Origin of the sequence: Methylophilus sp., from assembly GCF_052437885.1 — a bacterium.
Classification (GTDB): Bacteria; Pseudomonadota; Gammaproteobacteria; order Burkholderiales; family Methylophilaceae; genus Methylophilus.
Genome location: NZ_JBQVPB010000006.1, coordinates 55,746 through 112,389 on the forward strand (window position 1 = coordinate 55,746; position 56,644 = coordinate 112,389).

Annotated in this window: 55 protein-coding genes (1 of these 55 running past the window's edge); 36 read left to right on the forward strand and 19 right to left on the reverse strand. The window is 54.5% G+C overall.

Translation table 11 applies throughout. The features are described from left to right. A protein-coding gene (gmd, locus tag ACT6RZ_RS08065) for a GDP-mannose 4,6-dehydratase (RefSeq protein ID WP_444701609.1) crosses the window boundary here: on the reverse strand, positions 1-641 show its 5' portion. 445 nt of this gene lie to the left of the window's left edge; 641 of the gene's 1,086 nt are visible here — the first part of the coding sequence; it begins with the start codon at positions 639-641; the stop codon falls past the left edge of the window. A gap of 75 nt (positions 642-716) precedes the next feature. Beyond that, entirely contained in the window at positions 717-2,738 is a 2,022-nt protein-coding gene (locus ACT6RZ_RS08070; RefSeq protein WP_444701610.1) for a UvrD-helicase domain-containing protein, read from the reverse strand. Between the two features lie 243 nt (positions 2,739-2,981). Between ACT6RZ_RS08070 and ACT6RZ_RS08075 the strand changes: the two genes are divergently transcribed. Beyond that, positions 2,982-4,133, forward strand: coding sequence for a GGDEF domain-containing protein (locus ACT6RZ_RS08075; RefSeq protein WP_444701611.1), 1,152 nt, complete (start codon positions 2,982-2,984; stop codon positions 4,131-4,133). A gap of 42 nt (positions 4,134-4,175) precedes the next feature. On the opposite strand, the gene ylqF is transcribed toward ACT6RZ_RS08075, so the two are convergent. Then, positions 4,176-5,111, reverse strand: coding sequence for a ribosome biogenesis GTPase YlqF (gene ylqF, locus ACT6RZ_RS08080; protein WP_444701612.1), 936 nt, complete (start codon positions 5,109-5,111; stop codon positions 4,176-4,178). A gap of 205 nt (positions 5,112-5,316) precedes the next feature. Then, a complete protein-coding gene (locus ACT6RZ_RS08085) occupies positions 5,317-6,381 on the reverse strand; it encodes a DUF481 domain-containing protein (RefSeq protein ID WP_444701613.1) in 1,065 nt (354 codons plus the stop codon). 285 nt (positions 6,382-6,666) lie between these two features. Here ACT6RZ_RS08085 and ACT6RZ_RS08090 point away from each other — a divergent pair, with 285 nt between their 5' ends. Further along, entirely contained in the window at positions 6,667-7,503 is an 837-nt protein-coding gene (locus tag ACT6RZ_RS08090) for a class I SAM-dependent methyltransferase (protein ID WP_444701614.1), read from the forward strand. A 92-nt stretch (positions 7,504-7,595) separates the two neighbouring features. Here ACT6RZ_RS08090 and ACT6RZ_RS08095 read toward each other — a convergent pair whose 3' ends face one another. The 12 genes from ACT6RZ_RS08095 to ACT6RZ_RS08150 all read right to left on the reverse strand — a co-directional run bounded on the left by ACT6RZ_RS08095 (position 7,596) and on the right by ACT6RZ_RS08150 (position 19,550). Beyond that, positions 7,596-8,297, reverse strand: coding sequence for an OmpW/AlkL family protein (locus tag ACT6RZ_RS08095; RefSeq protein WP_444701615.1), 702 nt, complete (start codon positions 8,295-8,297; stop codon positions 7,596-7,598). Between the two features lie 175 nt (positions 8,298-8,472). After that, positions 8,473-8,832, reverse strand: coding sequence for a hypothetical protein (locus tag ACT6RZ_RS08100; protein ID WP_444701616.1), 360 nt, complete (start codon positions 8,830-8,832; stop codon positions 8,473-8,475). Between the two features lie 214 nt (positions 8,833-9,046). Continuing rightward, the gene (gene pqqA / locus ACT6RZ_RS08105) at positions 9,047-9,118 is read right to left on the reverse strand and encodes a pyrroloquinoline quinone precursor peptide PqqA (RefSeq protein ID WP_081624291.1); all 72 of its coding nucleotides are present in this window, start codon (positions 9,116-9,118) and stop codon (positions 9,047-9,049) included. Between the two features lie 142 nt (positions 9,119-9,260). Beyond that, positions 9,261-10,523 (reverse strand): DUF3526 domain-containing protein, encoded by a 1,263-nt coding sequence (locus ACT6RZ_RS08110; RefSeq protein ID WP_444701617.1) that lies wholly within the window; start codon positions 10,521-10,523, stop codon positions 9,261-9,263. Continuing rightward, a complete protein-coding gene (locus ACT6RZ_RS08115; RefSeq protein ID WP_444701618.1) occupies positions 10,520-11,926 on the reverse strand; it encodes a DUF3526 domain-containing protein in 1,407 nt (468 codons plus the stop codon). Before ACT6RZ_RS08115 ends, ACT6RZ_RS08110 begins: the two co-directional genes overlap by 4 nt. Beyond that, positions 11,923-12,633, reverse strand: coding sequence for an ABC transporter ATP-binding protein (locus ACT6RZ_RS08120; RefSeq protein ID WP_444701619.1), 711 nt, complete (start codon positions 12,631-12,633; stop codon positions 11,923-11,925). The genes ACT6RZ_RS08115 and ACT6RZ_RS08120 overlap by 4 nt, the downstream gene beginning before the upstream one ends. Next, positions 12,630-14,717 (reverse strand): TonB-dependent receptor, encoded by a 2,088-nt coding sequence (locus ACT6RZ_RS08125; protein ID WP_444701620.1) that lies wholly within the window; start codon positions 14,715-14,717, stop codon positions 12,630-12,632. The genes ACT6RZ_RS08120 and ACT6RZ_RS08125 overlap by 4 nt, the downstream gene beginning before the upstream one ends. Positions 14,718-14,981: 264 nt before the next feature. Then, positions 14,982-15,674 carry a DUF1826 domain-containing protein gene (locus ACT6RZ_RS08130; protein ID WP_444701621.1) on the reverse strand — a complete coding sequence of 231 codons (693 nt, stop codon included), beginning with the start codon at positions 15,672-15,674 and terminating at the stop codon, positions 14,982-14,984. Positions 15,675-15,676: 2 nt separating this feature from the next. Next, positions 15,677-16,912: a zinc metallochaperone GTPase ZigA gene (gene zigA / locus ACT6RZ_RS08135; protein WP_444701622.1), complete on the reverse strand. Its 1,236-nt coding sequence runs from the start codon at positions 16,910-16,912 to the stop codon at positions 15,677-15,679. Between the two features lie 23 nt (positions 16,913-16,935). Further along, positions 16,936-17,358, reverse strand: coding sequence for an RNA polymerase-binding protein DksA (gene dksA, locus ACT6RZ_RS08140; protein ID WP_444701623.1), 423 nt, complete (start codon positions 17,356-17,358; stop codon positions 16,936-16,938). A 132-nt stretch (positions 17,359-17,490) separates the two neighbouring features. Beyond that, positions 17,491-17,952: a Fur family transcriptional regulator gene (locus tag ACT6RZ_RS08145; RefSeq protein ID WP_444701624.1), complete on the reverse strand. Its 462-nt coding sequence runs from the start codon at positions 17,950-17,952 to the stop codon at positions 17,491-17,493. A gap of 8 nt (positions 17,953-17,960) precedes the next feature. Then, the gene (locus ACT6RZ_RS08150; RefSeq protein WP_444701625.1) at positions 17,961-19,550 is read right to left on the reverse strand and encodes a protein adenylyltransferase SelO; all 1,590 of its coding nucleotides are present in this window, start codon (positions 19,548-19,550) and stop codon (positions 17,961-17,963) included. Positions 19,551-19,733: 183 nt separating this feature from the next. On the opposite strand from ACT6RZ_RS08150, the gene ACT6RZ_RS08155 reads away from it, so the two are divergent. The 9 genes from ACT6RZ_RS08155 to ACT6RZ_RS08195 all read left to right on the forward strand — a co-directional run bounded on the left by ACT6RZ_RS08155 (position 19,734) and on the right by ACT6RZ_RS08195 (position 30,200). Next, positions 19,734-21,665 (forward strand): ribonuclease catalytic domain-containing protein, encoded by a 1,932-nt coding sequence (locus tag ACT6RZ_RS08155; RefSeq protein ID WP_444701626.1) that lies wholly within the window; start codon positions 19,734-19,736, stop codon positions 21,663-21,665. Next, the gene (locus ACT6RZ_RS08160; RefSeq protein ID WP_444701627.1) at positions 21,665-22,462 is read left to right on the forward strand and encodes a polyamine aminopropyltransferase; all 798 of its coding nucleotides are present in this window, start codon (positions 21,665-21,667) and stop codon (positions 22,460-22,462) included. Before ACT6RZ_RS08155 ends, ACT6RZ_RS08160 begins: the two co-directional genes overlap by 1 nt. 73 nt (positions 22,463-22,535) lie before the next feature. After that, positions 22,536-23,714 carry a THUMP domain-containing class I SAM-dependent RNA methyltransferase gene (locus ACT6RZ_RS08165; protein ID WP_444701628.1) on the forward strand — a complete coding sequence of 393 codons (1,179 nt, stop codon included), beginning with the start codon at positions 22,536-22,538 and terminating at the stop codon, positions 23,712-23,714. Positions 23,715-23,768: 54 nt separating this feature from the next. Next, the gene (locus tag ACT6RZ_RS08170) at positions 23,769-24,122 is read left to right on the forward strand and encodes a nucleotide pyrophosphohydrolase (protein ID WP_444701629.1); all 354 of its coding nucleotides are present in this window, start codon (positions 23,769-23,771) and stop codon (positions 24,120-24,122) included. Positions 24,123-24,289: 167 nt separating this feature from the next. Further along, complete coding sequence (locus tag ACT6RZ_RS08175; protein ID WP_444701630.1) at positions 24,290-24,796, forward strand: sigma-70 family RNA polymerase sigma factor; 507 nt, start codon at positions 24,290-24,292, stop codon at positions 24,794-24,796. Further along, a complete protein-coding gene (locus ACT6RZ_RS08180; protein ID WP_444701631.1) occupies positions 24,793-25,812 on the forward strand; it encodes a FecR domain-containing protein in 1,020 nt (339 codons plus the stop codon). Before ACT6RZ_RS08175 ends, ACT6RZ_RS08180 begins: the two co-directional genes overlap by 4 nt. A gap of 75 nt (positions 25,813-25,887) precedes the next feature. After that, entirely contained in the window at positions 25,888-28,299 is a 2,412-nt protein-coding gene (locus tag ACT6RZ_RS08185) for a TonB-dependent siderophore receptor (RefSeq protein ID WP_444701632.1), read from the forward strand. A 55-nt stretch (positions 28,300-28,354) separates the two neighbouring features. Then, the gene (locus tag ACT6RZ_RS08190; protein WP_444701633.1) at positions 28,355-29,617 is read left to right on the forward strand and encodes a PepSY-associated TM helix domain-containing protein; all 1,263 of its coding nucleotides are present in this window, start codon (positions 28,355-28,357) and stop codon (positions 29,615-29,617) included. A gap of 82 nt (positions 29,618-29,699) precedes the next feature. After that, complete coding sequence (locus ACT6RZ_RS08195) at positions 29,700-30,200, forward strand: aminoacyl-tRNA deacylase (RefSeq protein ID WP_444701634.1); 501 nt, start codon at positions 29,700-29,702, stop codon at positions 30,198-30,200. A 20-nt stretch (positions 30,201-30,220) separates the two neighbouring features. Here the strand turns inward: ACT6RZ_RS08195 and ACT6RZ_RS08200 are convergent, their stop codons facing one another. Further along, complete coding sequence (locus ACT6RZ_RS08200; RefSeq protein ID WP_444701635.1) at positions 30,221-30,697, reverse strand: hypothetical protein; 477 nt, start codon at positions 30,695-30,697, stop codon at positions 30,221-30,223. 228 nt (positions 30,698-30,925) lie between these two features. Here ACT6RZ_RS08200 and pabC point away from each other — a divergent pair, with 228 nt between their 5' ends. The 9 genes from pabC to ACT6RZ_RS08245 all read left to right on the forward strand — a co-directional run bounded on the left by pabC (position 30,926) and on the right by ACT6RZ_RS08245 (position 37,707). Further along, positions 30,926-31,765, forward strand: a complete 840-nt coding sequence (gene pabC / locus ACT6RZ_RS08205; protein ID WP_444701636.1) for an aminodeoxychorismate lyase — start codon at positions 30,926-30,928, stop codon at positions 31,763-31,765. A gap of 19 nt (positions 31,766-31,784) precedes the next feature. After that, positions 31,785-32,789, forward strand: a complete 1,005-nt coding sequence (mltG, locus tag ACT6RZ_RS08210; RefSeq protein ID WP_444701637.1) for an endolytic transglycosylase MltG — start codon at positions 31,785-31,787, stop codon at positions 32,787-32,789. A 35-nt stretch (positions 32,790-32,824) separates the two neighbouring features. Continuing rightward, a complete protein-coding gene (tmk, locus tag ACT6RZ_RS08215) occupies positions 32,825-33,430 on the forward strand; it encodes a dTMP kinase (protein WP_444701638.1) in 606 nt (201 codons plus the stop codon). After that, on the forward strand, positions 33,427-34,434 hold the full coding sequence (gene holB / locus ACT6RZ_RS08220; RefSeq protein WP_444701639.1) for a DNA polymerase III subunit delta': 1,008 nt from the start codon (positions 33,427-33,429) through the stop codon (positions 34,432-34,434). The genes tmk and holB overlap by 4 nt, the downstream gene beginning before the upstream one ends. 47 nt (positions 34,435-34,481) lie before the next feature. Further along, positions 34,482-34,862 carry a PilZ domain-containing protein gene (locus ACT6RZ_RS08225; RefSeq protein ID WP_444701640.1) on the forward strand — a complete coding sequence of 127 codons (381 nt, stop codon included), beginning with the start codon at positions 34,482-34,484 and terminating at the stop codon, positions 34,860-34,862. Between the two features lie 49 nt (positions 34,863-34,911). Then, on the forward strand, positions 34,912-35,688 hold the full coding sequence (locus ACT6RZ_RS08230) for a TatD family hydrolase (RefSeq protein WP_444701641.1): 777 nt from the start codon (positions 34,912-34,914) through the stop codon (positions 35,686-35,688). Then, the gene (locus ACT6RZ_RS08235) at positions 35,679-36,440 is read left to right on the forward strand and encodes an MBL fold metallo-hydrolase (RefSeq protein WP_444701642.1); all 762 of its coding nucleotides are present in this window, start codon (positions 35,679-35,681) and stop codon (positions 36,438-36,440) included. Before ACT6RZ_RS08230 ends, ACT6RZ_RS08235 begins: the two co-directional genes overlap by 10 nt. Before the next feature lie 131 nt (positions 36,441-36,571). Further along, a complete protein-coding gene (locus tag ACT6RZ_RS08240) occupies positions 36,572-36,940 on the forward strand; it encodes a hypothetical protein (RefSeq protein ID WP_444701643.1) in 369 nt (122 codons plus the stop codon). A gap of 215 nt (positions 36,941-37,155) precedes the next feature. After that, positions 37,156-37,707: an NAD(P)H-dependent oxidoreductase gene (locus ACT6RZ_RS08245; RefSeq protein WP_444701644.1), complete on the forward strand. Its 552-nt coding sequence runs from the start codon at positions 37,156-37,158 to the stop codon at positions 37,705-37,707. Positions 37,708-37,837: 130 nt separating this feature from the next. On the opposite strand, the gene ACT6RZ_RS08250 is transcribed toward ACT6RZ_RS08245, so the two are convergent. Further along, positions 37,838-38,971 (reverse strand): sigma-54 interaction domain-containing protein, encoded by a 1,134-nt coding sequence (locus ACT6RZ_RS08250; RefSeq protein WP_444701645.1) that lies wholly within the window; start codon positions 38,969-38,971, stop codon positions 37,838-37,840. Between the two features lie 312 nt (positions 38,972-39,283). Between ACT6RZ_RS08250 and ACT6RZ_RS08255 the strand changes: the two genes are divergently transcribed. The 16 genes from ACT6RZ_RS08255 to ACT6RZ_RS08330 all read left to right on the forward strand — a co-directional run bounded on the left by ACT6RZ_RS08255 (position 39,284) and on the right by ACT6RZ_RS08330 (position 55,621). Then, on the forward strand, positions 39,284-40,006 hold the full coding sequence (locus ACT6RZ_RS08255) for a class II aldolase/adducin family protein (RefSeq protein ID WP_444701646.1): 723 nt from the start codon (positions 39,284-39,286) through the stop codon (positions 40,004-40,006). Positions 40,007-40,033: 27 nt separating this feature from the next. Beyond that, positions 40,034-41,104, forward strand: a complete 1,071-nt coding sequence (locus ACT6RZ_RS08260; protein WP_444701647.1) for an ABC transporter substrate-binding protein — start codon at positions 40,034-40,036, stop codon at positions 41,102-41,104. Between the two features lie 82 nt (positions 41,105-41,186). Then, on the forward strand, positions 41,187-42,272 hold the full coding sequence (locus ACT6RZ_RS08265) for an ABC transporter substrate-binding protein (protein ID WP_444701648.1): 1,086 nt from the start codon (positions 41,187-41,189) through the stop codon (positions 42,270-42,272). A 237-nt stretch (positions 42,273-42,509) separates the two neighbouring features. Next, on the forward strand, positions 42,510-43,391 hold the full coding sequence (locus ACT6RZ_RS08270) for an ABC transporter ATP-binding protein (protein WP_444701649.1): 882 nt from the start codon (positions 42,510-42,512) through the stop codon (positions 43,389-43,391). Between the two features lie 17 nt (positions 43,392-43,408). Continuing rightward, positions 43,409-44,242, forward strand: a complete 834-nt coding sequence (locus ACT6RZ_RS08275; protein WP_444701650.1) for an energy transducer TonB — start codon at positions 43,409-43,411, stop codon at positions 44,240-44,242. Positions 44,243-44,271: 29 nt separating this feature from the next. Further along, positions 44,272-45,021: a MotA/TolQ/ExbB proton channel family protein gene (locus ACT6RZ_RS08280; protein ID WP_444701651.1), complete on the forward strand. Its 750-nt coding sequence runs from the start codon at positions 44,272-44,274 to the stop codon at positions 45,019-45,021. After that, a complete protein-coding gene (locus ACT6RZ_RS08285) occupies positions 45,021-45,425 on the forward strand; it encodes an ExbD/TolR family protein (RefSeq protein ID WP_444701652.1) in 405 nt (134 codons plus the stop codon). The genes ACT6RZ_RS08280 and ACT6RZ_RS08285 overlap by 1 nt, the downstream gene beginning before the upstream one ends. Positions 45,426-45,467: 42 nt before the next feature. Continuing rightward, positions 45,468-46,235, forward strand: coding sequence for an ABC transporter permease (locus ACT6RZ_RS08290; RefSeq protein ID WP_444701653.1), 768 nt, complete (start codon positions 45,468-45,470; stop codon positions 46,233-46,235). A 9-nt stretch (positions 46,236-46,244) separates the two neighbouring features. After that, positions 46,245-47,018: an ABC transporter permease gene (locus ACT6RZ_RS08295; RefSeq protein ID WP_444701654.1), complete on the forward strand. Its 774-nt coding sequence runs from the start codon at positions 46,245-46,247 to the stop codon at positions 47,016-47,018. Positions 47,019-47,077: 59 nt separating this feature from the next. Then, complete coding sequence (locus ACT6RZ_RS08300) at positions 47,078-48,130, forward strand: ABC transporter substrate-binding protein (RefSeq protein WP_444701655.1); 1,053 nt, start codon at positions 47,078-47,080, stop codon at positions 48,128-48,130. 91 nt (positions 48,131-48,221) lie between these two features. Beyond that, the gene (locus tag ACT6RZ_RS08305; RefSeq protein WP_444701656.1) at positions 48,222-49,937 is read left to right on the forward strand and encodes an ABC transporter ATP-binding protein; all 1,716 of its coding nucleotides are present in this window, start codon (positions 48,222-48,224) and stop codon (positions 49,935-49,937) included. Then, entirely contained in the window at positions 49,927-51,789 is a 1,863-nt protein-coding gene (locus tag ACT6RZ_RS08310) for an ABC transporter ATP-binding protein (RefSeq protein ID WP_444701657.1), read from the forward strand. Before ACT6RZ_RS08305 ends, ACT6RZ_RS08310 begins: the two co-directional genes overlap by 11 nt. Before the next feature lie 63 nt (positions 51,790-51,852). Continuing rightward, the gene (locus tag ACT6RZ_RS08315; protein ID WP_444701658.1) at positions 51,853-53,307 is read left to right on the forward strand and encodes a TonB family protein; all 1,455 of its coding nucleotides are present in this window, start codon (positions 51,853-51,855) and stop codon (positions 53,305-53,307) included. Between the two features lie 405 nt (positions 53,308-53,712). Next, positions 53,713-54,807, forward strand: a complete 1,095-nt coding sequence (locus ACT6RZ_RS08320; RefSeq protein WP_444701659.1) for an ABC transporter substrate-binding protein — start codon at positions 53,713-53,715, stop codon at positions 54,805-54,807. A gap of 58 nt (positions 54,808-54,865) precedes the next feature. Further along, positions 54,866-55,369: a hypothetical protein gene (locus tag ACT6RZ_RS08325; RefSeq protein ID WP_444701660.1), complete on the forward strand. Its 504-nt coding sequence runs from the start codon at positions 54,866-54,868 to the stop codon at positions 55,367-55,369. 42 nt (positions 55,370-55,411) lie between these two features. Continuing rightward, positions 55,412-55,621, forward strand: a complete 210-nt coding sequence (locus ACT6RZ_RS08330; protein WP_379055395.1) for a dodecin — start codon at positions 55,412-55,414, stop codon at positions 55,619-55,621. 355 nt (positions 55,622-55,976) lie between these two features. Here ACT6RZ_RS08330 and ACT6RZ_RS08335 read toward each other — a convergent pair whose 3' ends face one another. Beyond that, a complete protein-coding gene (locus tag ACT6RZ_RS08335; protein ID WP_444701661.1) occupies positions 55,977-56,564 on the reverse strand; it encodes a hypothetical protein in 588 nt (195 codons plus the stop codon). Positions 56,565-56,644: the final 80 nt, after the last annotated feature.

The following is a 56,644-nucleotide window of genomic DNA, read 5'->3' on the forward strand; positions in this document are numbered from 1 at the left end:
TGCAGGCCGAGTTTAATGCGCGCTAAAGCCCGCGTGATCTTGCGGGTGACAAATGTCTCGCCGCGTATGGGGCTTTCGTGGTTAAACAGAATGCCATTACAGGCGTATATGCCGTAAGCCTCACGGTAGTTGACCGTGATCCAGTAAGCATACATTTTGGCTACAGCATATGGGCTGCGAGGATAGAAGGGCGTTGTTTCTTTTTGCGGTGTTTCTTGCACCAGACCGTAGAGTTCGGAGGTGGATGCCTGGTAAAAACGTGTTTTCTTTTCCAAGCCCAGTATGCGTATCGCCTCAAGGATACGCAAAGTGCCGATGCCATCGGCGTTCGCGGTATATTCCGGGGTCTCAAAGCTGACGGCCACGTGGCTCATTGCTGCCAGGTTGTAGATCTCGTCTGGCTGAACTTGCTGGATGATTCTGATCAGATTAGTCGAGTCAGTCAAATCACCATAGTGCAGAATGAAATTTTGATTATCGATATGCGGGTCTTGATACAGATGATCTATCCTATCCGTATTGAATAAGGAAGCTCTGCGCTTTATTCCATGCACGATATAGCCTTTGGTGAGCAGAAGCTCGGCTAGATAGGCACCATCTTGGCCAGTGATGCCGGTGATTAAAGCGACTTTTTGTGACATGTTTTAGAATTGTTGAGTTAAAAAGTGTTCGGATTATAACATGGGCTATATTGGCCTTAAACGAGGCGGGCGAAGTTATTTACTCGCCAGCATCGCCTTGATATTCGCCATCTTGCTCTTGCCATAATCTTTGCTGGCCGGTTCGCCGTTGCCGTTGAACGGGTTGCCGAAGTGTTTGACGTCGTCTTTTGGCAGTTCTGCGATAAAGCGGCTGGGTTCGCAGGCTTGCATCTCGCCGGCGCGTTTGCGTTTTTTGCACCAGGTGATGTTCAGCGATTTTTGCGCGCGGGTGATGCCTACGTACATCAGGCGGCGTTCTTCTTCTATCTGGTCGTTATCTATGGATTCACGGTGTGGCAGGATGCCGTCTTCGCAGCCGATCAGGAACACGTGGCCGTATTCCAGGCCTTTGGAGGCGTGCAGGGTAGAGAGTTTTACCGCGTCCTGTTCTTCGCCATCCTTACCTTCCAGCATGGTGATGAGGGCGACCAGTTGCGTGAGTTCCAGCAGGTTTTTGCCTGGGGATTCATTGCCATATTCAGTCGAGGCTTCGCCTTTTTTGCTGAGCCAGGAGACGAACTCGAGGACGTTGCTCCAGCGTGATTCTGCTGCGCGTGCTTCTTCGCCATCGTACAAATAGGTTTCGTACTGGATGGCATTCAGCAGGTCGTTCAGTACCTCATTGGCCGGGTCCTTGGTGGCGCGGCCTTGCAGGTTCTGGATGTAACGGCAAAAAACTAGCAGGTCGTCCAGTTGTTTGGCGCCGACATCGTGCTGGAACCCGCCTTCAAAAGCTGCTGCAAACAATGACAGTTTGTGCGCGCTGGCGTATTCGCCCAGCCTTTCCAGGGTGGTGTTGCCTATGCCTTTTTTCGGCGTGGTGGCGGCGCGGATAAAAGCCGGGTCGTCATCTTCGTTGGCGATCAGGCGCAGGTAACTGGTGATGTCCTTGATCTCGGTTTTATCAAAAAACGATTGTCCGCCAGAGATGGTGTAGGGGATCTTGTGGTTGCGCAGGAATTTTTCTATCACGCGTGCCTGGTGGTTGCTGCGGTAGAGCACGGCATAATCCTTATAGGTGGTTCTATGCTCGAATTTGTGCGCTTGCAGCTTCATCAGCACGGTTTCGGCTTCGTGCTCTTCGCTTTGCGTGGCGGTGACGTGTATCAGCTCGCCGGTGCCCAGGTCGCTCCACAGTTTTTTCTCAAACAATTTGGGGTTGTTGGCGATCACGCTGTTGGCGGCGCGCAGAATGCGCACGGTGGAGCGGTAGTTCTGTTCCAGTTTGATGACTTTGAGTTTGGAGAAATCTTTGGTCAGCTGACGCAGGTTCTCGACGTCGGCACCGCGCCAGCCGTAAATAGCCTGGTCGTCGTCGCCCACGGCCGTGAACTGGCCGCGTAAACCTGTCAGTTGCTTGATCAGGCGGTACTGGCAGGCATTGGTATCCTGATACTCATCGATCAGCAGATATTGCAGCTTGCGTTGCCATTTATCCAGCGTGTCGCTGTGCTGGTCGAACAGCTCGACCGGCACTTTGATTAGGTCGTCAAAATCCACAGCCTGGTAGGCGCGCAAGGTTTGCTGATACAGCTGGTACACGCGCGCTGCGGCATGGGTCAGCTCTTCATCGGCCTGTGATTTTGCCTGATCCGGGTTGACGAAGGCGTTTTTCCAGCCGGAGATCTGCCATTGTGTCTTGCGTAATAATTGCTTGTCGGTCGTCGCCAGGATATCGCTGAGGATCTTGAAACTGTCAGAGGCATCCAGGATAGAGAACTGCGGTTTATAGCCGAGCAGGGCCGATTCCTGACGCAGCATCTGCAGGCCCAGCGAGTGAAAGGTGGTGACTGTCAGCCCTTTGCCGGATTTGCCTTCCAGCAGTGGCGTCACGCGCTCATGCATTTCTCTGGCGGCTTTGTTGGTGAACGTGATGGCTGCTATCTGGCTGGCCTTATAGTTGGCTTCGTTCACCAGATAAGAGATCTTTTGCGTAATGACGCGGGTTTTGCCACTGCCGGCTCCCGCGAGTACCAATAATGGTCCGTCGAGGTAGTGTATGGCTTCACGCTGGGGAGGGTTCAAGAGATGTTGCATGGAACTTCTACTGTTTGCTGGAGACAATCAAAGGAGAGGAATTAGCCTGTATGGACTATTTAACCCCTTAATTTATATGGGTATAGTCGCAATACCATAGTATTATGCCCTATCAGGTAAACTAAAACTTTGACCTTCCCTGTGTTAGATCTCAATAGTGTCATTCTATCATCAATCGGCCTTACCTTTACTCTGGTTCTGGTTCTGTTGATTTTTGGCGCTTATCAGCAAAAGGCGCTGATCATGCATTGGGTGCGCGGCCTGGCCATGATGGGGCTGGGTCTGTGTATCTATTTCATCCCTCTGGTCACGCCGGATGACAACCAGCGTAGCGTGTATGTGGCGATTGCGATGACCATGTTCGCGCTGGGCGTCAGTATCTATGTCAACGGTATACGCATGCTGCGTGGCTACCGTATCTACCGCTACCGCACCTTGCTGGTGATGACCACTCTGCTGGCCTGCAATGCGGTCATGCTCAATATGCACGCGGCGGAAAAATGGATCATTCTGTCTAACCTGCTGGTGCTGGTCTGGGTATTCTCTTATGGAAGCCGCAGCCTGACCGGGCATGGCCGTGATTTTGTCGCGCAGGTGTTCTGGCTGTGTTGCAGTCTGTTTGGCGGCATCAGCCTGATGCTGGGGCTGTTCGCCATTGAGGTCGGGCTGTCTGATGAAACCACCCTGGTCTCATTTATCCATTGGCCGGTGCATGCTTATCTGACCACCGCCATCATGCTGGTCCTCACCACCGTCACCAGCCTGTTATTGCTGGTGATGAATGTGCGCACCCAGGCGGGATTGCAGGCGATCGCCACCCTGGATGGCCTGACCGGTGTCTTGAACCGCCGCGGCTTGCAGGAAGCAGCCAACCGCATGCAGGCAGTTTCACAGCGTATTAGTTTGCCCATGGGCATGTTGATCGTCGATCTGGATTACTTCAAGAAGGTCAATGATGTCTACGGGCATCTGGTAGGTGACGTGGTGCTGAAATCCTGTGCCGGCAATATACGCGGTGCTTTGCGTGGTGGCGACGTGATAGGGCGTTACGGCGGTGAGGAGTTTTGTATCCTGCTGCCTAATACCGGCGAGCAGGAGGCCATGGTGCTGGCCGAGCGTATCCGCAGGACCATAGAGGTGACGCCGGTGAGCATTGCCGGTGTAGAAAGCATGAGTGATGATACCCATGCCATCAAATGTACCGTCAGTGTCGGTGCCGTGAGTTCTGAAACGGTGGGCTATGCATTGGAAGGCATGTTTGCCGCGGCTGACCAGAACCTCTATAAAGCCAAGCAGAATGGCCGTAATCGGGTGGCGAGCAATATTGAGTTGTTGATGACGCAACCGCCAGCCATAGGCAAACCGGTCAAACGCAATGCCAGCGTGATCGCCTGACCGGCGACTGGCTTTTAATAGCGCCCGGGGTTTCAATACAGCTTAAGGCGCATCCGCTTCTGTGGTTGTTTCTGGCAGTTCACCGGCGGTCTTGGGTTTTGCTGCTGCCAGCGCGATCATTTCTGCACGGCTTTTGGGCGATTCCAGGCTGACCCTGCCTATGGCACCACCGCGATAATCGGTGAGGAAAGCCATCGCTGTCCTCTCCATATCCCATTGCCCGTCATTGCGCTTGTATGCCCTGCGCTTGGCGATAGCCTGCAGAAGGTCTATGCCATCTATCTGTTGCACATCCAGCTTCATGGCATCCAGTTTGTAACGGCTGTTGATCAATGCCGGATATTGCCTTAACAGCAGGTTGCCGAGAAATTCCGCCACATCTTCATCTATCACCGCATTGCGGCCTATGGCATGGCTGGCAGCCAGCATATAGCCATCAGATTCATGTTCTATCTTGGGCCACATCATGCCTGGTGTGTCGGTGATGCTCTGGTTATCGCCGAGGTCAAAGCGTTGCTGGCTTTTGGTCACTGCCGGCTCGTCACCGACTTTGGCAGCGCGGCGGTTGAGCAGGGCGTTCATCAAAGTGGATTTGCCGACGTTGGGGATACCCATGATCATCATGCGTAGCGGCTTGAGCGGGGTGCCACGATGCGGGGCCAGCTGGCGGCACAGGCCGGGGATCTTTTTAGCGTCACCGGCTTTTTTACACGAAAGTGCCACGGCTTTGGTATTCGGTTGACTGTTAAAGTAGTTCAGCCAGGCCTGGGTGATCTGCGGGTCGGCCAGGTCAGCCTTGTTGAGTATCTTCAGGTTGGGGCGCTGGCGGAAATTGCGCATGTCCTCGATCATGGGGTTATGGCTGGCGGCCGGCACGCGTGCATCCAGCACTTCGATCACAATGTCGATATTCTCCATGGTTTCCTCTGCCTTTTTGCGGGCTGAGGTCATGTGTCCCGGGTACCATTGTATCGCCATATTTTTGCTCCATCTTTCAATCAAAAAAATACGGTTTTACGTGCAGTGCCGTACTCCAATTATCGCTGCGGCACATTTTTCTGATTGCGAATGTTGCAATGGCCAACGCTAAGGAAGGCCATTTTAACATTCAAGCGCCTAACTCGCTAAATTTCGCAAACGGCTTAAAACTTACTTCACCTTAAAACTTACTTCACCGTAAAACTTACTTCCAGGTATAGCCCAGCGTGAACAGGGCACGCGTGTCGCCTTTTCTTCTGTCATCAGCCGGACGGCTATCCAGATTGTAATCAAGCTGGGTGGTCGCGCTCAGGCCGAGGATAAACGGAAAACGCAAGCCGGTGGAGCTATATAGCAGGATCTGCGAAGGCGCGCGTGGTGTGTATAACACCTCGTGCCTGTGGAAGGCCTGCACAAATGAATCAAACAGGTACTGGTTGTAGTTGACCGCCCAACGCAACGCGCCGTGGTTCTCGTCACTCTCTTCATAATAGTCCTGTTTGATCCAGGACAAACCGCCTTCCAGCGACAGGTTGAGTTTTTCACCTTCAAATATCTGGTAACCGGTACCCACACCGTAAGTGCTACGCAACCTGATATCGCGGAAACGGTCTTTTTCCTGGATGGTGTTCAGGTAAGTAAACCATTTTTTGGTGAAAAAGTGGTCATACTGGCCGCGTACACGCAAGTTGTTCTGCGTTTGTTCATCGTTATCCTGCGCCCAGTAAGCATAGCCTTGCACTGTGTACCTGTCTTCCAGGCCGCGGGTGATGGATTCACCGTTGAACTGCATGTTGCGGTTCTTGCTGTTGCCGTTGTTGAAAGTGCCGCCCAGATTCAGGTTACCTGTCCAGACAAAGCCTTCGCCTATCAGGTCTTTGGAAGGGTTGATATACTGGATCTCTGCCAGCTCGGTATCTATCAGTTCGGTTTTACCGTCTTCATCGAGGATGGCCTGCCCGTTCTCGCCATGCTTGAGAAAACCAGTCACTACAGTCTGGTCAGACAGCATCATGGTGTAGGGTTTTTCGGCATCTATACTCAGGATATCCGCCCAGTTGAGTTTGATTTCGCCCGCGTAAGAAGTGTTGATGACCACTTTGTCCGTGACTTTGACTACCAGGGTGCCGGTGATCTTGTCGCCGTTCTTCATCCAGACACTGTCTGCGACAGCGCTGCCTGAAAACCAGGTGATCAATGCGATCAAGCCATACAAAAGGTGTTTTAACCGATTTTTATTAAGGGCCTTGCAGGCGACATTGAAAAACATTGATACTCCCTTATTAAATTTGAATAAGTGCAAAATCCGGGCAATTGAATAACGGCCCGCAAGCCGGTTAAAGTTGCCACTTGGTTAAGTAAAGCCTGAAAGCGCATCGCGCTTAAGATTAAGCAATCTGATAGGGTAGTCAGCAAAAAAACGCATGAGTTCCCAAAAACTGATAGGCTAATCGACTGATGCCAGCCATACGTCTATGCTGCTACACTCATCTATGCTGTTAGACGCATCTATGCTGGTACACTAGCACATTGCTATTTTAAAGCAGTAGGACGCATGGTCAAAACAATATTGCCGCCCGAAGTGAAGCCGGGCCAATCCATCCCATTATTACAAGCACTGCATATCCTGACGCGGGATGGCAAACTCAACCAGGATAGTCGCCGTAAACTCAAACAGGTGTATCACCTGGTGAATTTCATAGAGCCGTTGCTGCAGACAGTGATGAGCGCGCAGCCTGACCCGGTATTGGTGGATCACGGCGCCGGCAAGTCATACCTGGGCTTTATTCTGTATGACTTATTGCTCAAGCAGCACGCTGGCGGCCAGGTCATAGGCATTGAAAACCGCACCGAGCTGATAGACAAATCGCGGCAACTCGCCAGCGAATGTGGCTTTGAGCGCATGCAGTTCGAGCCCTTGACCGTGTCTGACGCCATGCAGTCACAGCAGCTACCAGCCAAAGTGGATATCGTCACTGCACTGCATGCCTGTAACACTGCCACTGATGACGCTATCCAGTTCGGCCTGCAAAAGCAGGCGCAATACATGGTGCTGGTGCCTTGCTGCCAGGCCGAAGTCGCCGAGACCATGCGTACGCATAAAGCTGAATCACTGGCAAAAACACTGCTGGGCGAACTCTGGCGCCATCCTATCCACACCCGTGAGTTTGGCAGCCATGTGACCAATGTATTGCGTTGCCTGGAACTGGAAGCGCACGGCTACCAGGTGACCGTGACAGAACTGGTGGGCTGGGAGCATTCGATGAAAAACGAACTTATTATCGCCAAATATACCGGCCAGCGTAAACGCAGCGCTCTGGAGCGCGGGCAACAACTGCTGGAGCAGCTGAATCTGACCAGCCTGGCCGATCGCTTTAACCTGGCTGTCTGATACTGCTCAGTATAAAAAAACCTCTGATACTGCAAAGTACCAGAGGCCGAATGGAGCGGTAAAACTCCGGGGAAGAGACTTTAAGAAACTGTTTAGAAGCGTTTGCCTACCCCTATGCTCACTACCCACGGATTCACATCCAGCGAGTCAATCTTGGCCCAGCGGTTACCAGTGGTGACACTCTTCATTTCAACGTCGGTATCTATCCATAGATATTTCACATCGGCATTCAATAACCAGCCATCTTTCAGATTGATATCTAAACCGGCCTGCAGGGCTGGGCCAAGGCTACTACGGTCAATCCTGATTTTTTCGCCGGCAGTCGCGCCGGAAGTGAAACGCAGATTGCGGTCCAGCATAAATGTCGCATTGATCCCGGCACCCACATAAGGGTCAAAGGTCTGGTCAGGGTTAAAGTGCCATTGAACTGTCAATGTGGGCGGCAGCGCATCTATGCTACCAAGGTGCTGGTTGCCAACCACGCCAGCGCTGTCGCCACTGATGCGCACATCGTGTTTGCTGCCCAGTGCCAGTATCAGTTCGGTAGCGATGTTCTTAGTCCAGTAGTAACTGATATCTAACTCTGGGATGGTATTGCTGTCGACTTTCAGGTCTGCACCTGGTGTCATGACATTGGCACCCACTGCCTTGTTGACAGTGCTGCCCAGGCGGCTGCTTTCGTTTGGGCTGATATTGGTGGCACGCAGGCGTACTACCCAGTCGCCTTGTTCGGCATGGCTATGCATGGCTGGCAACAGGGCTGCCAGCATTAAACTGATTGCGGTTTTTTTCATTATGATCACTCCATCTGGTGCATTGAACTTGATGGCATTGTAGGAGTGTCAGGCCAGGGCCGTATTGACCCAAATCAACTAACTTGTATTAGTGGTCTGGGTCAATCAGTGGTGTACGGGTGGTTGGGGCAGGATAAGTCTTAACGACTTTTAGGCTAAAAGCAGCTTGCAGCGGTCAGTAGTTGTTACGGCTCTTCCAGGCTTCGTCCAGCGCTTTGGATTTTTGCTCGAACACTGCTTTTCTGGTTTCCAGATCCTGTTCGGTCTGTGCTTTCTCATCCTGGTATTGCTTCAGCCTTTCCTGCTCTTTGGCGATCAGCGCTTCCTGCGATTTGATACGCTTGTCCAGATCTTGCAGCTTGCTCATTGAATCGCCGACCGCATCACGGGCCGAAGCAGCTTCACTCTGTTCCGGCAGAATGCTGCGCGCAGACGCTGACTGGCTGTGGCTGGCGACTACCAGCGTGGTCAAAAGAAGTGCCACCATCACGGGTGTAGCGATGGCTGGTTTGACAGAGAGTTTTTGTACTTGCATGTATGACTCCGTGAGTATGAACTGATGATGGGATGCCTGAGCTAAATTGTACTAGCGAATAGCGCATTGGCAAGCCAATGTTTTTTAGTAAGCCGGTTTGGCATAAGGTTCCGGGCTGTGCAGTTTCGGCACTGTGCAGTTTGGTCATGGCAATAAAAAACCCGCCAGAGGCGGGTTCTTGTTTCAGCTAGAACTTGTGTGTTACAAGCGCTGATTATTTGTTCATGACGTACATGGTCACTTCAAAGCCAAAACGCATTTCAGTAGCAGCTGGTTTAGTCCACATGATAATCTCCTTTTGGTTGTTAAGTGCATCTCAGTGATGTACTTGTATGACTCTCACTATACGCCGGTGTTTCAATATGACTCTGAGGTGATCACGTAAATCTGCCTCATGATTTTACGTAGTTTGTATCTCATTTTTCCAGCTATTTATCTGCAGTTGCAAACGCAGGCAGTCTGGCAAACGATTCAGCAGTAAACGGCTTTTCTTCGAACAGGTAGGGGTAGGCATCATGCCGCAGCTGCGTGTGCAGGGCGGTGATGCGTTGCCTGTGCGCCAGCAGATCGGCGACATTGCTGTGCGCGATGCCTTCCAGGCTGCGCTGCACCCATACTGCCGGTAAAAAATAGCCTAGCATACTGGTGGCCTGGTCGCGTTGCAGCAAGGCCTGCTCGCGCGCCGTGACTTGGGGCGCGAGTTTGACATCGGCCATATGCTGAAATGCGTAATACCATTTCCAGTGAAATTTGTCGCCTACAGGCGCTGAGTCCTGCCATTGCGGATATAGCGCATAAAACGGTGTCAGCGTGGCGGCCTTGGGCAGATCCCAGGCACTGTGCACGGCCTGGCGGTGTTGCAGGGCGATCTGGCTACCATCCTGCACCGGGTAATGCTGATGCAGCCACAGTTGCGCCAGGTTAGGCAGCACTATGCAGGAGACTAGCCAGAGGCTGGTTAAAGCCAGGGCATTCAGATTGGCATTCAGTGCGCGTGCCCGCAGGCTGAAGGCGGCGCATAGCGCTGTCCACAGCAAGGTATATAGCAGCGTGATCAGCAACACCTGCAGCAGCGGTGCACTGCTCAGGCCGTGCATGGCGCTGAATACCAGCACTGGCAGCGAGAACGTCAGTGCGATCAACAGCCAGCGGCAAACCACGCGGTGCCACCAGAAGCGGCCAGGTCTGGCGGTCAGGCTCTGTAAAAACAGCAGCCGTTGTGCCTGGTGCTCGCTGGCTTTGAGGTCATGTAACAGGGCGATGCAGAGCAGCGGTGCAAAAAACACCAGCCAGAACGCATAATCGAACCCGCCCAGCATGACATATTCAGGGTGGTGCGATTCGCCATCGTAAAGCTGCCCCTGCAAGCCCAGCAGGCGTATGCGTTGCACATAAGGCGTCACCAGCCGGTTGCCCAGTGCGATAAAACTCCATTCATCCGGGGTATGGTAAACATTGTGGAACACATAGTAGCCGACCTCGCCTATATCCAGCGTGGCATGCTGGCTGTGCTGCTTGAGGTAATCCTGCTTGCGCAGTGTTTCTTCCTGTTTGGCGTGACCTATCTGCCCCTGGATATGGCTGATATTCTGCCAGCCATTAAACAGGCTAAAGCCGGTCAGCAGCAGGTTGAGCAACAGCAGTAGCAGTATGCTGCGCTGCTTGAGTAATAAGATGAGTTCTTGTTTCATGTGCGTTTTGCAACCTTAGTCAGCAGTGCGCCTGGTATCAGTATCCAGCCCAGCAACACCAGCAGCGCTGCCACGATACTTTGCTGGCTGACCGAAACCGGTGCCAGGTGAATGGCAGGGCGCGGGGCGTTCTTCCAGAAATCGGCAGACACGCGGGTGTCGTGGTCGTTGTGCGGGTCGACTTTCATGGTGTGGACCTGATTCAGGTAGGTGATCAATTGATAGCGCCGGTCTTCGGCCTGGCGTATGAATGCCTGGTGATGCGCCAGGTCATTGCCGCTGCTGGCCATCTGCACATATTGCAAGGCCAGTGCCGGTGTCAGCCATAACCAGTGCCGTATGCTGGCATTCTGCCGGTTGAGCTGTGCGTCATGCAGGGCTTGCTGTTCACGGTAAACGGCGGTGGTCAGGCGTTCACCTTCCTGCATCAGCAGGCCGTGATAATTGACTGGCAGCTCTTCAACGCTGCTGACCTGATATTTTTTCAGGATATCTGCTTTAAAGGCGGCAAAGTGTGGATCGTCCGGGTTGTGGCTATCACCCAGCGCCTTCAGTTTGACTTCTGCATGATGCTCGGCCTCTGTGCGCGGCTGGGTCGGGTAGCTGGTCTGTGCCAGGTTGGCCAGGCCACGCGGGAAGATGATGCAGACACATACCCAGCACAGCAGCAAGGTCAGCAAGGCGCCATGCAGTTGCCGGCTGAACCAGGAGACCGTGAGCACCAGCAGGCACCAGCCGGCGATATACATGGCTTGCGCCAGCAGCATCAGTGATAGCCGCAGCCAGGCCTGGTCACTGCCCCAGCTCCAGCCCAGCGTCAGCACGCCTTGCAGGCACAACAGCATAAACAGCGGCAAGAACAGCGCCAGCCATTTGCCGGTGACTATCACCCATAGCGGCGTACCGTTGCCACGCATGAATGCCAGTACGCCGGTGATCTTTTCGGCAGTGATGGTGGCATAGGCGATCATGATCAAAAACAGCGGCATCCACCATTGCACTATCATGGCCGGGGTGATCAGCGGGAACCGCCCCAGGCTGGTGGCCTCGGTGGCCGGATTGAAGTTGGCACTGTTCAGCCGGTGCGCTTCCAGGTAAACCAGATGGCCTGATTGATCGAGTATGCCGGGTTCTATCACGCTGAGCGGATGCAAAGGTTTGGGCACAAAGTCACCAAAATGCGAGACCCGGTGCGGGTGGCGGTCAGGCTGCGATTGCCAGTCCTGCTGGCTGCGCTGCGTGACCTCTGCCACCGTACTGGCGTGATCTTGCCAGTGGTGATGGGCGGCGAGGGCGGCGATAGACCACAGTACGACTAATATCAGCAGCAGCAAGGCAGGGATACGCGCATGCCACAAGCGGCGCCATTCGTTGCAGGCGACTTTCCACACCAGTGTCGTCATGCCTGCCCCTGATACAGTCGTTTCAGGCTATCCAGTGTCAGCGATGACTGGTCTATGGCTACAGGGTGTAATTGCCCGTTTGCCAGCATCAGCAAGCGATCCGAGAACGCCATCGCCGATAACACGTCATGTGTGACTACCAGTACGCCCATGCCGCGAGTCTTGCACTGCACGATCAACTGGTTCAATTCTTCTGTCGCCTGCGGGTCCAGCCCTGAATTAGGCTCATCCAGCAGCAACAGTTTGGCCTGTTTTGCCAGCGCGAATGCCAGCATCACTTTTTGTTTCATGCCTTTGGAGTATTCAGCACACGGGCGGTGCCATGCCCGCTCAGGCAAGCCGGCCATGCTTAAACAGCTATCTATGTCTGCCGTCTGGCTGATAGCCCCAAGACTCAGAAAATAGCGGATATTCTCTACCGCAGACAGGTGGCCATACACTGCAGGCTGTTCGGGCACATAAGCCAGTTGCGACAGGGCCTGCTGGCGTGCCTGCGCAAGGTCTACGCCGGCAATGCGTATGCTGCCGGTCTGGTCTGCCGCGGTATGCAGGCCAAGTATGCTTTTGAGCAGGGTAGATTTACCGGCACCGTTGCTGCCCAGTATCGACACCACTTCACCGGCAGGTAAACTGAAAGCTAGCTGTTTGAGTATTTCACGCCCGGCAAAACGCAGGCTGAGTTGTTGTATAGAGAGTAATACGGTCATTTGAAGTCCACTGTTGCGGTGAGCATAAAGTTACGGCCAGCGCCGGGGGCGAAGTTTAGCTGGTTTAAAGCGCCGCTGCTGCTAAAGTCGTACACATACTCATAGTATTTATCAAAAATATTGTTGGCCAGCAAGCTGACGCGCCCCCAGCCGGTCTTGTAATCGATATTGGCATTGGTCAGGGTATAAGCGCCATATTTGCCGCCATTATTGCTTTCGTTCACATAATACGCACCCTGGCGGTCTATATGTAAGCGGGCGATCCACAGCGGGTCAGGCGTGAACTGCAGGCCCAGCGAGGCGGTGTGGTCGGGAATGCCGCGTATGCTATGCCCTTTGAAACCCGGGTTTTGCGGGTTGGGCTGTTCAATCTTGGCATACACCTTGGAGACATTGCCCCAAAAGCTGAAGTAGTCATTCAAGCGGTAATCAAAACTGGCATCCAGGCCTTGCCTGAGGGTCTCGCCTATAGGGCGGCGTATATTGTCGATATTGATGAACTCATGCTTGGCTTTTTGCTGCCAGTAGGAGACACGGCTATTGAGGTCACTGTTCCAGCCGCTTTTAAAGCCGATCTCCCAGCCATCATTCACCGCAATATCGATAGGGGTACTGGCGCCAGTATTGGCATCGAACTGGTTGAGGTTGATCCCGGTCGGGGTCTGGAAACTGCGGCCTGCATTAGCAAACAGCGTGTGTTGTGCGTTCAGGTTGGCAAAGGCATTGAATTTGGGTTGTACTATGGTCGATGAATCGTACAAGTCCGTATTGATCTGCCTGGCCGGGCTGGCATTGGTGCCGATTATGATAGGTTCATCCGCTTTTGCATGCAGCCGGTCGGCGCGCAAGGCAAAATTCCAGCGTAGCCACTCCACCGGCGTATTTTCCAATTTGGCATAGATGCCTTGCGCGGTAAAGTCGTAGTCAGCTTTGATACGGATGACGTTCACCCCGGCGGCATTGACTCTCTGGTTAAACTGGCCGACTTGCTGGTGCTCAATATCATAGCCAGTCTCAAAGCCCCACTGCGGGTTGATCTTCCAGTTTAATTTTGCGATCAGCCCGGTGGATGTCTGCTCGTCCAGCCGGTTTTCCACATTGGGCGAACCGACAAAACGCACATTGCGTTCACGGTCGAAATTCTGACTATAGGTTTTCAGGCTCAGGTCCAGGTCATCATTAAAGAAATAGTCATAATGCAGACTCAGGTGCTTGAATTCTTTTTCACCACTGTCATTGCGCGCGATATCGGCAACGCCGGTGCGGTTGCTGCGCGCCTGCGCCTTGGGCATATAGCCAGGCGCTTCTGGTGAATTATATTTGCCATATTTAGCACTCAGGGCCAGGGTGGATTGATCAAAATCCAGCTGCCAGCGGCCGGATAAGGCGATCTTTTCATTCTCGGTATGGTCGCGGAAGCCGTTGCCCTTACGGTAACCCACTGCATAATTCTGGGTAAAATTGCCCTGTTTTTCACCAAAGTAGCCCTGCATTTCGCGGGTATTGAAACTGCCATAGCCGAATTGCAACTGCTTGCCGGCATCTTTACGCGTTTCTACCTTGTAATTGCCGGCAGTGGCAAACAGGCCGGTGGTGGCGTCACTGTTGCCCTTGAACACCTGTATGCTCTGGATATTGGTAGGGAACAGATAATCCAGTTCGCTCAGGCCGGAAAACAGGTTGGAAGGAATGCCGTCCACCAGCAGTTTGGCATTCGGTGTTTCGCCATCGCCACTAAAGCCGCGGATAGACAGTTCAGTATTGACGATGCCCTGGCTGTAGCGTGACAGCACCACGCCTGGCGTTTTAGTGAACAGCTCCAGGGTATCGGTCACATGCTCGTATTCCAGCTCATCACGCGTGATGACATCGACAGAGCCGGCCAGGCTTTTATCGCTGGCTGAGACCTGCTCTTTTTTGCCCAGCACGACCACGCTATCGAGCTCAACGCTGACGGTTTCTCTGGCCCTGTTCTTCTGTTTGCTGTCGGCCTTTTCCTGTGTCATGACTTCTTCGGCAGCGGCTGACACTGCCGGTATCAATATGAGTGCCAGCAGGCTGGCAATCCTTTTTTGTTGCATCATGTTTTCTTCCCTGGAGTGATACGTTTTATTCTATTGCTACGATAAGGCGTTGTGGGCTATGCAAAGGCCGGTCAGCACGCCCCAATCGATAAAGTTTTCATCATGATTATAAATGCGTCTTTTTGGCTTGATGACTAAAAAGCCAGCATTTCATAAACAAAAAAACAGTTGCTGGACGCGGTGCAGCTTTTATGTGATCGCGTGTCACTTTTCTGAGCACTTTTCGGGTATGCGCACTTCCCGTGGCTGGCGTGTACACCATGGCTACCAGATCGCATCCAGTGCCAGTACCACACGGTTGGCCGTGCCGGTGATCTGTGGCGAGCGGTGAACAATGCCGGCTTGCTGGTTGCCTTGCCACATACTGCCTTTCAGCAGCACCAGTGCCTGCGCAGGCGCCTGGCGCACGCCTTGCGGGTGCAGGATCAAGGCCTGGTGAAATGCGTCAGTGTCCGCATAGCGGGCTGTCAGGGCCTTGCTATTACAGAACGCTGCCTCCAGCCATTCGGTGCCTGGTCCCAGATAGGTACACAGCAGGCGTATGCCGGTGCGGTCTATATGGAATCTAGGGCACATGGCGTGAGTCAGCACCTCCAGCCGGATGCCGACTTTGTGGCAATCCATCAGATCTGCATACAGGCTGACCAGCGTGCTGATATCGGCCAGCAAGGCCTCTTTGCCCCGGGCGTCAGTCACATCAGGCACATCAGGCAGGTGCATCTCGCTATCAAGCCGGGCAGGCGTGGCCAGGTCTGGCCGCAACGCCAGCCTGTAGCCTGCGCCCATTCGGCCGCACACTTGCTGCAGGTAGCGGATGATCGCTGCTTGCGCAGGCCTGGCGATGACATTGATCTGTCTGTCCGGCTCAAAAATGCTGAGTAAGTCCATGGCGTTGAAATCGCGTTGTCCGCCAGGGGGGTAAGCCGGCTTGAGTGGCATAGTCGCAGTGCCCAGCATGGTTAAACGGTCTCCTCGGCCAGCAGGTCGGGCGTTTCTTCCTGGCTGGTGACAGACCAGCGTGGGAAAGGGTCAGGCAGTTCACGCCAGGCGGGCATGCCCATGGCAACTTCGGTTTCGCTCAGCAGGCAGGCGTCGAATGCGGCAGTCAGTGCGGTTTTGTCCATGCCCATGCCTATGATCACCAGCTCCTGCTGGCGGTCACCATACGGGGCTTGCATGCGTGAGCGTATGTATTGCTGGCTATCGTGGTCTGCCGGCCAGTCAGTGGCTGGGGTCGCCGCCCACCATACGCCTGCCAGTTCGGTGCGGGTGACGGCGCCGGCCTGTGACCACATGGCGCAGAACTCCGGCTGCGAGGCGATCCAGTAACGGCCTTTTGAGCGCACCACGCCTGGCCATTCGCTATTCAGCCACTGCCATAAGCGTTGCGGGTGGAAAGGCTTGCGTGCGCGGTAAACAAAGCTGGAGATACCATATTCCTCAGTCTCGGGCAGATGTTCGCCGCGTAGTTCCTGCAACCAGCCGGGGGCATCGGCGGCCTGGTCAAAATCGAACAGGCCGGTGTTCATGATGCGATTGAGCGCTACTTTGCCAAAACTGCTGTGCAGCACCTGCGCACGCGGATTCAATGCTTTGAGTATGCCTTCCAGCCGCGCGATCTCCTCCAGCGTCATCAGGTCGGTTTTATTCAGCACCAGCACATCACAGAACTCGATCTGTTCTATCAGCAGATCCACTACTGTGCGTTCGTCTTCATCACCCAGTGACTCGCCGCGTTCACTGAGCAATGCCTGTGAACTATAGTCTTTGAGAAAATTGTAGCCATCGACCACGGTGACCATGGTGTCCAGCTGGGCGACATCAGCCAGCGTAGTGCCATCCTCATCGGCAAAAGTGAAGGTCTCGGCGATCGGTAAAGGCTCGGAGATGCCGGTGGTCTCTATCAGCAGGTAGTCAAAACGGTTTTCTTTCGCCAGCCGGGTGATCTCGACCAGCAGGTCTTCGCGCAGGGTGCAGCAGATGCAGCCATTGCTCATTTCCACCAGTTTTTCTTGCTGGCGTGAGAGTTCAGCGCCACCGTCACGCACCAGTTGTGCGTCTATGTTCACCTCGGACATATCGTTGACGATCACCGCCACCCGCTGGCCTTCGCGATTGTTGAGAATATGGTTGAGCAGGGTGGTTTTGCCAGCGCCGAGAAAGCCGGAGAGTACAGTGACAGGGAGTTTTTTCATGGCGGGTTCTTTCATGCTTGCTGTTAATGGTTGAATTGCCGTTCGCGGCGCTCATGGCGCTCTTGGGCTTCCAGGCATAGTCTGGTGGCGGGTCTGGCGATCAGGCGTGCCAGCCCTATGGCAACGCCGGTTTCTTCACAATAGCCATAGCTGCCTTGTGCGATGCGTTGCAGCGCCGAAAGTATGGTTTTGATATGTTTACGTTCCCGCTCGCGCGCCCGCAGTTCCAGCGCATGCGTCTCTTCACGGCTGGCACGGTCTGCCGGATCTGCGGTTTCTTCGTGCGCATGCAGATGCAAACTGGTCTGCAGCATATTGGCCTGTAGCGTATCCAGCTGCTGTTCCAGCAATTGTTTAAAAAATGCCAGTTGTGCCTGATTCATATAGGCATCTTCTGGCATGGCCAGCAGTTCAGTGGGAGTCGGCAGTTCAGTAGGGGTTAACATTTAAACGCAACTTTATTGCAATGCAATTTTGTTGCATTTTAGTTGAGTATTTTAATTATTGCAACTAAGTTGCAAATTTAATGCGACGACATGCTAGGGGAAGAACGGGGGGAGTTTAAAAAACTGGTTGCTTCAGGAGGTCTGGCAATCCGGGCACAGCCCTTTCAGGCTGATCTCTATATTCGAGACCCGGTAGGTATCAAACAGCGATTGCGGGATATGCGCCGCCAGCTCGTGTATACACAGCACCGTGCCGCATTGCTGGCAGTGCAGGTGGGCATGGCCGTGGTTGTTCAACAGGCCCAGATGTTCAGTGCGCCCACTGTCTGTAGGGCGGTAGCTGCGTTTGGGTGCATTGAGCTGGAATTTCCAGGCACGGTCATCGCTGGAGATCTTGTGGATCAGCGTGTTCTCCAGCAGCCAGTCCAGCACGCGATAAACGGTGACGCGGTCTATCTCTACCCCTTGCAGTGCGGCCAGGATATCGGTATGGCTCAGTGCAGTGGTGGAGTTGAGCAGGGTGTTTAACACGGCAGTCCTGGCTTTGGTAGGGCGCAAGCCTGCGTCTGTGATCAATTGTTCGGCGGTCAGCATATTTTTTATTATGAGCTACACGACAGCATGGAGCAACCCGCTTTATTGCGTGCCCAGTCCGGCCGTTTTTGGGCAAAGGCCTGCATGCCTGGCTGTTCGGTATAAGGGTGACGCAACACTTCAAGCAGGGTGAGCAGGCGTGAGTTATCGCCTTGCGCCGCCAGGTCTATCGCTTCCTGCGCCAGGTAGTTACGCAGTACGTAAACCGGGTTGCTGCTCGCCATGCGCTGCAGACGCTGTTCGGCTGACAGGGTGGATCGCTGTATACGCTGGCTATAAACTTGCAACCAGGCTTGTATATCGTCGCCAAACTGTTGGTAGCCTTGTTCGGTATAAAATGCTGCTTGCAGCACAGACAGTTGCGGGCTGGAAGTATCCAGTTGTGCCAGATGGGTGAAAAACAAAGTCTGGTCTACCTCGGCACGTTGCATCAGCTCAAAAATATCGTTGATAGATTCGCCATCGCCTGCCTGCCAGCTATCGAGCCCGAACTTGCCGGCCAGCGCGCTGGTCAGGGCGTCAAAATACACGGTATCAAAGTTGCTTAAACCCTGGGACAAGCCGTTGCTTTCTGGCAGCAATGTGGCCAATGCTTCTGCCAGCCGTTCCAGGTTCCAGCGGGCGATATCCGGCTGGCGGCCATAGCAATAGCGGCGGCCTTGCGCATCGGTGGTATTCGGTGTCCAGCCGGGGTCAAAATTATCTACCCAGCCATAAGGGCCGTAGTCTATGGTCAGGCCCAGGATAGACATATTGTCGGTGTTCATCACGCCATGCACAAAACCGACCCGCATCCAGTGGGCGACCATGATGGCGGTACGGGCGCAAATTTCCGTGAACCAGGCCTCTATCATGCCTTGCCCGGGGTTATCCACGTCCAGCAGCAAGCCGGTACTTGGCCACCACTCGGCATAATCGCGGTCTATGGTGAAGCCTATAAAGCGCTTGAGCAAGGCAGACTCATCGCGGCTGGCGAGCAGTTCAAAGTGGCCAAAACGGATAAACGAGGGTGCCACCCGGCAGACGATGGCACCCGGTTCGAACTCAGGGTTGCCGTCGTAAAACATATCCCGCACTACAGGTTCGCCAGTCGCGACCAGGCTGAGGGCGCGCGTGGTTGGGATACCCAGGTGGTGCATGGCTTCAGAGCATAGAAACTCGCGCAAACTGGAGCGTAACACGGCGCGGCCATCGGCCCGGCGCGAATAAGGCGTTTCACCGGCACCTTTCAGTTGCAGTTCGAAGCGCCGTTGCTGATGTACCAGTTCGCCGAGGTAGATGGCACGGCCATCACCGAGTTGCCCGGCCCAGTTGCCGAACTGATGGCCACCGTAACGCGTGGCATAGGTGAACATGCCTGGCAGGGCGCCGTTGCCGCCCAGGGTCTGCACCATGTCAGGGTCATGCATGTCGGCGTCACTCAAGCCCAGCAGGCTGGCGACTTCCGCGCTGTAAGCGAGCAGGCTGGGCTGCTTGACCGGTGTCGGCTGCACGGCTGACCATAAACAGTCACTGACCTGGCGCGTGTAGTTGTCGGTGATGCGGTCACCAGGCAGTTCGCGGATAAAGCGGTTATCAAAAACAAGTGGTTTCATCATGTGTATTCTAGAGGCTTACTACATTTATGACATGCTATTTATGGCGGTGCCTGTGAGTGCCAGACTAAGTTTAGGTCATGCAAAGGCCTAAAGTTCAATCTGGGCCAGAAAAGTACAGGCTTCTCGGGTAAAATAGCGTTTTGAATTCTATCCGTGTGTCATCCACACTCAAAATCTCCCGCAATGAATGTTTTTTACGAAGAAGACGGTGGCTTCAAGGTCGCTTCCATGATGTCCGAAGCGGACAGCAGCATGCAGGTCGAGGCCATTAGTGGCAAACGCAGCAAGATCAAAACCGCCAATGTGCTGATGCGGTTTGAAGGCAGCCTGGCGGGGTTTATTGAAGCGGCACAAGCCGAAGCCGACACGCTGGACACCGATTTCTTGTGGGAATGCTGTGGCGAGTCTGAATTCGGCTTTGAGAGCCTGGCTGAAGAATACTATGGGGGCAAACCCAGCCGCCAGCAAGCGGCGGCAATCGCCCTCAAACTGCACGGTGCGCCCATGTATTTTTACCGCAAGGGCAAGGGCCAGTATAAGGCGGCGCCTGAAGAGACCTTGAAAGCGGCGCTGGCGGGTGTGGAAAAGAAACGCCAGCAGGCCGAATTGATGCAGTTGATGGCAGCACAGCTCACGGCCAAACAGTTGCCTGACAGTTTTCCGGCCAAGCTGGACCAGTTGCTCTATGCGCCTGATAAAAACGCCATGGAATGGAAAGCATTGGAGCAAGCTGCCGGCGAGCTGAAAAAATTGCCGGTGCAGGTATTGCATGAAGCGGGCGCTATCCCGTCTATCCATGATTATCACCTGGGCGCTTTTTTGCGCGAATATTTTGCGCATGGCACTGATTTCCCTGATTACGCACTGGCGCCGTTTGTGGATGAGTTGCCGCTGGCACAAGTGCAGGCATTCAGTATCGATGACAGCACCACCACTGAGATCGATGATGCCTTATCCGTGACCCTGTTGCCCAATGGCAATACACAGGTCGGTATCCATATCGCCGCGCCAGCACTGGGGGTCGCACCACGCGAGGCCCTGGATCACGAAGTGATGAAGCGCCTGTCTACCGTGTATATGCCAGGGCACAAGATCACCATGCTGCCTGAGACCGCTATCCGCCCGTTCAGCCTGGATGCCGGTGAAACCAAGCCAGCCTTGTCCTTGTATCTTGAGGTAGCCGCTGACCACACTATCGTGCAGCAGCATAGCCGCCTGGAGCGCGTGCAGATAGAGCATAATTTGCGCCACGATACATTAGAGCCTTATTTTAACGAACAAACCCTGGAAACCGACAGCGGCCACCCATTGTGGCAGTCGCTGGTGTTCCTGTTCCGCTTTGCCGAAAGCCTGGAAAAAGCGCGTGGCAAATACGACCCGAGCAAGCCGCAGCCGGTGGATTACAATTTCTATGTCAGCGATGGCATGATCAGCATCATCAACCGCCAGCGTGGCTCGCCCATGGATAAACTGGTGGCAGAGCTGATGATAGCCGCCAACAGCCAGTGGGGCTTATTGCTGGCCGAGCACGAGGTGTCCGGCATCTACCGCGCGCAAAATGGCGGCAAAGTGTATATGACCACCAAGGCCGAAGGCCACCAGGGGCTGGGTGTGGCGCAATATGCCTGGTGTACCTCGCCATTGCGCCGTGCGGTCGACCTGATCAACCAGCGCCAGATCATCAGCGTGCTGACCATGCAACCGCCGATATATGCCGCCCATGGAGACGAGATCGTCGGCCATATGCGCAATTTTGACCAGACCTATAATGCCTATAACGAATTCCAGACCCGTATGGAACGTTACTGGTGCCTGCAATACCTGGTGCAGGAAAACATTCAGGAAGTGGAAGCCACCGTCTGGCGCGAAAACCTGGTGCGCCTGACTGGCATGCCTTATATGACCAAAGTACATGCCTTGCCGGTGCTCAAGCCTGGCAGCAAGGTGCAGTTGGCTGTGCAGAAGATAGATACCTTGCTGATGGAGCTGGAATGCAGGTTTGTGCGCGTGGTTGAAGAAACCGTAGCCGAAGAGATCCCAGCAGAAGCTGGCACAACAGAAGCCGCCACAGCGGAAGCCGGCGAAGCAGCTGCCGATGTAGTGGAAAACGCATAATGTTCAAGCTTAACCGTAAAATCCATAAAGCAATCTCTGATCTGGAGATGGTAGAAGTCACCGAAGTCGATGGTGTGCGCTCCATGCACCTGGGCTCACCCACCATACAAAGCAGCATGAAAGTGAAAGACCCGTTTGCGCTGGTACTGGCCTACTCCTGGGGCATGTTGAGCAGTCTGCTGTTCAAGCCGGATATCCGCAGTACCATACTGGTAGGGCTGGGCGGCGGCTCTATCGCCAAATATGTCTGGCAAGCCTGTCCGCAGATCAAACAAACCGTGATCGAGCTCAATCCGCAGGTCATACAGGTCGCGCGCAGCCATTTTTTCGTGCCGGACGATGATGAGCGCCTGAGCATAGTCGAAGGCGATGGCATCGCCTATATCCAGCAGCATCCGGGCAGTTGTGACTGGCTGATGATGGATGCGTTTGGCAGCAACGGCTTGCCGCCCGACTTTTGCACGCAGGCTTTTTTTGATGATTGTGCCGAAGCCCTGACGCCGGATGGCCTGTTCGCCATCAACCTGTGGGGCTCGGACAAAAAATTCGATATTTACATGCAGCGCATAGAGCAGACGTTTGACCAGCGCGTGTTGATGATGCCCACCGGCAAGCCGGGCAATATCATCGTGTTCGGCTTTATGCCTGAACTGGCCATGCCCGATCTGATCACCTTGCGCAAACGCGCGCAAGAAGCCATGCAGACCCATGCGATCCAGTTCCTCGATCTGATAGACCGCCTGCAGGGTGCAAACCCCAACGACGGCAAAGCTTTTACCCCGGGCAGGGATAGCTAGCCGTGGCTAGCGTATAGCCGCCAGCTTTGCCCAAACATTTAAGTTGATATTCAACTAGAAAACCAGAGAAAACATGCGTAACCATTATTTTGCGACCTGCCCACGCGGGTTGGAAACACTGTTAACCGAAGAGCTCAAGCTCAGCGGGGCCAATGACATCAAACCTACCGATGGCGGCGCCAGCTTTAGCGGTGACCTCGGTGTGTGTTACCAGATCAACCTGCATTCGCGCGTGGCCACCCGTGTGCTCATGCAGGTAGGCAATGGCCAATATGCCACTGAAGAAGATATTTACCAGGGCGCATTAAAGGTCAATTGGCCGAACTGGTTCAATGTCAAATACAGCATGATGGTGAAAGTCACCGCTGTACGCAGCCCGCTGAAAAGCCTGGAATTCATCACCTTGCGCGTCAAGGACGCCATTTGCGACAAGTTCCGCCAGGCAGTGGGCAGCCGGCCCAATATCGATACGCGTGAGCCTGATGTCAGGGTACATGTGTACCTGACCAGCGACAGATTCCTGCTCTATGTAGATACCTCGGGTAACGCCTTGTATCAGCGCGGCAACCGCAAAAACACCATAGAGGCGCCCCTGCGTGAGAACCTGGCCGCGGGCATCCTCAAGCTTTCAGGCTGGCAGCCAGGCCAGGCCTTGCTGGACCCTATGTGTGGCAGCGGTACTTTCCTGCAGGAAGCAGTGATGATGGCACTCAATATCGCGCCCGGCCTCAACCGCAATTTCGGCTTTGAAAAACTCAAAAATTTCGAATCGGACACCTTCAAAAAGATCCGTAATGCGGCCGCCAAAGCGGTCAAGCCGGTCAGTTTCCAGAAGATCTACGGCTCTGACATGGATCTGCGTGCCGTGCGTGTCACCAAGCAGAACCTGGAAATGGCGGGCTGGAGCGACGCCGTGCAACTGAGCCACGTTGAATTTACCAAGCTGGTACCCCCGGCCGACAGCGGCGTACTGGTCGCCAACCCGCCCTATGGTGTGCGTATAGGCGAAGACGAGACGCTGGCCGAGCTCTACCCGCAAATGGCAGTCACCCTTAAGCAGCAGTTCAGTGGCTGGAACACTTACTTTCTGACCAACGACTTGCGTATGCCCAAGCTGATGCGCTTAAGCCCCAGCAAAAAAACACCCTTGTTCAACGGCCCGCTGGAATGCCGTTTGTTCGAGATCAAGATGGTGGCCGGCAGCAACCGCAAGGATAAACCTGAGCCAGCCGCAGGTGCAGCGGCTGATTAATTCAATTCCGGCCTGTTTGTATCAGCCAGGCCGATTTTTGCGATAGGAGGCTACATGCCAGATTCTATTGATGACTTGCGGGCGCGGGTGAACGACTTTGTCGAACAGCGCGACTGGGTACAGTTTCATTCGCCGAAAAACCTGGCCATGGCCATGATAGTCGAAGCGGCTGAAGTGGTAGAGCATTTCCAGTGGATGACAGAAGCGGACAGCCGCCAGCTGGATCAGGCCACCAAAGAACAAGTCGGTCATGAGCTGGCCGATACTTTCGTCTATTTGATGCGCATCGCCGAAGTGTGTGGCATAGATCTGATCGCTGCGGCCAATGCCAAAATCGACTTGAATGCACAGAAATACCCGGTAGATAAATGCAAGGGCAGCAACGCCAAGTACACTGACTACCAGTAAGCCGGCAGCGCAGGCTAGGGCTTTTCTATAGCTCTTAAAAGTTAGTTTAATTTAATAAACGTATATTCAGGTTAACGTTTTTACTGTCTTTTGCTGGGCGCGCATTGTCGACAATAGCAGGTGAGTGTTATGATGAGAATAATTATCATTTGCCTGCTTATCTCCACATGCTGACCCCGGCACAATCTGTTGAATTCGACCAGCTCTATCTTGACCATCATGCCTGGTTGCAAGGCTGGTTCTGTAAAAAACTGGGCGGCCAGTTCCATGCCGATGACTTTACCCAGGATGCGTTTGTGCGCTTGTTGCTCAAGCGCGTGGAGCAGCAGCCGTTCACTACGCCGCGTTTCTATCTGCTGCATATCGCCAAAGGCTTGTTGATCGATCACTGGCGGCGGCAGGCGATGGAGAAGAGCTACCTGGAAACCTTGCAGCAGCTAGCACCAGAAGTCGCGCCTTCAGTTGAGTTGCAGGCTATCCTGCTGGAAACGCTGGTGCAGATCGATGCCATGCTGGAAAAGCTGCCCATCAAGGTCCGCAGCGCTTTCTTGTCGGCACAGATCGATGGCTTAAGCTACAGGCAGATCGCCGCAGAGCTGTCTGTCTCCGAGCGCATGGTGAAAAAGTATATGGCTACCGCCATGCTGCATTGCCTGCAGTTCAAACCGACATGATCAACCGTTCACGCAGCGTGGCTGTGGCACCAGAACACGACAGTCAATCCGATGCCTTGCAGCAAGCCGCTGAATGGTTTGCGCTGTTGCGCAGTGAGCAGGCAGATGCAGCAGATCATGCCGGGTGGAAAGTATGGCTGGATGCACACAGTGCCCATCAGGCCGCCTGGCTGCAGGTGGAATCCATCAAAACGACTTTTGACAGCCTGGCAAGATCAGGTCATCCGCATGCTGCCAAAGCTGCACTGCTAAAACCTACCGATGCTACACGCCGCCAGGCACTCAAACTGCTGGGGCTGGCTGGCCTGACCCTGTGCACAGGCGCCATGGTCAAACGCTATAGCCCATGGCGTGACTGGGTGACCGACCTGGCGGCCAGCCACATCAACTACAGGGTCAACGTTGGCCAGGCCAGACTGTTTACCCTGCCGGAAGGCAGCCGCTTGTGGTTGAACACCGATAGCCAGGCACAAGTGAGTTATAGCCTGGCCTTGCGCCGTATCACCTTGCTAGGCGGTGAGTTGCTGGTGAACACCGCCAGGGAGACCCCGCTGTTTGACCGGCCGCTGGTGGTCGACACTGGCCACGGCAGGATGATGGCACTGGGCACGCGTTTTACCGTGATGCTCAACCGGCATGAGACCTATATCGCTGTCTACGAAGGGGCTGTGACTATACAGACAGCCGGTAGCGGGCAGCGCCAGCTGGTCAGTGCCGGTGAACAGTGCCGCTTTAATGCACAAGCCATACAAGCGTTGCAGCCTGCAGAAAAAGCTCGCGAAGCCTGGACGCGCGGCATTCTGCTGGCAGACGACAAACGGCTGGATGATTTTGTGGCAGAAGTCTCGCGTTACCGCCAGGGAACAATCACCGTCGCGCCCGATATCGCCCACCTGCGCATCATGGGTGCTTTCCCTGCCAGTGATACCGATGCCATCCTGACCTCCCTTACCGAGACCATGGCGGTGAAGATACAGCGCTACGGCAGCGCAGATATCCGGCTAGTCAAAAAATAATTTCAGATTGAGTTCCCTTTTTCTAAACCTGTTCGGTTTAGTCAATGAAAAAACATTTTTATAAAAGGGAATAACATGCAAGCGCACTTAATCAAACCTGTCCGAAAAGTGATACAGGCACTGTTTATAGGCCTCACTGTCACTACGCTGACTCAGGCAGGCATCAGCCAGGCGCAGGCGGAAACCGCAGCGCCGGCCAGAAAGTCCTTTCAGATCAAGCCTGGCCCTCTGGCCAGGGTGCTAAGCGAATTTGCGGCAGAAGCGGGCGTTTTAATGTCTGCCAATGCCAGCCTGGCGGATGGCATGAACAGCCAGGGCCTGCAGGGCAGTTATACCGTGGAAGAAGGTTTTGCGGCGCTGCTGGCCAGCAGCGGCCTGGTGGCGTCTAAGAATGACAGTGGGCGCTACACCATTACGCGCAAGCCGGTGGACAGGGCAGCGCCAGACGTATTGCCCGAGGTTCAGGTACAGTCGGCTAAAGAGCCCGGCAACAGCAATGCCTATGCCGGAGGTATGATCGCCAGGCGCAACCGGCTGGGCATGCTGGGTGATATAGATGTCAAGGATGCCCCGTTCAATGTCACCGGCTTTACTGAAGAAGCCATCGCCAATCAGCAGGCGAGCACGATCGCCGATGTGGTTGCCAGAGACCCCTCAGTACGCAGGACCGCACCCAGTGGCGATGTCGCCGATGCCTTTTTCGTGCGCGGTTTTCCTATAGGCGACAATAACATCGGTGAGATCGCCTTTGATGGCCTGTTTGGCGTCGCCCCGAATTATCGCCTGATGACAGACTATGCCGAACGCATAGAAGTACTCAAAGGCCCGGCAGCCATGCTGTATGGCATGTCACCCAACAGCGGGGTCGGTGGCAGTATCAATCTGGTGCCTAAACGGGCGGGCGATGACCTGACGCGGGTACGGCTAGGCTATACCAGCGGCGGCCAGCCTAACGGGGCGGTCGATGTCAGCCGCCGGCTGGGCGATGCGCGCCAGTTCGGCGTACGTTTCAACGGCAGCCACCGTGATGGCGACACCCCGGTCGATCATCAGTCACAGCGCGCCACACTGGGCGCACTGGCGCTGGATTACCAGGGCGAGCGCCTGCGTGCGACGCTGGACCTGATAGACCAGGTGGAGAAAGTAGAGGGGCCATCCCGCCGCCCGTTTCTGACTGCCGGAGTCGCCGTACCTGGTGCGCCGGATAACCGCACTAACATCACGCAGCGCTGGGAGTGGTATGACAGCCATGAGCGATCGGCATTGCTGCGTGGCGAATACGAACTGCATGATCAGTTATCGGTGTTTGGCAGCTATGGCCTGGCGCATTCCACCGTAGACCGTCTGTTTAACACCCCGGTGATCTCCAACATTGCCGGCGATACCAGTGTCACGCCGGCGCGGGCAGAGTTTGAGGTAGACCGTCATTCTGCCGAGGCGGGTGTGCGCGGCAAGTTCGACACCGGCCCGCTGAAACATCAGGTGACATTGCAGATCAGCCAATATGAAGACAAATATTCGCTGGGCAGTGTCAATGGTTTGCCGTACACCTCCAATATCTATACGCCTATCGCGCGGCCGGCCCAGTTTGTCGCTGCGCCCGCCAACGTGACCAGACGCTCGGAAAACACTCTGAGCGGGGTGGCGGTGTCAGACAGGCTGTCCATGCTCGATGACCAGGTGCAGGTGACATTGGGCCTGCGCCGGCAGCAGGTGCAGTCTGATACGTTCAGCCCGACCACCGGGGCCAAGACCGCCAGTTATGATCAACATGCAGTGACACCTATGGCCGGGCTGGTGTTCAAGCCCTGGCAGCATGTTTCGCTGTATGCCAACTACAGCGAAGGCCTGAGCAAAGGTGATATCGCACCGGCTGGCACCACCAATGTAGGCGAAGCCTTTGCCCCTTACAAGGCAAAACAGCAGGAAGTCGGCGTCAAGGTCGACCATGGCCAGCTGATGACCACAGTGAGTGTGTTTCAAATCGAGCGTCCTGCCAGCCAGACCAGCAATGGCAGGTTTGCCGTAGACGGCGAGCAGCGTAACCGCGGGCTGGAGTTAAGCGTGTACGGTGCGGTGGCTGAAGGTTTGCGTCTTTATAGCGGCGCGACCTTTATTGATGCCGAACTGACTAAAACCAACAATCCGCTCACGCGTGGTAACAATGCCGTTGGTGTACCCAGAATGCAGCTGTCGTTGAATGCAGAATGGGACTTGTCTTTATTGCCCGGTTTTACCCTCACCGGCGGCCTGTTTCACAGTGATGACCAGTATGTGAACCAGGCCAATACGCAAAGCCTGCCATCCTGGACCACGTTTGACCTGGGTGGGCGCTATCGCAGCCAGCTGGCTGGCAAACCGCTGGTGCTGCGCGCAGATCTGCGTAACGTGGCAGATAAGGATTACTGGGCCGGGGCTTCTACCTATGGCACCTTGTCTTTAGGTGCGCCACGCACACTGCTGCTGTCGGCCACCATGGACTTCTGATCCGCGATCATCGCTCCAGCCCTGTCATTATCGCGTGATCATCGAAAGTAGTTAAATGCGTCAACTGTTTGTCATCTGGCACCGCTATGTGGGCCTGCTCATGACCCTGTTTCTGGTGGTGGCTGGTGTCACCGGCACCATGCTGGCCTTTTATGGCGAACTTGAAGCACTGCTGCATCCGCATATCATGCGCATCACGCCCGTCCCCGGCCAGCAGGTGATGGATCCCGTAGCTCTGGCGCAGCAGGTGCTGGAGCGTTATCCGCATACCGTGCTGAATCGTACGCCGCTGCATTATGAATCAGGTAAACCCATGCGTTATTTTTTGCAGCCTGTGCCACCGGCAACGGTAGCGAGCCTGCAGAATAACGAGATATTCATTGATCCATACACCGGGGCAGTGCTGGCTGAGCGTAAATGGGGCGACATCTCGCAAGGGCTGATCAACCTGCTGCCGTTTATGTACCGCCTGCATTACTCGCTGGCAGTCGATAAATGGGGACGTACCCTGTTTGGCATCGTTGCGCTGTTGTGGACTCTGGATTGTATAGTCGGGGCTTACCTGACCTTCCCGCCACGGCAGGCTTCTGCCAGGTCACGGCCTGGCGGTGTGGTCAGTGCTATGGTGAACTGGTGCAGGCGCTGGAAAAAATCATGGCAGGTGCGCCGGGGCAGCGGCTTTTATAAAGTCAGTTTTGATCTGCACCGGGCAGGCGGTTTATGGGTGTGGGCCATGCTGTTTGTGTTTGCCTGGAGCGGGGTGGCTTTTAACCTGGCCGAGATATACCGCCCGGTCATGACGCAGCTGTTTGCCAGCCAGCAGACCGAGAACGAATTGCCGGCTATCAATCCAGCGCCGGCATCGCCTGGCCTGAACCGGCAACAGGCACTGGCCCGCGGCCGCGTATTGATGCAGCAAGCAAGCACAGAAAAGAAATTCGTTATCCGCTTTGAAAACAGGCTGACTTATCTGCCCAACAAAAGTATCTATAGTTATTCGGTGAATTCCAGCCTGGATGTCTCAGATGAGGTCGCCAATACCAGGGTCATGTTTGATGCGCAGGATGGCAGCTTGCTGGCACATTATTACCCTGGCCGTGCCGCCAGCGGCAATACCGTGACTGAATGGCTGCTGGCTTTGCATACCGCGCGCGTGGGCGGTGTCGCCATGCAGGTGTTTGTATCGCTGATGGGGGTGACAGTCACCGGCTTGTCGCTGACCGGCGTGTATCTCTGGTGGCGGAAACGCAAGGCGAAAAAGGCGGCTAAAGGCCAGGTCTCCCGCCAGAAAAGATCCGCAGTGACAGCAGCGGGTTAAAAAATCAGGCATCCGGGTTCAAACCTGCATTCAGACTTGGGATTACAATAGTGGCATTGATCCCTAACCAGGTTGAAGGCATATGCAAACCCAGATCGTTTCTCCAGTCACCGAACTGCTCAAGCAGCACGGCTATGATTTCCAGGTCATAGCGATCCCCTTGAGTGAGGATAAAAAGCCTGTCCGCAGCCTTGAGGAGTTACTGCTTGCACAAGGGTTGCAGCCACAGGCGGTGGTGCGTAGCGTGGTGTTTAAAGGTGAGAACAGCGGCTTCAGTCTGCTGGCGGTGGCCGGTGGCGGCCGTGCCGACTGGGCCTTGTTGCGCCAGCACCTGAGCGAGCGCAAATGCTGCATGGCTGAATACGACGAAGTGCCCGAGGCGACCGGCTATGTGGTGGGGGCGGTGCCACCGATTGCCTTGCCACCCGGTTTACGTGTGCTGGTAGATGGCAGCGTGGCCGACTATGAAACGGTGGTGATAGGCAGCGGCGTGCTCGGTTATGCACTGGCACTTAGATCCGCAGATTTGCTGGCCTTGCTGGCAGATAAGGTAAAAGGGAATTTTGTGAAGCTAGAGGCTTAAAGTCTGTTGCACAAGCCTGCCTAGCCACCCAGCATGGTTTTGATAGAGGCGTTTTTCGCTTTTTCTACCATCACTGCCGCTTTTTCAGGGTTTTTACTTATTTCGCCGGCCCAGTCTTCACTCGCGCTATCCAGTTCAGAATCACTGCCATTGTCTACCATCGCCAATAAGCCATTGCTATCGCCACTGTCTTCTTCATTGTTGCCAAACAGCAACATGCTGTTGCTGAGCTGTATCTGCCGCATCTGCTGTAACAGACCTTGCGCGGTATAGATCTCTGTGGTGTTGCCGCTTTGGCCCAGCGTGACTTGCGCACTGGCCGAGGCGCTGTCTTCCGCCTTGCTATCCCTGTCCTTGCTATCTTTAGTGGGGCTGGCGGCCTTTTCGGCACTGTTCGCGGCGGCGGTACTGGCTGTGGCTGTGGCAGTGCCGGCATCGGCGCTGTAAGCCTTGTTGATCATTGCCGCCAGGTTGGTCGGGATACTGGAAAGTGACATGCATGCCTCCACTAAAAGTGCAGATACAATAGCTGCTAACCTGTTAACGGCATCTGAACATTAAACTTTAGAAAATCGTTTAATTCTTGCCACTGGATTTTTTCAGGCCTATCCGCGAGCGCCGGAGTGCAACTTCTGTAGCCGATTTCTGCCATAGGCTGCGTGGTTGCAGCGGTTTTATGGTAAGGTTTCAGCCTTATTCAGGCACATCCATTTTCTTCTCTTAACATGACGACTGTCCGCTATTGTGTAAACGGCAAACTGGTGAGCGGCATTGCTCCCACCAATCGCGGCTTTGCCTATGGCGACGGTGTTTTCCGCACTATGCGCCTGCTCAATGGCGAGTTGCAGGACTGGCCGCTGCATTACCAGACACTGGTCGCCGACTGTAGCAAGATACAGATCGTGTGCCCCTCAGCCGAGTTACTGATGCAGGAGTTCAAGTACTTTATGGCGGGCGCCAGTGAAGCTGAAGTGCAGTCCAGCATCCTCAAGATCATCATCACGCGCGGCGAAGGTGCGCGTGGCTATGCGCCACCGGCGGTGACTGAGCCGACACGGGTGCTGATCCTGAGCCCGCTGCCGGTTTATCCGGCTGAGATCTATGCGCAGGGCATCGCGCTGTATACCTGCCAGACACGGCTGGCGCATCAGCCCTTGCTGGCCGGGATCAAGCACTTGAATCGCCTGGAGAACGTGCTCGCACGGGCCGAACTGAAAGACCCGCGCTTCTTTGACGGTCTGCTGCGCGATTATGATGACCATGTGATAGAGGCGGTGAGTGGTAACCTGTTTATCCGCAAGGACGGCCTGGTGATGACGCCGGTGCTGGAGAGTTGTGGTGTGGCCGGGGTGATGCGGCAAAAGATACTGGACTGGTACAAGACCCAGCGGCAGACCGTGCTGGTGACTACATTGACCATGCAAGACCTGCTCAGTGCAGAAGCCATCGTCATCGTTAACAGTGTCTATGGCGTGTTGCAGGTCTCGCATATAGACGAGCAGGTGGTTGCGACCAATCACTGGGCAAAAGAGCTCAGGTCACAGTTGCAGTATGTGACGCATTAGAAAAATGGTTTGATCAGGCATGATGTTGAAGAAAAGTTTTAAATACGGGCTGGCGATAGTCGGCTTATCCGGGCTGGCGCTGGCGTTATGGCTGGTCATTTACATGATACGGCCATTACCCATGGCCGCAGAAACCATAGGCATGCAGATCCCGGCGGGTGCCAGTGTGCGCGGCATTGCCGATCAACTGGTGTCGGCAGGCGTGTTGAGCGAGCCTTACAGCTTTCTGCTGGTGGTGAAACTCACTGGTAGCGGCAGCCGGCTGCAGGCGGGCGATTATGCCCTGAACGCACCGCTGCAGGTGCTGGGCCTGATAGACCTGCTGAAACATGGCACGTTTGACCAGTTCAAGCTGCAACTGACTGAGGGCAAGACCTTTGCCGATTTCAGGCAAAAGCTGGCGCAGATGCCGGGGATAAGGCATGAAACACTCAATCTGTCTGACACCGAGTTGATGCAGCTGGTCAGTGGTGAGGCGGTTGCGCCTGAGGGCTGGTTCTTCCCGGACACCTATTTTATTGACAGCCAGAGCAGTGATGTCGATCTGTATAAACGCGCTTACCAGAAAATGCAGAAATATCTGGCTGCCGCCTGGGAGACCCGCCAGTCAGGGCTGCCATATAAAACCCCATATGAAGCCCTGGTGATGGCTTCTATCGTAGAAAAAGAGACGGGTGTCGAGGTCGAGCGTCCGCAGATCGCCGGTGTATTCGTCAACCGTTTGCGGCTGGGCATGCGGTTGCAGACCGACCCTACCGTGATCTATGGCATGGGCAGCCGTTATCGTGGCAATATCACGCGACGCGATCTGCTCACGGATACACCGTATAACACTTATACTCGCAGTGGCTTGCCGCCTACGCCTATCGCCTTGCCTGGTCTGGCTTCTATCCAGGCGGCATTGCATCCTGCCAATACCAGGGCGCTGTATTTTGTGGCTAACGGGCAGGGCAGGCATGTGTTCACCAGCACGCTGGAAGACCACAACAAGGCCGTGCGTGCCTATCAGTTAAAAAAGCACTGAATCAACTCAAGCACAATGATGTGGGAAAGTAAGTAATGGCAGGTTTGTTTATCACTTTGGAAGGCATGGACGGGGCGGGCAAAAGCACGCATATCCCCACTATGCTGAGCTTGCTGGCGGCATCGGGGCGCGAGGTTGTTTCCACCCGCGAACCAGGCGGCACTCCGCTGGGCGAAAAGTTGCGTGAGCTGCTGCTGCATCAGGAGATGCATGTAGAAACCGAATCATTGCTGATGTTTGCCGCCAGGGCCGAGCATCTGCAACAGCTGATCCTGCCGGCACTGGCACGCGGTGCCATCGTATTGTCTGACCGTTTTACCGATGCTTCCTACGCTTATCAATGCGGTGCGCGCGGATTGCCTCTGGCCAAGATGCAGGCGCTGGAAAGCTGGGTGCAGGGCGATCTGCAACCAGATATCACCTTGCTGTTTGATGTGCCGGTCGAAGTCAGCCTGCAACGCCTGGCCGGCGCACGCACGCCAGACAAGTTTGAAGCGCAGGGCGCTGAATTTTTCGCCAGACTGCGTGCCTTATATTTAGCCCGGGCCGCTGAGTTTCCGCAGCGTTTCCGTGTCATAGATGCCAACCGTAGTCTGGAACAAGTGAAGAAATCAGTTGAAGAAATCATTCTATCATTATGATTAATAATGTTTATCATAATTTTTACCCATGGCAGGAATCTCTGTTTTCGCATTGGGTGCAGGCCGGCGAAGGCAGGCATCATGCCTTGCTGTTTCATGGCAAGACCGGCATAGGCAAACTTGCGTTCGCGCAAACGCTGGCGGCAGGTTTGCTGTGTGCACAGCCGCAACCCAACGGCATCGCCTGCGGGCAATGCCAGTCATGCCACTGGTTGTCCGAAGGTGCACACCCTGATTTCAGGGAGATCACGCCTGAAGATGATGACGCGGCTGACAGCACCAAAAAGAAGACCCGCAAGCGGCAACAGATCGTCATTGACCAGATCCGCGCCTTGCATGATTACCTGGCCCTGAGCAGCCACCAGGTGGGTGGTATGCGCGTAGTACTCATACATCCGCTGGAAGCGATGAATGTGGCGGCTTCCAATGCCTTGTTGAAACTGCTGGAAGAGCCGCCGCAGCGCACGCAGTTCCTGCTGGTTTCGCATCAGCGCCAGGCCTTGCTGCCTACCATTTTAAGCCGCTGCATGCAGGTGGATATGCCGGTGCCCAGCCATGCGCAGGGCTTGCAGTGGTTGCAAGCGCAGTCTGTCGCGCAGGCAGACTGGGTGTGGCACTATAGTGGTGGCGCGCCGACCACGGTGTTACAGGATGACCTGGACTGGCATGGCTGGTATCAGCAATGGAGCCCGCACCTGACACGCGGCGCGGCCATGGATATCGCGCAGGCGGGTGGTGTGCTGATCAAGCAGGGCATGGCGGCTGCCATCCAGGTGTTGCAGAAATGGTTGCTGGATCTGTGGCTGTCGCGCCATCAGCTGCCCTTGCGTTACCACCCGGATGCAGCGGTTGCTTTACAAACACTTGCAGCTAAACTGGAATTGGCGCGCCTGCTGGCATTTCAACAGCAGCTGAATCGCTTTAAAATGACTGCACAGCATCCCCTGAACCAGGAGCTGCAATTGGAGCAATTATTGCTTCAATACAAGAAAATGTTTGGCTGACCGACACTGACAGGAAAAACAGGCCGCAAGGCTTAGGAGCCCATTGCATGACAGACACCCAACCACCAGCTACTATTAACCCTGCCGGGCCGGCCAAGCCTGGGGTATTGTCACTGGCGATCCGTGAAAAAGCGGCCTTGTTCGCAGCTTATATGCCGTTTGTCAAAGGCGGCGGCCTGTTTGTGCCTACCAGCAGGCCTTTCAAGATGGGCGAAGAAGTGTTTATGTTGCTGACCTTGCTCGATGATCCGCACAAGCTGAAGATCGTTGGTAAAGTGATCTGGGTCACGCCGCAAACGGTGAATAATAAACCGCAGGGCATGGGCATACAGTTCAGCGACAAGGATGGTGGCATAGAGGCGAAAACGCGTATAGAGACTATCCTTGGCGCTGCCTTGAAATCCAGCCGGCCTACGCATACGATTTAGCGCACGACACGATACAGCAGTACCCGATAGCAACACTAATGGACTTTTCATGCTTGTAGATTCACATTGCCACATCAACTTTCCCGAGCTGGTCCAGAATATGGATCAACTGCGGGCCGATATGCAGGCCAACCAGGTCGGGCATGCGCTATGCGTGTCTGTCACACTGGATAAGTTTCCCGAAGTATTGGCGATCGCGCAGCAGTACCCGAATATTTATGCTTCAGTCGGCGTGCATCCTGATTATGAAGACCTGCAAGAGCCTAGCGTTGAACAACTGGTGGCGCTGGCAGATAACCCGCGTGTGGTCGCCATAGGCGAGACCGGCCTCGATTATTTCAGGCTCACCGGCGACCTGGAATGGCAGCGTGAACGTTTCCGCACCCATATCCGTGCTGCAAAAGCCACCGGCAAACCGCTGATCATCCACACCCGCAATGCGGCAGAAGACACTATCCGTCTCATGCAGGAAGAGGGCGCAGCCGAAGTCGGCGGTGTCATGCATTGTTTTACCGAAAGCTGGGAGGTCGCGCAGGCGGCCATCGCAATGGGATTTTATATCTCGTTTTCCGGCATAGTCACTTTCAAGAATGCAGTGGCATTGAAAGAGGTCGCGCAAAAAGTGCCGCTAGCGTCTATGCTGGTTGAAACCGATTCGCCTTACCTGGCGCCTATCCCTTTCCGCGGCAAAACCAACCAGCCTGCCTATGTACGGCATGTGGCTGAAGAGATCGCCCGCTTGCGGGATATTCCCTTGCAAGCTGTGATGGATGCCACCACCGCTAATTTTTTCACGCTGTTTAAACACGCGCAGCCATGCAACTGACCATACTGGGTGCCGGTTCTAGTGCAGGTACGCCCGCCCTGGGCTGTACCTGCGCGACCTGTGTCTCCACTGATCCGCGCAATAAACGCACGCGTTGTTCCAGCGTAGTGACGCTGGACGATGGCCGCGTGATCCTGATCGATACCTCACCCGATCTGCGCCAGCAGGCGCTGCGGCAGAACCTGCTGCGCGTCGATGCGGTGCTGTATACCCATACCCATGCCGATCACCTGCATGGCATTGATGACTTGCGCGCTTTTTGCCAGATCAACCGCTGCCAGATCCCGCTCTACAGTTATCCGGAAGCCATCAGCCATATCCAGGAAAAGTTCGGCTATACCCTGCGCGACCCCAGCCATTACTGGGATCTGCCGGTGCTGGCGGCCCATATCGTGCAAGCGCCTTTTACCGCCGCCGGGGTAGAGGTGACTCCCATCCCCGTCATGCACGGCAAGATACGCATCTATGCCTACCGCATAGGCAACCTGGTCTATATGACCGATGTCTCCGCTATCCCGGAAACGTCTTTCGATCTGCTGCAAGATGTGGATGTCTTGCTGATAGACTGCCTGCGCGAAACGCCGCACCCCACGCATGTCAGTGTCAGTGAATCTCTGGCCCTGATAGCGCGCATAGGCGCCAAACGCAATGTACTGATCCATATGACACATGAGCTGGAATACCATGCCTTGCAGGCGACCCTGCCTGCGAATGTGACTGTCGGTCACGATGGCTTGCAATTGTCGCTGTAACTGCCAGGACTAACGGTTTTTTTAGCGGCTTTTTGCCTGGTTGCAGTCAACCAGAATGCTGCATAAACAGTTATACTTTCACAAATAAAATAATTGTTAATAGATTTGATTTTGGGACACAGGAAATAAACATGAAGTTTTACTCAAAAATGTCGGCCGTGATCATTGCTTTTGCCGTGTTATTCAGCGCTGCATCTGCGTTTGCAGCTAAAGCCTATGACGAAAACGCTTTTATCAATGGCTTCAGTGGCAAGTCGAAAAAAGTGGTGCTGGAAAAACTGGGCCAGCCTTTTAAAAAGCAGCAATCGGTAAAACCCAGCAATGCCGGCAATATGATCGCAGGCATGGCCAAGGGTGAGCAGAACAGCAAGCCGGTGCAGGTCGAGATGTGGTACTACAAAAACATCGTCAAATATGATGCCAAAAACACCTACAAAGAAACAGAAGTGACTTTTGTCAATGACAAGGTCGTGAATATCGGATTCTTTAATAATCGCTGATAGACGCAAGTCGTTTAGCGGCGCATTCAGCAAGCTGTGTCTGCATGACACAGCTTTTTTTACGCCGGTGATAGTGTGTGATATTCAACATTTCTGGCCTGTACACATGTTTGTATGGCAACATTGAAATCATAAATGATTGATTTTAAACATATAAAAACATGGCATTTAATTTGCTATTCCTAATCTGACTTACTTAAACTAGGAAAATCGAAATGCCAAGAATCGTTGGGGTATCCGGAAATATCACCGCACCTTCCAGAACACTTTCTTTAGTGGATGCTGTCGTGGCCAAGGCCAGCCAGAAGTTTCATAGCCCGGGTGAGGTGATCGATATCTCCAAACTGACTGCAGACCTGGGGCCTACGGTGTCCTTCAACAACTTTCCGCCAGCGCTGACCCAGGCCTATGACAAGCTGCACCAGTCAGACCTGATCGTGATCGGCACCCCGGTCTACAAAGCTTCCTACACTGGCTTGCTCAAACACTTTTTTGATCTGGTAGACCCCAAGAAACTGACTGGCAAAGTCGCCATTCTGGTGGCGACCGGCGGCAGTGACCACCATGCCCTGGTGCTGGAATCGCACCTGCGTAGCCTGGCCAGTTTCTTTGGTATCTATACCATCCCGACCACCATTTATGCCAAGGATATCGAGTTCAAGGATTACCAGCTGGAAAGCCCGCTGATAGAGCAACGCATAGACCAGGCCCTGGAACAGGCCGGCGTGCTGATCAAGCAGCATCTGCCTGAGACCTTGGTTGCTTGAACATAGTCTGCCTGAACATCGCCTGCCTGATCAGGCAGGCGGGTGAGGACAAAAAGAAAAAGGGGATTGATATCCCCTTTTTTTAATGCTGTCTGCTTCTAGGCAAACAGCTTGATACTGCGGCTGCCCCTTAGGCGATCAGATTGAGTTCTTTTAACCTGGCGCGCAGGATGTTCCTGCTGATACCCAGCAACTTGGCGGTATGTACCTGGTTGTTCTTGCTGTGCTCAAACGCCTTGCTCACGGTGGTGCCATTGATCAGCTCATACAGGTTATCCGCACCCTGTTCAAACAGTTCTTCCAGCACGCTTTCCAGCTTGTACAGCGAGCTCTGCTGCTCGTAACTGATCTTGCCGGTGGCTGGCGTGCTGACAGAATAATGTTCATCAGTAATGACATGTGAGGCATTAAAGCTGATCTTGGGCAGGTTGAGGTCTTTAGGCGACAGGGTATCGGTAGTGCTGACCAGCACCGCCCTGTGGATCACATTCTCCAGCTCGCGGATATTGCCTGGCCATGGATATTCCATCAGCAGAGAGATGGTCTCCGGCGAAAGCTTATGCTCGGAAGTATTCAGCTTGCTGCGGTAAACATTGAGAAAGTGCTCGACCAGCGGCAGGATATCACCCCTGCGTTCGCGCAATGGCAGCAGTTCCACCGGCACGACTTTGATACGGTAGTACAGGTCTTCGCGGAAACGTCCGGCTTTCACCGCTTCTTCCAGGTTGACGTTGGTCGCGGCGATCAGCCTGACGTCGATAGGGATAGGCTTACGGGAGCCTACACGCACGACTTCGCGCTCTTGCAGCACGCGCAGTAATTTGACCTGGGTCGATTGTGGCAGGTCGCCGATCTCGTCCAGGAACAGGGTGCCGCCATTGGCAGTTTCAAACCAGCCTATCTTGGACATATTGGCGCCGGTAAACGCGCCTTTTTCGTAACCGAACAACTCGCTCTCAACCAGGGTTTCAGAGAACGCGCCGCAATTGATGGCCTGGAACGGACCGTTTTTTCTGTTGCTGAGCGAATGAATATGGCGCGCAATCAGTTCTTTCCCGGTGCCAGTCTCGCCTATGATCAATGCGGTGGCATTGCTGGTGGCTATCCTTTCGATCAGGGAAAGCAGGTTTTGCGATTTTGGATCGCTGAAGACCAAGGCGCTGGCACGTACAGATAAACTGACAGCGGATGGGTTAGGATGAGTGATCACGTGATCGGCTCGTTCGGTGTACGAATCACGGATATCCCAGCGTTGTGCGCTCATAATTGACTTCCTCACTTAACAGGCGTGTCAATATAATGTATTTATCATTAAGAAGTCAAAGTTCTATAAATTATATTTATATGCCAACTGGTTATATGTTGACAGAGCTTTGCCACCCTTCATAATTCAACAATTCACTGTGTTGATTTAAACACTTGTTGCATTTGCAACACAGGTTTTTTGTGCCTGCCACCGTAGGTAATTCATCTAACCATCTGATTATTAATCGTTAATCTCTAATTCCACGATATGGCATGTTACTTGCAAATAGTGTTGCGAGGAATTTCCAGTCCAAATAAGAAAGGGTTAGACATGACGGTTGCGACAATCAACACAGAAATCGATTTAGATCTTTATATCGCGGAGACAGTGGCTGAAGCCAAACTGGCTTTCGAAGTATTCAGAGAGACAGACACCATCACCGCCAATGGTACGGTAGGTTTTGTGCACAGAGTGCCAGGCCAGGAAAAGCTGATCATCGTCAATGATCCGGGCCCGTTCAACAAGCACCAGCCTATCGAAGCACTGGTGGCGGGTTTTGATGGCGTGGTCTATTCCGGCAAAGGCAATGGCGCCGCGGTGAACCGTTATCTGAAACTGTTCCAGGCCCACCCCGACGTCACCACCATTTCGCACATACACTCGACCTACCTGGGTGCATGGGCACAGACACACCGCACCTTGCCTATCCGCTATGTGCCGGTACAGCGCTACAACCTGATCAAGGAATTACCTATCTATATAGACCGCCGTCAGCAGGAAGTGGATTTTATCCTCGACCAGATCGCGATCAACCCACATCACACCGCTATCCTTGAAGCCAACGGCGGTTCTACCGTCTGGGGCAAACAAGGCTTGCGCAAACTGGCCGAGTTCACCTTGTTGCTGGAAGAGGGCGCCAAGTTGCAGACACTGGCAGAGTCACTGGGTGGTTCGCGTGATTACGGCCCTGGCGTGCTGAAACAGCAATGGAAAATGGCCAAACTGTATGACCAGGCCCAGGCAGAAGGCCTGCTGCGTCCTTCTGATCTGTAATCCCCTGTCATAGCCGGAGAAACCAACGTGACCATTCAGCAAAATCCTGTTTCGCAAGCTACAGCCGCACAAGCGATTGACCAAATCTGGTTCACCCGTTGCCCGGTGCCTACGGCTACTGGCCTGGCATACAAGCTGGGCTGGCTGACTGAAGAGTTCGCCCGCGACAATATCCAGATCAACACGCTGCAAGAAGCGCCCAGAGAGCTATCCAGACATCATTACGATCATGAGCTCAACAGCCTGATCCGTGAAGGTGGCAATCTGCTGGCCCTGGCAGCAAAAGCGCAGGGCGCGCCTACCAGGCTGATAGGCCTGACCTGGATCGATGAGTGGCAAGCCATACTGGTGCGTCCAGACAGCGGCATCACCCAGCCGCAACATTTAAAAGGCCTGCGCCTGGCATTGCCGCAATTCATAGATCACCCTATCGCTAGCCATGTCCGTGGCAGCAGTATCGCGCGTGGCATGAGTCTGCAAGGTTATAAAGGTGCGCTGAAGATCGCCGGGCTGACGCTGGATGATGTCAAGCTGGTAGAAGTGGCTTCCGGGCGCGGTAACCGTAACGGCCTGGGTGAGTTGTGGGCCGGACTGGATGCACTGGTGGCAGGTGAGGTCGATGCAGTCTACGTCAAAGGTGCTTCGGCGGTGGATGCAGCCAGGCGCGTCGGTGCGGTGGTCGGCATAGATCTGGACAGCTACCCTGATCTGTCTACCCGGGTCAATAATGGCACGCCCAGACCTATCACTGTGCACCAGCACCTGCTGGATAACCACTTTGACCTGGTCGTGAGATTCCTGTACCAGACCCTGCGTGCTGCCGACTGGGCGAAAAGCAACCTTAAAGGTGTGCGCGATATCCTTGAGTCCGAGACCCGTTCAGGCGAAGAGGGCGTAGCCACTGCCTATGGTGAAGACTTTCATCTGCAACTGGCACCAGACCTCTCTGCGGAACGCATTGAACTGTTCAGGCAGCAGAAGAATTTCATGCTGGTGCATGGCCTGCTGGACCAGGACTTTGACCTGGATAGCTGGGTGGATGACAGGCCATTGCGTGAAGCCGAGCAGTTGCTGCACAAATATGCAGCGGTGGCCTGAGCTTTGCAGCCATAGCCAGTCGTTATGTTTTTAAGGTCGTCAGCCGCCAGGGTTGACGGCCGGAAGTGATTTAGGAGTCAGTGTGATCAAATTTTTAAAAGTAGTGTTTACCGCAGCCGTACTGGTGCCTTTCATCAATGTTTCAGATGCAAGCGCCGAAGCCAAGGCTGCGGCCAATGAACCCAAGGTAGTGCGTATCGCCACGGTCGCCTACAACGTCAATGGCAAGAACCGTTTTCTGGGCAGCACCGAGCTGGTGACCGAGACCGGGCTGGATGCAGAGCTGGCCAAACGCGGCGTCAAGGTCGAGTGGGTGCCGGCAGCCCACGCCATGGTCGGCCCTATCGTCAACGAAGCGTTTGCCAACAAAACCATAGACTTTGCTGCCTATGGTGATCTGCCGCCCATCATACTCAATGGTTCCAAACCCCGCGTGCAACTGGTCGCACCCTGGGGCCGCAGCGGTAACTCATATTTAGTGGTGCCGGCCAACTCAACAGCCAAGACCATTGCCGACCTCAAAGGCAAGCGCGTCGCGCTGCACAGAGGCCGCCCCTGGGAGATCGCATTTGCCAACCTGGTGCAGAAAAACGGTTTCAAGCTGACCGATTTCAAGATCGTCAACGTCAATCCGCAGGTCGGTTCTGCCGCACTGGCGAGTGGCTCTGTCGATGCTTTCTACTCGCTGAGTGATGCCTATAACCTGGTGGATAAAGGGGTAGGCAAGATCATCTGGTCGACCAAGACCGCACCGCCGGACTGGAAACTGATGGGCGGCTTGTGGGCGCGTAACGAGTTCGTACAGCAGTACCCGGAACTGACGCAGGCGATCGTCACTTCATTTATCAGAGCCAACCACTGGGCCGCGCAGGAAGCGCACAAGGAAACCTACCTGAAAAACTATGCCAGTCTGGTGCAGCCAGAGAGCGTGGTCAGGCGTGATTATGAAGATGACGTGGTCAGCTGGCGTGACCGCTGGTCGCCGCTGTATGACCAGGCACTGGTAGATCATTATAAACGTGCTGCCTCTTATGCACGCGAGTCAGGCCTGATCCGCAAGGATATCGATATCAGCCAGTTGCTGAATTCCACTTTTGTCGATAAAGCGCTGAAAGAGCTCGATCTGGAAACTTTCTGGGCGCCATCCCAGATCGCTGCAAAACAATAACATTTTATTGCCTGCGGGCAATCACTCCCTAGACAGATGGTTTCCCGCCATCTGTTTTTTTATGTCTGTTGCTGTGACAGCAACAGTTCACATTCAGATGATTCATAGTCAACATCACTGGCGGCCATATTCTGCCTGATTATTTTTAAGTGACTGTTTATAAACATAAAAATAATAATTTTAAACTTGGCACAGGGTTTGCCTATAGATACCTAGTTATTTTGTACAGGAATAAACATGGGTAGGACCAAAGCCGCTTTAAATTACATAGACCAAGAGAGTGTCAACGATCTTGATCCCGCCTCAGCTCCAGCTGCGCAACCAAGTGGTTCATCAGGTAGCTCCAATCGTTTGTCCCTGGCAAGTGAGGCCGCAGTACTGGCAGTGCAAGGTGTTTCCAAGACTTTCCAGCTCAACGGCAAGTCACTCCAGGTGTTGTCGGATTTCTCCCTGCAGGTCGCCAAAGGCGAGTTCATCTCCATCGTCGGCAGCAGCGGTTGCGGCAAGTCGACTTTGTTGCGCCTGATCGCCGGGTTGGATACCAGCTATGACGGCAGCATCGTCTGGCTGGGTGACCATGTCACCGCGACTTCGCTGGACCGTGGGCTGGTGTTCCAGGAACACCGATTGTTCCCGTGGTTGACGGTGCAGCAGAACGTGGCGCTGGCGCTGGAGTCATCCGGCCTCAGCCAGGCAGAGATCAAGGCGCGTGTGGCGCACCAGTTAGAGCTGGTCGGGTTGAGCGGCTTTGCCGATGCCTACCCGCACCAGATCTCGGGTGGCATGTCGCAGCGCGTGGCGATCGCCCGCGCACTGGTATTGAAACCCAGGCTGTTGCTGCTGGATGAGCCGTTCGGCGCACTGGATGCATTGACCAGGCTGAAGATGCAGCAAGAGCTGCAACGCCTTTGGGAATCTGAAGACACCACTTCTATCCTGGTGACCCATGACGTGGAAGAGGCTGTGTTTCTGGGTGACCGGGTAGTGGTGATGGAAGCCAACCCAGGCCGTATCAAACGTATCGTCGAAGTCGACTTGCCCAGACCCCGGCATAGGGCTTCGGCGAAATTTCAGCAGATCAAGGACGATGTGCTGAGTGATTTCATCGAGATTAGTTAGAGTTATTAGGAGTTTGTATGTCAACAACGGCACTGAAATCGCCTGCCGAGCATTCCACGATCTGGGATACCCTGACTGATAAAGGTCGCAGCAGAAAACAACTGATCGCAACAGGAGAGGATTTTAAGAAGTTATCCGAACGACTGGTGACTGGCCTCAACGCGGTGGAGCATGTGATCCCGCGTAAAAAGCTGGCCACGTTGATCGTGGCGGTCGTGGCGGTGCATGTGTTGGCTATCGCCGGCTTTTTGAGCGCACTCAACGAGCCTAGTATCGTCAAGCCAAAAAAGAAAGAAGTCATTGTTGAGTTTGTGAAACCAGAGGTCATACCGCCGCCGGTGATAGAGCCGCCTAAACCGCCGCCACCGCCGGTCAAGCGGGTAGAGCCACCGCCGCAAGCGGCCAAGCCGCCGCCAGCATTGAGGACCGCCCCGGCTTCGCAGAATATCAGCGCCAATGACATCGTCATCCAGGAAAACACCGAGGCGCCAAAAACCACAGCCCCGGTAGTGGCCGCGCCGCCAGCACCAGAGCCACCGCCACCGGCCCCGGTAGTGAAAGAAGAGCCGCTGGTCGAGGCGAAAGGCGGCGTGGGGCATTTAAATAATCCTGCGCCAGAATACCCTGAATTTGCAGCAGACCAGGGTGCTGAAGGCGTAGTGATCTTAAGAGTAAAAGTGTTGCCGAATGGCAAACCTGGTGAAGTAAAAGTCAAGAAGTCCAGTGGGCACAGCTTGCTGGATGATGCTGCGGTTACTGCAGCGAAACGCTGGGCGTTCACCCCGGCAAAACGTGGGAATACGCCGGTTGAAGGTTGGGCGATATTCCCGGTTGAATTCAAGCTGCAGTGATTTTTTAATTTGAAAGAGAAGGAAATACCATGTTTAGTTTAGAGACTTATCAAAGCGCATCTCCAGTGGTGCTTGGCGTACTGATCACTTTGCTGATCGCATCCGGCGTCACCTGGACCATTATTCTGGCCAAATCATTTCAGGTCTGGCTGATCCGCAAACAGAACGTTAAATTCCGGGCTGCCTTCTGGGGCGCCAAAAGCCTGCAGGAAGCCGCCACCCTGGAAGGCCACAACGGCCCGGCATACCGCGTGGCACAAGTGGGCTTTGAGACCCTGAAAGACCTGGATGTGGAATCTGCCGATGACTTGCGTCATAGCGGTGACCGCCAGGAAGTGCTGGAGCGCGCATTGCGCCAGCAGATCCAGAAAGAGCGTGTGTTGCGTGAAGCCGGCCTGGTGGTGTTAGCCAGTATCGGTAGTACCGCACCGTTCGTCGGCCTGCTGGGTACGGTATGGGGCATCATGCACGCACTGACAGACATCAGCAAACTGGGTACTGCCAGCCTGGAAGTGGTGGCCGGCCCTATCGGTGAAGCGCTGGTAGCGACTGCCATCGGTATCGCCGTGGCTGTGCCTGCAGTGCTGGCTTATAACTTCTTCCTGCGCCGCCTGAAAACCAGCAGCAACAACCTGGATGATTTTGCCGAAGACCTGATCAAGGTTTCACGCCGGGTGACTTTCAAAAAGGCCGCAGATGCAAGCAAGCCTGGTGAGTTCGTTTCTTCCGCATCCGCTTCTGCTTCTGTGGTGCGTAACCTCAAAGGAGCGACTGCATAATGGCTATTTCTACAAATGCGGATGATGACGTACTGAGCGAGATCAACGTCACTCCACTGGTCGACGTCATGCTGGTATTGCTGGTGGCGTTTATTGTGACGGCGCCATTGATGACCAACTCTATCCAGGTCAATCTGCCCAAGACCTCAGCCACCAAGGCCACCGAGCAGAAAAAGCCGGTGACCGTGTCTGTGGATGCTGCAGGCAAGCTGTTCATAGACAAGCAGGAATATCCGCTGGAAACCATAGAGCCTGAACTCAAGCGTATCCACGACAGTAACCCTGATGTGACCCTGCACCTGAGCTCGGACGAAGCGGTCAACTACGGCAAGGTCGCCAAGGTCATGGCGGCGATAGAACGCGCAGGCATCTCACGCGTGGCTGTGATTACCCAGGCCGAGTGATTTAACGCAATAGCAATTGATAGGACTTGAGGTTTTAGTGTCATGAAGCGCAACTGGAAGCATGTATTACCTTTTTTGATCTCGCCGCTGCTGGTGCTTGGCACCTGGTGGTGGGTATCAAACGCGGGCTACTATTCTGACGATATCCTGGTCACGCCACAGCAGGTGTTTGCCACGCTGGGTGAGCTGAGTGATAACGGCGAGTTGCTGCTGCATCTGCGCGCCAGCTTTAACCGCTTGCTGATCGGGTTCAGCCTGGGCGCAGTGGTAGGTGTGCTGTTCGGCATCTGGATGGCGATCTCGCCGCGTGTGGAAGCCTATGCCTTGCCGCTGTTTCAGGGCCTGCGCCAGGTGCCTACCATTGCACTGATCCCTATCCTGATCCTGCTGCTGGGCGTGGATGAGATATTCAAGGTCATCATCGTGTTCAAGGCGGCATCGTTAACCGTGGCCCTGGCCGCGTATGAGGCGACCAAAGGGGTGTCGAAAAGTTATTTTGAGGTGGCCAGTATTTACCAGCTGCCGAAAACGACTTTGTACCGCAAACTGATCATTCCCGCCATCACGCCGCCGGTATTCACCGGCCTGAGGATCGCCTTCTCGCGCTCGTGGACCATACTGGTCGCTGCTGAATTGCTGGCTGCCGACAGTGGCATAGGCCAGATGATGCAACTGGGCCGCGAGATGTTCCGGCTGGATGTGGTCATGGTCGGTGTGGTGATCACCGGCTTGGTCGGTTTCAGCATAGACAAGTTATTCAAATGGGGCGAATTACGCCTGATCCCCTGGCACCAGAATCTGAGAGCGTAAGTGAACAACATGAATCTTTTATCGACAAAATGGATCCCTGACTGGCGCGGCTGGCTTTTGCCGCTGCTGATAGTGCTGGCCTGGGACTGGATGTCACGGCTGGATGCCAACCATGCTTACGCCTTTGCCTCGCTGAGCCAGATCACGGCCGGCGTCAGCGAGCTATGGCAAAGTGGCGAGCTGATGGCTAACGTTTATGCCAGCGTAGGGCGCGCTCTGACTGGTTTGCTGATAGGCGCCAGTGCCGGTTTTATCATCGGCTCACTGGTGGCGGTGTCGCGCATCGCCAATATCCTGATCACGCCGGTGTACCACGCTATCCGCCAGGTGCCGCTGCTCGGGCTGGTGCCGTTATTCTCGCTGTGGTACGGCAATGGCGATACTTCTAAACTGATCGTCGTCAGCCTGTCGGCTTTTTACCCGGTGGTGTTATCCACGTTTGAAGGCATGTTGCAGGTCGATGGCCGTTACAGGGAAGTCGGCCAGGTCTACAAACTGAGCCCATGGCAGGTGTACAGCAAGATCATATTGCCGGCCTCATTGCCGCAGATTTTCACTGGCTTCTCCCTGGCGCTGGCTTTTGCCTGGTTATCCACCATAGGCAGTGAGCTGTTGTTCGCCGCCGGTGCCGGCCTGGGCAACCTGATGATGAATGCACAGGAAGCTTCGCGCATGGATATCCTCATCATTGTCACCTTTGTCATCGGCATACTCGGCTATCTGATGTCGCTGTTGATCAAAGTGGCAGGTGACCGCCTGTTCAACTGGCGTAACACCCGTTGATGCTGTGCCGGCCAGCCAGCGGCACACAATAACAATAACTACGCTACACACAATAACTCATGTCTGACGCTAGCACACATACACAGCCGGATGCGCTCTGGTATACCCGTTGCGCGGTGCCCACGCCTTTGAGCCTGGCGATACAGAGCGGCTGGATACAGAGCGAATTTGCGCCGGATGGCATCGCTATCCAGTCATTACGTGAATCTGCCAGCCCGGCCGATCTGCAGTCGCATTTTGATCACCACCTGCCGCATTCATTCCGCCAGGGCGGCAGTGTGCCGGCCATCTGGGCCAGAGCCAACGGGCAGCAGACACGTGTCATCGGCCTGACCTGGACCGATGAATACCAGTCCATTATCAGCCTGCCGGCTTCCAGGCTGCGTAGTATTAGTGATTTAAAAGGTTGCCGCATAGGCATCCCCAAACATGATGTCAGCATAGACCATCACCGCGCTTCAGCCCTGCGTGCATTCGTGGTGGCGCTGGATACTGTAGGCCTGAGCCTGAAGGACGTTGAGCTGGTCGATCTGCCCGATACGCCTGTAGAGGCCAATCCGGCGACTGGCGGGCCGGACTGGGGGCAGGGCAGGCATAGCTATGTCAATGAGCTGTATGCCCTGGTGAAACACCAGGTCGATGCCATCTATGTCAAAGATGTACGCGGTGCCGAAGTCACGCATCTGCTGGGCGCACAGGTGTTGTTTAACCTGGGTTTTCACCCGGACAGCTTTGTCAGGATCAGCAATTGCACACCCAGGCCGCTCACCGTCAATGCCAAGACCATAGAACACTATCCGCACATCGTCAGCCGCTTTTTGCGGCGCGTGGTCAACGCCGGCGACTGGGCCAAAAAACACCCGCAGGAGACCTTGCAGCTGATCGCCAGGGAGACCGGCTGGGCAGAACCCTGGGTACAGCGCGTGTATGGCCCAGACGTACACCAGCAGTTGCGGCTGGAACTGTCGCCACACGCCATCAAAGGCCTGCAAGTGTTCAAGGATTTTCTGTTTGAGTATGGTTTTCTCAAGCAGGATTTCAACATCATGGACTGGGTAGATCATGCGCCGCTGGATACGCTCAAAGCGCCTGTACTCAGTCTCCACCGCTAGTTTTTCCCAGAATTGATCCGTTTTGAGCCTACGCCATTACCCGCTTATTCGTTGTTTGTTGCTGTATCGCAGGACCCCTATCAGGTTCTGGATGTGTACCGGGCTGTTTGCGGCAGCCAATTTCATGCTCGCCCTGCAACAGGGCCTGATCGCAAAGGCGATCGATGATGTGCAGCATGGCAGAGCCATCTACCAGGAGGCCGGCGGCACGCTGAACAGTGAAGCCGCCTGGCACTGGCTGCTGATCATTGTGGCCGTGGCCCTGGGCCGGGCCCTGATCCTGTATTTTGTCGGCTGGCTGTCACTCATCATCCAGCAGAACCTGATCGGCCATATCCGCGAGCGCATCCTGATCCAGGTGCAGCGCCTGGACCAGAGCTATCACTGGGCGCATGGCGCCGGTGAGTTGGTGACGCGTACCACACGAGATTCCGACAAGCTGCGCGATGCCCTGATCAGCTTCTGGCGCCAGGTGGTAGATACCGGGCTGGTCATCGCTGCCGCCATGGGTTTCCTGTTCTGGTATGACTTCTGGCTGGGCCTGGTGCCCTTGCTGTTATGTCTGGTCGGTTTCGGTATCCTGCTGTTGCAGACCGAACACCTGGTCAAACTGGATAGGGCGGTCGGTGAAGCTTACGATGCCGTGAACCAGGACCTGACCGAAGGGGTGAATGGCGTGCGCGTGATCAAGGCATTTGCGCTAGAGGCCAGCCGTATCAACAAATTCGAGCAACATGTGCAAAGCTTTATGTCGCATGCGTTTGCCGCATTGACGTTCTATACCTCGCGTATCCCTTTGCCGCAATTCGTCGTCGCGCTGGGGCAGGTGTGGGTGCTGGGTTTCGGCAGCCAGCTGGTCTATGCCGGGGTACTCAACCTGGGGCAGCTGATCGCGGCGCTGTTAATGGTCAATACCCTGGTGTTCAGGGTGGAAGGCGTAGGCCGCGTCATGCAGATATTTGCCGATGCGCGCTCCTCCGCCGCCAGGATATGGGATCTGCTGGATGCCGAGCCCGAGATCAGGAGCGGCAGCATCGCCTTGCCGGATGGCCCTTTATCCTTGCGCTTCGAGCAAGTGGCGGTGCACCCGCCTGAAGGCGGTAACCCCATACTAGCTAGCTGCAGCTTTGAGGTCAGTGCCGGCGAGATCGTGGCACTGGTAGGCACCACCGGCTCAGGTAAAAGTACCCTGGCCGGGCTGGTACCGCGCCTGGCCGATGTCACCCGCGGCGCAGTAGAGATCGCAGGCGAGGACGGCCAGTGGATCAATGTCAAAGATCTGGACCTGGCCGATCTGCGCAGGCAGGTGCATACCGTGCCGCAGGAGGCTTTCCTGTTCTCGGACACACTGGCGGCCAATATGCGCCTGTCAGCGCCAGCCGCCACCGAAGATGAGCTGGAATGGGCGTTGCAGATGGCCAGTGCTTCAGAGCTGTTGCTCAGTTTGAGTGACGGCCTGGAAACCAGGATAGGTGACCGCGGGGTGACGCTCTCGGGCGGGCAGCGGCAACGTGTCTGCCTGGCGCGGGCTTTGCTGGGGCAACCACGCATACTGGTGCTGGATGACGCCACCAGCGCGCTGGATGCGGTGACCGAACGCAATGTACTGAACAATATCCGTGCCCTGAAGCAGCAGGATAAGGCCACCACCGTGTTGGTGATCGCCAGCAAACTGTCGACCATATTGCTGGCAGATAAAGTGCTTTTCCTGTCCGAAGGCAATATCGTCGCCGCTGGCAAGCACACGGCACTGGTCAGTAGCAACACACGCTATCGAGAATTAATGGGGTTGGATGATGGCCGCTGAACGTAATACCAATCTGAAAGTACTGTCGGATATAGAGCTGGAAGAAAAATTCGCCAACCAGCAGCTCAACCGCAATATGTTCTGGCGCTTGTTACCGCTACTCAAGCCGGTCAAGCACTATATCCTGACCGCGGTGGTGATGGAGATCATTCTGGTCGGCTTCGTTTTTCTGCGGCCGTATTTTATCCAGCAGGCCATAGATCATGGCTTGATCTACCAGACTGAGAGCGTCATTGCGACCAGCCAGAAACTGGTGACAGGCATAGACTGGCAGGTGATAGGCTGGGCGCTGGCCGGTCTGGCCGGCATGTGGGCAGCACGTTTTGTGTTTGCCGGCTTGTCGCAATACTTTTCCGGCACTGCCGCCATCCGTATCCTCAACCAGCTGCGCGTCGATCTTTTCACCCATGTGCAGCAACTCAGCGTGGCCTATTTTGACCGCACCAAGTCCGGCCGCATCGTTTCACGCATAGACCGCGATATAGACGCGCTGGAACCGTTGCTGATCCAGGGGCCACCTGAAATATTCTCTGCCTTGCTCAGGTTTGTGATGGCCGCATCCATACTGCTGTGGGTATCGCCGACGCTGTTCTACCATCTGGTGCTGGTGATCCCGCTGCTTATCCTGTCCAGCTTGCTGTTCCGGCGGCTTTCCGGCCACCATTTTGCCCGCGTGGCAGAAAACCGCGCCCGCTTCACCGCCCATCTGGTCGAAACGGTGGCCGGGGTGCGCATCATCAAGCAGACAGTGCAGGAAGACAGCAACCTCAAGCGTTACCGTGGCCTGGTCGATGCGTTTATCCACTCACTGGTACAAAGCAATATCGCCTCCGGTTGGTTCAGCCATTTTACTGGCGTGCTCACCATACTCGGGCTGATGCTGCTACTGGTGGCTGGCGGGCAAGAAGTCACCCTGGGCCACCTGACGCTGGGCCAATTCGCGGCCAGCCTGTTTTATGTGTATATGTTTTTAGGCCCGCTGCAGGAGCTGGGCGACCTGGTCGAACGCTACACCAATGGCGTCGCCTCGGCGCAACGCATCTTCCTGCTGCTCGATACCAAAGCCGAAGTAGTAGATGACGCCAATGCCAGCAGCCTGCCCAGCATCAAAGGCGAGGTGGAATTCAGCAATGTGTTGTTCTCCTACCTGCCTGACCATTCCAAGCCGGTGATCAAACACCTGAACCTGAAAGTGCCTGCCGGGCAGGTGTTGGCGATCGTCGGCCCGACCGGCCATGGTAAAAGCACGCTGATACAGCTATTGACGCGCTTTTATGATGTGCAGCAAGGCCAAGTGCTGATCGATGGCGTAGACATCAGGCATCTGACCCAGCGCAACCTGCGCCAGCATGTGGGAGTGGTGTTGCAGGATAACGTATTGTTCAGTGGCACTATCATAGACAACCTCAGGCTGGCCAAACCGCATGCGCAACAGGCCGAGTTTGAACAGGCGGCCGCCGAGCTGGGCATAGATGATCTGATCAGCCGCCTGCCGCATGGCTACCACACTGAGGTCGGTGCCATGGGCTCGCACCTCAGCCATGGCCAGCGCCAGCTGGTCTGCCTGCTGCGCGCCTATCTTGCCAACCCGACCATACTCATCCTCGATGAAGCGACTTCGGCGGTGGATATTCAGACCGAAAGGCGTATCCAGCATGCGCTCAGACGCTTATGCGAAGGCCGTACTGCCATCATTATTGCCCACCGTCTGGCGACCATACGCGACGCCGACCTGATCGCCGTCATACACCACGGCGAGCTTGCCGAGCTGGGCCCGCATAGTCAACTGATACACAACAATGGCAAATATGCCGACCTGTACCATGCTTATGAAGCCGGGGAGCAGCTTTAACACACAGCCTGCAGCCCCCTTGAATTACTGAAATGATGCGTAGACCGTCATATGGAGTTTGAGATGAAAAAAATAATAATCGTCACTTTCTTGCTTATAGGGGCAGGGCTGGTTCAGGCGGCAGATGCAGTGAGAGATGTCTGGCTCAGCGACGAGAAAGGCTGCAAGTTCTATTCGCGCTTTAAAAAGCAACTGGATAGCATAGAGTGGGCTGGCGCTTGCAAGGATGGCTATCTGGATGGGGCAGGGGTGGTCAAGGTGTTTGAGAACGGCATCCACAAAAGCACTTACAGCGGCCAGTTCGAGCAAGGCAAGCTGATGGGCAAGGGGGTGGTCGAACATTTTAACAGCCACACGCATGACGTACGCCTGGAAGCGGTTTTTTTCAATAACCTGCCGCATGGCCCGGGTATACAGAGTGATGCCGACGGTCGCCGCTTTGAAGGCAATTTTGATAAGGGATGCCCGCAGGCGGGCGTCACCAGCTGGCCTAACGGGGTACGTTACGAAGGCGAGTACAAGAATTGCCATCTGCCAGCTGAGGTGGCAAGCTTAGCCTCGGTGACACTGGACAGCAAGATCAGTTATTACCCTGCAAGCTTGCTCCGCTATGGCAGCCAGGGCGTTGTGGTAGTGGCTATGGATGTGACGGAGAACAACCAGTTAAAAAACCTTTATGTGACGCAATCGAATCATCCCCTGTTCGAACAGGCGACTATCCGCAGCCTGAGGCAGGCAACGGTAAAAGCCGCATTGGTCAAGGGTCAGCCTGTGCAGACGCCATTCGTGCATCCTGCCTCATTCATAGTCAACAATGCGGGCGAAGCACTGCCCTCGCGTAACCCTTACCCTGCAAAAGCCAGCCCGCAAGAACCGGAGCTGCTGCAATACGATACTCCGCCAGCAGACAAGCTGGTCGCGCCGCTGGTGTATCCGCTTGAGCTACTCAAGCAGCATGTGCGAGGCACGGCGACCGTGTCTGTCGTGATAGACCCTGCAGGCGCACCGCAACAACTGCAGATCGTTGAAAGTTCAGAGCCGGCCTTTGGCCAGGCGCTCAAAGCCATGCTGGCATCATCCACTTTTTTTCCGGCGCGCAAAAATAAACAGTTCTCCTGGTCGGCTTTCAATATCAAAAGGATATTCACCCAGCACGGCACGCACGACATCGCCATCAATGAGCACGGTCTGCGCATACTAGACGAGTTGAGAGGGTCGCAGCCTGATATTGCGCCGGTCACCAGCCTGGATCATGCGCCAAAACCTTTTTACACCCCGCCGCCGGTATACCCGGCCGAGCTGGCAGATAAGGGCGTGAAGGGCACGGTGCTGGTCGAGTTTTATATCGATAAAGAGGGCACTGTGCAGTTTCCGCACGCGCTCAAAAGCGACAATGAAGAACTGACCTGGCTGGCGCTCACGGCAGTCGCCCGCTGGCAGTTCTATCCGCCGTTGGTCAAGGGCGCAGCGGTAGATACAGTGGTGACGGTACCCGTGGCATTCAATCTGAACAATTAAGCTTTTGCCTGGCAGTCGCAGCAGCAGGTATCGATGCTGATTAGTAACATTCAACTGTTGCAAGCCCATCAGCGCTTTGCTCAATAGCAAACAGCGCTGCATGCGCCCGCAGCCTGAATAGACTGTAATTCATTGATTCTTATAGGGTATTTAAATTTCTTTGCATTTGGCATATTTCCTGCAGATAGCCATACTGATTTGTTAAGTAGCTGCACTATTTCACCATTGACTGGTGCATCAGTGATTGTGGCAAAGCGTGTGCACAACGGTGCTGGCAAGGTCGTGCAGTCAGGCCCTGATCGCCCGCAGCGGGTTAACAAACAAGCAGTAACCGATCGCTGTTGATAGCAGTTTCATAGCGGTTGGTCAGAACAGTCAAATCTTAATTAATCAAAGGAATGTATTATGAGTAATCAACAACAGCTTCCTGACAATACACTCTGGTTCACCCGTTGCGCGGGGAATGGCCAGGGTGGTGTACCTACGGCTTCCGGCATTGCTTTCAATCTTGGCTGGTTGCAGGATGAATTCACCAAAGACAACGTGAGACTGCGCGCTTTGCAGGATGACGACAGCGCCGATTTCAGGCATCACCATTACGATCACGGTTTGCAGACCCTGATCCGCGAAGGCGGCAACCTGTTCTCTATCCCGGCCAAAGCCCAGGGCGCAGACACCGTGCTGATCGGTCTGACCTGGATAGAAGAATCACAATCCATCATCGTGCGCCCGGATTCCAACATCCGCAAGCCGGAAGACCTGAAAGGCAAACGCCTGGCATTGCCTGGCTACAACCCCAAAGACATCACTGAAAACAAGCGTGGCCGTACCATCACGCGCCACAGCAGCCTGCATGGCTACAAAGGCGCACTGGCTTCAGTCGGCCTGACACTGGATGACGTGCAGCTGGTTGAAGTCGGCCAGAACGAGGTCAGCGCCAACGGTCATCGCTACGGTGGCTGGCAAGCCAGCTTTAATGCCTTGCTGTCAGGCAAGGTAGATGCCATTTATGTCAAAGGCGCGGCTGCACAGGATGGCGCGCGTGACCAGGGCCTGGTGGTCGGCATAGACCTGGACACCTTGCCGGAAAAGCGTTTCCGCGTGAACAACGGTACACCACGCCCGGTGACTGTGCATAGGTACCTGCTGGAAAATCATTACGATGTGGTGGTGCGTTTTCTGACCCAGACATTGCGTGCGGCAGAATGGGCTAAAACCAACCTTGCCGGTGTGCACGAGATCCTGCAAAACGAAACAGGCGGCACGGCTGAAGGCGTGGCTGCGGCTTATCGCAATGGCTTTCACCTGTCGTTGGCACCAGACCTGTCCGCTGAGCGCCTGGAACTGTTCCGCCAGCAGAAAGACTTTTTGCTGAGCTACGGTATCCTCGATAAAGATTTTGATTTTGATGCCTGGGTAGACCACAGACCGATTCAGGATGCGCAAAAAGCCTTGCAAACCCTGCTTGCCAATGAGCAGGGCGGCAAGCTGGCAGCGTAATTAACCTGTGGAGCCAGTGCACCAGCACGCTCCACAACCATTTTTATCTGGAGTAAGCATGGCTTTTACTATTGATGCTGTCGCACAACAGGTGCGCAACTTTCTGCTCGAAGATCAGGGCCCGGCAGGTCTCGAGCGTGTGCGAGTCTATCTGCAGGACGTGGTCTCCGACCAGGCATTCGCAAACCAGTACCTGGACGATGCACAACCGCAACGCCGGGTGTTGTACGAAGATACTGATCTTGGCTTTGCCATTCTCGGTCATGTATTCAAGGAAGCCAGAAAAGCACCGCCGCATGACCATGGCATTTCCTGGGCCATTTATGGTCAGGTTGCAGGCGTCACCACCATGGATGGCTGGGATGTGATAGACCCGGGCGAGCCAGGTAAACCAGGCACGGTCAGGTTGCGTGATTCCATTGAGCTGACAGCAGGGAACGTACGCGTCTATAACGAGAACGAGATCCACTCTCCCAGACGTGACGGCCCGGCCAAACTGATCAGGATCGAAGGCAACCCCAAGCAGAATCCACCAGGACGCGTCTGGCAGCCTGTACAATAAAATCGCAGGCAAACCCCTTCAATTGCATAAAAGGAAATAACCATGTCAGAACACATTTATAAAGTGGTTGAGCTGGTCGGCTCCTCTACCGTGAGCAGTGATGACGCGATCAAAAATGCCATCGAACGTGCAGCCAAGACGCTGAATCACCTCAACTGGTTTGAAGTGGTAGAGACCCGCGGGCATATTGCGGACGGGAAGTTAGCGCATTTTCAGGTCACCCTTAAAGTAGGCTTCAGAATCGAAGATTAAAACAATAATATCCAGTGTAGTGCTTGAACGGCCCGGGCCTGTACCCCGGGCCGTTTTTTTATATAAATGTTGATCATATTCAATTGTTTATGAGTAACTCTTAAAGCTAAAACATACGGGATAATGCTGATTTTCTGCGACTACTCCTCACCGGCATGCAATGTAGGCGGTAATCCAAGCCAGTCATTTTCCTGGCTGGCTTACTTTTAAGCACACATCGCTAAAATTTCACCTAGCCTGCATTCCCGCCTGCGCGGGAATAACGACGATGATAAAAATACTTTATGTTTCACCGTCATAACGGCGTAGGGCAGAGGCATGGTTTCGCAGAGTGTGCTCTGATTCAATTACAGACTTATGGATTGCTAAGCGCATTGATCATAGCTTTGTCGGCTCGATTTGGTGCAACAGAGCATTCATAGGCTATCCCTATCGCCAAAATGACTTTTTCTGAATTTTTTGTATTAGCTTCAGTGGCAGTTTTTTTATAGCGTTCAATAGCAGAACTACCAGCATCAGCCACCGCGATAACCTTACTTAAATTGAAGGAAGAGGAGAAGCTTTCTTCAAAAGATGTTTGCATACCATTAGCTGCCCCAGAAAAACCTGCATAAGCCGTTTGAGCACTACCGGTTGATATGGGGGCCATAATGGCACCAGAAATGGTGCCTAATAAACCTATTCCGAATTTCGCATTTTTGGCCATGCTACCGCCATTATCGTAGTAATCATGAACCTCTTTACAAAATTCTACTGCCTTGATATAGGCATTCAATGCATCAATGTCTTTGCAAGCTGATGTGCTATCAGGTGTAGGGCAAGGGTGTGAAGGTTTGTCTTTCCATGGCCATGTTGGTGATTTAGCGCTCGTAATGCTTTGCAATGTTGAACAACTAGTTAAAAAAAAACTTAATGAGATTAAGGTCAGCATTCTTTTAGTCATCATAGTTCCCCTTAATAATTACGATGTAAGATTTCGTGCTTTTCTATTTATACGGATATCTAATACTGGCTGATTTAATT

Bases quoted from the DNA above. Each gene is read 5' to 3' on its own strand.
- ACT6RZ_RS08100 (WP_444701616.1), bottom strand. From the start codon at position 8,832: ATGCAAGTACAAAAACTCTCTGTCAAACCAGCCATCGCTACACCCGTG.
- ACT6RZ_RS08095 (WP_444701615.1), bottom strand. From the start codon at position 8,297: ATGAAAAAAACCGCAATCAGTTTAATGCTGGCAGCCCTGTTGCCAGCC.
- ACT6RZ_RS08120 (WP_444701619.1), bottom strand. From the start codon at position 12,633: ATGACCGTATTACTCTCTATACAACAACTCAGCCTGCGTTTTGCCGGG.
- ACT6RZ_RS08085 (WP_444701613.1), bottom strand. From the start codon at position 6,381: ATGTTTTTCAATGTCGCCTGCAAGGCCCTTAATAAAAATCGGTTAAAA.
- ACT6RZ_RS08255 (WP_444701646.1), top strand. From the start codon at position 39,284: ATGACGGTTGCGACAATCAACACAGAAATCGATTTAGATCTTTATATC.
- ACT6RZ_RS08130 (WP_444701621.1), bottom strand. From the start codon at position 15,674: ATGCTGGGCACTGCGACTATGCCACTCAAGCCGGCTTACCCCCCTGGC.
- ACT6RZ_RS08175 (WP_444701630.1), top strand. From the start codon at position 24,290: ATGCTGACCCCGGCACAATCTGTTGAATTCGACCAGCTCTATCTTGAC.
- ACT6RZ_RS08155 (WP_444701626.1), top strand. From the start codon at position 19,734: ATGAATGTTTTTTACGAAGAAGACGGTGGCTTCAAGGTCGCTTCCATG.
- ACT6RZ_RS08250 (WP_444701645.1), bottom strand. From the start codon at position 38,971: ATGAGCGCACAACGCTGGGATATCCGTGATTCGTACACCGAACGAGCC.
- ACT6RZ_RS08290 (WP_444701653.1), top strand. From the start codon at position 45,468: ATGAAGCGCAACTGGAAGCATGTATTACCTTTTTTGATCTCGCCGCTG.
- ACT6RZ_RS08195 (WP_444701634.1), top strand. From the start codon at position 29,700: ATGCAAACCCAGATCGTTTCTCCAGTCACCGAACTGCTCAAGCAGCAC.
- ACT6RZ_RS08170 (WP_444701629.1), top strand. From the start codon at position 23,769: ATGCCAGATTCTATTGATGACTTGCGGGCGCGGGTGAACGACTTTGTC.
- ACT6RZ_RS08230 (WP_444701641.1), top strand. From the start codon at position 34,912: ATGCTTGTAGATTCACATTGCCACATCAACTTTCCCGAGCTGGTCCAG.
- ACT6RZ_RS08160 (WP_444701627.1), top strand. From the start codon at position 21,665: ATGTTCAAGCTTAACCGTAAAATCCATAAAGCAATCTCTGATCTGGAG.
- ACT6RZ_RS08275 (WP_444701650.1), top strand. From the start codon at position 43,409: ATGTCAACAACGGCACTGAAATCGCCTGCCGAGCATTCCACGATCTGG.
- ACT6RZ_RS08185 (WP_444701632.1), top strand. From the start codon at position 25,888: ATGCAAGCGCACTTAATCAAACCTGTCCGAAAAGTGATACAGGCACTG.
- ACT6RZ_RS08190 (WP_444701633.1), top strand. From the start codon at position 28,355: ATGCGTCAACTGTTTGTCATCTGGCACCGCTATGTGGGCCTGCTCATG.
- ACT6RZ_RS08110 (WP_444701617.1), bottom strand. From the start codon at position 10,523: ATGAAACAAGAACTCATCTTATTACTCAAGCAGCGCAGCATACTGCTA.
- ACT6RZ_RS08270 (WP_444701649.1), top strand. From the start codon at position 42,510: ATGGGTAGGACCAAAGCCGCTTTAAATTACATAGACCAAGAGAGTGTC.
- ACT6RZ_RS08310 (WP_444701657.1), top strand. From the start codon at position 49,927: ATGGCCGCTGAACGTAATACCAATCTGAAAGTACTGTCGGATATAGAG.
- ACT6RZ_RS08280 (WP_444701651.1), top strand. From the start codon at position 44,272: ATGTTTAGTTTAGAGACTTATCAAAGCGCATCTCCAGTGGTGCTTGGC.
- ACT6RZ_RS08325 (WP_444701660.1), top strand. From the start codon at position 54,866: ATGGCTTTTACTATTGATGCTGTCGCACAACAGGTGCGCAACTTTCTG.
- tmk (WP_444701638.1), top strand. From the start codon at position 32,825: ATGGCAGGTTTGTTTATCACTTTGGAAGGCATGGACGGGGCGGGCAAA.
- mltG (WP_444701637.1), top strand. From the start codon at position 31,785: ATGATGTTGAAGAAAAGTTTTAAATACGGGCTGGCGATAGTCGGCTTA.
- pabC (WP_444701636.1), top strand. From the start codon at position 30,926: ATGACGACTGTCCGCTATTGTGTAAACGGCAAACTGGTGAGCGGCATT.
- ACT6RZ_RS08115 (WP_444701618.1), bottom strand. From the start codon at position 11,926: ATGACGACACTGGTGTGGAAAGTCGCCTGCAACGAATGGCGCCGCTTG.
- ACT6RZ_RS08330 (WP_379055395.1), top strand. From the start codon at position 55,412: ATGTCAGAACACATTTATAAAGTGGTTGAGCTGGTCGGCTCCTCTACC.
- ACT6RZ_RS08225 (WP_444701640.1), top strand. From the start codon at position 34,482: ATGACAGACACCCAACCACCAGCTACTATTAACCCTGCCGGGCCGGCC.
- ACT6RZ_RS08070 (WP_444701610.1), bottom strand. From the start codon at position 2,738: ATGCAACATCTCTTGAACCCTCCCCAGCGTGAAGCCATACACTACCTC.
- ACT6RZ_RS08335 (WP_444701661.1), bottom strand. From the start codon at position 56,564: ATGACTAAAAGAATGCTGACCTTAATCTCATTAAGTTTTTTTTTAACT.
- ACT6RZ_RS08090 (WP_444701614.1), top strand. From the start codon at position 6,667: ATGGTCAAAACAATATTGCCGCCCGAAGTGAAGCCGGGCCAATCCATC.
- ACT6RZ_RS08295 (WP_444701654.1), top strand. From the start codon at position 46,245: ATGAATCTTTTATCGACAAAATGGATCCCTGACTGGCGCGGCTGGCTT.
- ACT6RZ_RS08240 (WP_444701643.1), top strand. From the start codon at position 36,572: ATGAAGTTTTACTCAAAAATGTCGGCCGTGATCATTGCTTTTGCCGTG.
- ACT6RZ_RS08150 (WP_444701625.1), bottom strand. From the start codon at position 19,550: ATGATGAAACCACTTGTTTTTGATAACCGCTTTATCCGCGAACTGCCT.
- ACT6RZ_RS08165 (WP_444701628.1), top strand. From the start codon at position 22,536: ATGCGTAACCATTATTTTGCGACCTGCCCACGCGGGTTGGAAACACTG.
- ACT6RZ_RS08200 (WP_444701635.1), bottom strand. From the start codon at position 30,697: ATGTCACTTTCCAGTATCCCGACCAACCTGGCGGCAATGATCAACAAG.
- ACT6RZ_RS08075 (WP_444701611.1), top strand. From the start codon at position 2,982: ATGCATTGGGTGCGCGGCCTGGCCATGATGGGGCTGGGTCTGTGTATC.
- zigA (WP_444701622.1), bottom strand. From the start codon at position 16,912: ATGAAAAAACTCCCTGTCACTGTACTCTCCGGCTTTCTCGGCGCTGGC.
- ACT6RZ_RS08245 (WP_444701644.1), top strand. From the start codon at position 37,156: ATGCCAAGAATCGTTGGGGTATCCGGAAATATCACCGCACCTTCCAGA.
- dksA (WP_444701623.1), bottom strand. From the start codon at position 17,358: ATGTTAACCCCTACTGAACTGCCGACTCCCACTGAACTGCTGGCCATG.
- ACT6RZ_RS08300 (WP_444701655.1), top strand. From the start codon at position 47,078: ATGTCTGACGCTAGCACACATACACAGCCGGATGCGCTCTGGTATACC.
- ACT6RZ_RS08125 (WP_444701620.1), bottom strand. From the start codon at position 14,717: ATGATGCAACAAAAAAGGATTGCCAGCCTGCTGGCACTCATATTGATA.
- ACT6RZ_RS08320 (WP_444701659.1), top strand. From the start codon at position 53,713: ATGAGTAATCAACAACAGCTTCCTGACAATACACTCTGGTTCACCCGT.
- ylqF (WP_444701612.1), bottom strand. From the start codon at position 5,111: ATGGCGATACAATGGTACCCGGGACACATGACCTCAGCCCGCAAAAAG.
- ACT6RZ_RS08315 (WP_444701658.1), top strand. From the start codon at position 51,853: ATGAAAAAAATAATAATCGTCACTTTCTTGCTTATAGGGGCAGGGCTG.
- ACT6RZ_RS08180 (WP_444701631.1), top strand. From the start codon at position 24,793: ATGATCAACCGTTCACGCAGCGTGGCTGTGGCACCAGAACACGACAGT.
- ACT6RZ_RS08285 (WP_444701652.1), top strand. From the start codon at position 45,021: ATGGCTATTTCTACAAATGCGGATGATGACGTACTGAGCGAGATCAAC.
- ACT6RZ_RS08235 (WP_444701642.1), top strand. From the start codon at position 35,679: ATGCAACTGACCATACTGGGTGCCGGTTCTAGTGCAGGTACGCCCGCC.
- ACT6RZ_RS08305 (WP_444701656.1), top strand. From the start codon at position 48,222: ATGTGTACCGGGCTGTTTGCGGCAGCCAATTTCATGCTCGCCCTGCAA.
- ACT6RZ_RS08145 (WP_444701624.1), bottom strand. From the start codon at position 17,952: ATGCTGACCGCCGAACAATTGATCACAGACGCAGGCTTGCGCCCTACC.
- holB (WP_444701639.1), top strand. From the start codon at position 33,427: ATGATTAATAATGTTTATCATAATTTTTACCCATGGCAGGAATCTCTG.